Origin of the sequence: Tepidibacillus sp. LV47 (assembly GCF_048381575.1) — a bacterium.
GTDB lineage: Bacteria > Bacillota > Bacilli > Tepidibacillales > Tepidibacillaceae > Tepidibacillus.
Map to the genome: position 1 here is coordinate 576,467 of NZ_JBLWIF010000001.1, position 57,671 is coordinate 634,137.

A 57,671-nucleotide genomic window follows, 5' to 3' on the forward strand; every position below is an offset into this window, starting at 1 on the left:
TTGCTAAGTTTCTATTCATACTGTGACTCATAATCGTTCCCATGATAGAAACACCAACGGTTCCCCCAATCTGGCGAAACAATTGAACTGCTGAAGTTGCGACGCCCAGCAGTCTTTTTGGAACTGCATTTTGAACAGTCAAAACAAAGAGTGGCATCACAACCCCTAATCCTGATCCTAATACAATCATATTTAAGGTGACTGTTGTATTTGTGGTATCAATTGTCATTCTCGATAGTAAAAACATACCTATCGTAACAATTGCAATCCCAATTATCGCTAAGAACTTATATTTTCCTGTTCTAGAAGTAATTTGACCACTAATGGTACTTGCAATCACTAAACTTAAGGTCATTGGCATTAAAATGACACCCGATTGAGTCGCCGAGGAACCAATAACCCCTTGCACAAATAAGGGAATAAACATGACTGATCCAAACATCCCCATGCCAATAAGAAATCCCATTAAATTGGAGATGGTAAAAATACTGTTTTTAAAAAGGTGTAATGGTAGAATTGGATTTTCAACCTTACTTTCTGCAATCAAAAATAAAATTAGACCAATCGTTGCAACAGAGAATAAAGAAATGATTTGCATCGAACTCCAATTATATTTTGTTCCAGCCCAGGTAAATCCTAATAATAATGGAATGAGGGTAATGACCAAAAATAAAGCCCCGTAATAATCGACTTTTTCCCTTTGACCGTGGAAATTATGTTTTGGATAGAGAGTATAAATAAAAAACAATGCGACAAATCCTAAAGGTAAGAAAATCCAGAAGATCCAATGCCACTCCCAGTGATCGACAATATAACCCCCAAGCGTTGGACCGATGACACTTGATAAACCAAAAACGGCTCCCATTACCCCCTGCCATCTCCCGCGTTCTGCAGGTGAGAATAGATCAGCAACAGTGGTCATTGATGCAGACATAATCGTCCCACCGCCAAGACCTTGAATCCCGCGATAAATAATCAATTGAAGCATGGACGTAGCCGTACCTGATAAGAATGCCCCTAACATAAAAACAGCAATACCCGATAATAAGAAAACTTTACGACCATAAATATCAGAAAGTTTACCGACTAAAATTACCATGATACTGGTAGAAAGCATATAAATGGTGTAAATCCAGGTATAATAATCCATTCCTCCTAAATCAGCAACAATGCGAGGAAGGGCAGTGTCTACAATCGTTTGACTTAAAGAAGAAAACAACATGGAAACAAGGATGGTTAACATAATGGTAATTTTTTTCTTTCGTTCTAAATGTTCCATAAAATCCTCTCCATTCTTATGCAGTTCTATTCAGTTTTCCTTTTTTTCTTAATATTATCCTTGATTTTGCGATAAATTTCGATTAAGCGTTGCAAATCCTCTTCTGGCAGTCCATCTAGATAAATTTTCATTAACTTCTGCCGTTCTCGACGAATTTCCTTAAGCAGCTCTCTTCCTTTTTGGCTTATGGATAGAAATACAATTCGTCGGTCTTGATCTGAGCGAATCCGCTCTGCTAATCCTTGAGCAATCAGCTTATCGGAAAGGCCAGTAATCGCAGGGACACTTACCCCCATACTTTCAGCCAAATCAGAGATTTTTTGTCTGTTTTGTTCTAATTGCTTTAGTACCCAAATCTGGCTTAAGGAAATTCCTTCTTTTAAGCATTTATGCTTTTCCGAAATTACCAACTGATTGATTTCATAAAATAATTGTTCTAATTCACTAATTAAAACCTCTTCCCGATCCAATCATTTAGCCTCCTAATATTTAAGATACTTAATTAGTATAAGCAATGGATCAAAAAAATGCAAGAACAAAAAAAGACCAAAGCATTTCAACTTTAGCTTTGGTTAGGTATTTTTTTATTCTCTAGCTTTTTATTGATCATGTAGCCAATCACAATTAAACCCACAAATATAAACACGAGAAATAATAACCTGATGGGATGTTGTTGGAAATAGACCAAATCGTGCCCCATCATTGTTTCTAAAAAGATCATAGGCAATTTTCCCCATAATGTTGACCAAAAGAAAGTTCGAAACGGCAGCAAAGAAATTCCACCAAAAAAATTAACGATGCTTGATGGTAAAATGGGAATAAGCCTTCCTAAGAAAAAAATGAGAAAACCATTGTCCTTTATTAGCTGCTCCAACTTTTTTATTAAGAGATATTTTTCAGTTTGTCTTTTTGCATAATCTCGCGCAATGTATCGGGAAAAGAAAAAAGAGATAACAGCTCCAATAACAGAAAATACCCAGTTTAATATAAATCCTAACCCGATCCCAAATACAAGGGCATTTGCCCCTGCCAGTATTACAAAAGGAATAAACGGAAAAAAGGTTTGAATGATAATCGCCAAAAAACTTATAAACCAAGCAAGCCACCCTAAAGACTTTAGATACTGAACCAATAAATGTAAATTTCCTTGCCTTAGAATTTCACCAAAATCCGTTTGGAAAATCACATAAATAAGTGAGAGTAGAACCAAGATGATAAGAGCAATCTTTTTCACCATATTTCCTCCAGTATTATTTCCCAATTCGAGTTCAATCGTTATTGTATTATAACAAAAAAATAACAAAAAATAATACTGGAGGTGGATTCATTGAGCAATAATAACCGCTTACTCAATCCTAAAGCCCGTAGTGCGATGGACCAACTCAAATATGAGGTGGCCCAAGATTTAGGTTTGGATGATGATATTCAAAACCGCGGATGGGAAAATATGACAACTAGGGAAGTGGGAAAAATAGGCGGTAATATGGTTAAACGGATGATTGCCATTGCGGAACAGCAAATGGCCAATCAACAAAATGCTCAGAAGTAACCTCTGTTATTTACGGCACCCTTAACTTAGGGTGCCTTTAAAGAGAGCATTTTAGCTGCACTTTTGCCTGCCACATGTCCTGTGACAAAGGCAACGGTAATATTATATCCTCCTGTATATCCGTGAATATCTAAGATTTCTCCACAAAAATAGAGTCCATTCATCAATTTAGATTCCATTGTCTTGGGATCGATCTCTTTAATTGAGACGCCTCCACCTGTTACAAAAGCTTGTTCTAGGGGTAACGTCCCATTTACAGTGAAAGTGAAGTGTTTGATCTTCTCTGCAAATTGGCGAATTTTTTCTTTTGCTAGATGGATAAATGTGATATCATGGGGAATCCCCGCTTGGTCAAGGAGAAAAAGAAGATAACGTTCTGGCATGTAGCCCTTTAAGACATTTTTGATTGCTTTTTTAGGTTCGGCTTGTAATTTTTTTGTCAGTTCTTGAAAGACAATTTCTCTATTTTTATCAGGAAATAAATCAATCGCCATTGTTATTCTTTTCTTCTTTGATTTTTTCAGTTCTTTCACCACAAATTGACTGCATCTTAAAGCGGCGGGTCCACTAATCCCAAAATGGGTAAAAATCATGTCCCAACGATGGCGGATGACCGTCTTCCCTTTTTCATTCAATACTGAAAGCTCAATATCTCGTAATGATAAACCTTGTAATCTTTTTTCTTGAATAAAGGGTTCATCAGAAGTAATAGGAACTTCTGTGGGGTAAAGTTCGGTAATCGTGTGGCCTGCTTTTTCTGCCCATGCATAGCCATCACCAGTTGAACCCGTTTTGGGAACAGATTTTCCACCAACAGCGACAATGACAGCTTTTGCTTCAATCTTTTCACCTGTTTGTAATTCAACACTTTTTACTTTTCCTTCTTGATAATGAATGGTTTTAACCGGGGTGTTGGTTCTGTATGTAACCTTTAAAGCTCTTAACTTATCAATTAAGGCATTCACCACGGATTGAGCGTTATCGTTAACAGGAAACATCCGTCCCCGATCTTCTTCTTTTAAAGGAATGCCCAAGTTTTCAAAAAAACGGATAATATCTTCATTATTAAAGATGGAAAAGGCACTGTACAAAAAACGACCGTTTCCGGGGATATGCCTTACTAAATCTTCAATCGGCATGCGATTGGTGACATTGCAACGGCCACCACCTGAAATGGCTAATTTTCGTCCTAATTTATTCCCTTTTTCAAGAAGTAATACCTTTGCCCCTTCTTCGGCTGCCGTAATCGCTGCCATTAATCCAGAAGGGCCACCACCGATGACAATCACATCGTACATCCTACTTCCTACTTTCTATCAGATTCGCTTTTTCAATATGTTTATTTCTTTCTTATTTCAAAGATTTTGTCTGTTTATTTTTGTTATAATTTAGTTATTGTTAGATCAGATCTTTAAAAACAGAGGTGAAATGCAAAATGATCTATCCATACAAAAATAAAAAGCCAGCAATTGCAAACAGCGCTTTTATCGCCGACTATGTCACGATTACGGGTGATGTCACCATTGGCGAACAATCAAGCATTTGGTTTCACACAGTCATCCGGGGAGATGTAGCCCCAACCATCATTGGTCATCGTGTGAATATTCAAGATCATTCTGTCCTACATCAAAGTCCTAATATCCCTCTTATTATTGAAGATGATGTTACGATTGGACATCGTGTACTTCTTCACAGTGCAACGGTTCACAGAGGTGCACTGATTGGTATGGGATCGATTATTTTGGACGGAGCTGAGATTGGGGAGGGAGCCATGATTGGTGCAGGAAGTCTTGTCCCACCTGGAAAGAAAATCCCTCCCTATACATTAGCTTATGGTCATCCTGTAAAAGTGATTCGACCATTAACAGAAGAAGAGAAAAAGGATATGGAACGGATTCGTAATGAGTATGTAGAGAAAGGACCATATTATAAGTCGATTGGGACCGCTCTTCCATTTAAACCTACTCATGAATAAAAGTAGGTTAATTTTTTTCCCACGTTGTTTCTAATAAACACAATGTTGTATCTTGATTGTTCGCAACTTTTTGTATTGCAATCCATTGATCGCCATTTCCTCTTATTTCCGTTAAAACTTGAACTTGATCCCCATATTTTGCTTCTTTCTTATACATCACTTTCATATGACGTAATTGGTGTTCCGTCACCATTTCGAGGGGTAACGTTTCCATCGCCCATTCTACATATTTCACATTATTGACATGTTTATTCGTATCGATGTCGCTATAACGAACGGAGAACTCTTTTTTGTATTGACTTTCATTTAATTCTTTTAATTTCCCCATCTCATACATATTGGGTTTATCTGGGTCTATGCCATAAGCTTCATAAATCCTAGGTGGGATCTTGGTTAACCTTCCTTTTTTCGTATCTAATAACACCCATCTTGTATAGGCATAGACCATTAATTCCCCTTCTTGATTGGTAATCTTAAATTCCCGATAAGCATTAAATTTTTCAAAAGCACAGGCATTGGTTGTAATCGTAACGGTTTGTCCAAATTGAGGATAGGCTTTAATCGATAGATCCCATTGATAGAGTGACCAGGTTAAATGGTTTTCTTCTAAGAAGTCTAAGCCAACTCTTAATTTTTCACTTTGGTGTATCGCAATATCTTGAAAATAATTCATCAATGTGGTTGGTAAAGCTCTCCGTTTAAAATCAACTTCATAATAGTGAACATTGTATTCTCTTTTTGTTACGACAGGATGCAAAACGATTCCCCCTTTACTATTTATTTGTTCCTAAATATCTTATATTTTAACAAAAATAAAAAAAAGATGAGACTTTCATCTAAAAAAGTTTGTCAATTGAACTCTGTTCTTCTAAAATGAGGAATAGATTGAAATAATGGATAATATCGTTAAATGTTAATTACCTAGGAGATGGACTTAATATGAGTAACGACTCACAATTGGTAAGAGGGACGTTGTTATTAACCTCAGCAACGATGATCTCGCGAATTCTTGGACTGATTTATTATTTTCCTTTTTTATGGTTAGTAGGAACAAAAGGAGCTGCTCTATATGCCTATGCCTATAATCCCTATACGATACTCTTAAGTATTTCAACGATGGGCCTTCCCCTTGCTGTCTCTAAGTTTGTTTCTAAATACAATGCTCTTGAAGATTATCGTACTGGGTATCGATTATTTCGTTCAGGTCTTGTTTTATTATCGATTACAGGTTTTCTTGCTGCACTTGCTCTATTCCTTGTTGCTCCTGTGATTGCACCCATGTTTATAGGAGGGAATGGTGGTGGAAACGGAAATACACTTGAAGATGTAATCCTCGTCATTCGCTGGGTAAGTCCTGCCTTATTACTTGTACCCATGATGAGCCTAGTGCGAGGATATTTTCAAGGTTTCCAATCGATGGGCCCGACGGCTGTTTCGCAAGTAATTGAGCAAGTCGTTCGCATCGTATTCATCTTAACAACAAGCTTTTTCATTCTTAAAGTGATGCATGGACCCTTAGCTACCGCTGTTTCCTTGGCCACCTTTGCTGCATTTGTTGGAGCAATCGGAGGGATGGCAGTACTTATATGGTATTGGCTAAAACGACAAAAAGATATTAAGAAGCGGGTTCTTGAAAGTAAAACGATTCATGAGATTTCTTTGTTCTCTATGTATAAAGAATTGATGTTATATGCTATTCCTTTTATTTTGGTGGGATTAGCAATCCCGATTTACCAGCAAATCGATACTTTTACGGTGAATAAAGCACTGATGTCACTTGGTTATACATTAGGTCAGGCCGAAGATATTTTCGCGATTTTAAATCAAACATCGCAAAAAGTGATTATGATTCCTGTATCCTTAGCAACTGCTCTGGGGCTAACGATCATTCCAGCCATTACGAGAACCTTTACTGCTGGAGATAAGGTAAAATTACACAACCAAATCACCCAAACGTTTAATATTTTACTCTATCTCACACTCCCAGCTGCTGTAGGATTAGGTGTTCTTTCCTACCAAGTCTATGGTTCATTATACGCGATGAGTGAAGTGGATTTAGGAAGTTACTTATTGGCTTGGTATGCTCCCACAACGATTTTTTACGCTTTATTTACCGTCACGGCAGCGATTTTACAAGGGATTAATCGCCAAAAGTACGCGGTTTATGGTCTAATTGGCGGAATTTTATTAAAGATTGCTTTTAATTATGAGTTTGTTCAACTTTTTGAAGGGAAAGGGGCTATTTTAAGTACAGATCTCGGTTATGGCTTCTCCATTCTTTTTAACCTCTGGATCATTAAAAAATTCGCCGGGTACTCGTATCGGCCGATCATAAAAAGTAGTATGACCATGGTTGTTCATTCCACGGTCATGGGGCTAGCTGTGTGGCTTGTAAAGTGGCTATTTATTCTCTGGTTACCTGGTGGAAAAGAACATTTTCTCAATACTGTGATCACTCTTGTTGTTTCTCTCATCGTCGGTATTGGTGTTTATCTCTGGTTAGGACTTCGTTCGAATTTAGCTGTTGAAATTCTTGGCAACCGAATTGCTTTTTTAAAGAAAAAAAACGTCCAAAAGTAGCATAAGAAATCGCATTTTTTATATATACATTAAAAAAGGAAACGGGTCGAATGAACGACTGACGTTTCCTTTTTTATTTCATCAACAGAACTCTTATTTACTTTTCGAAACCTTCTGCATACTTTAATACCTCTTCTAAGATTTCTTCTCTCTTGCTGTCAATCGCTGCAAAATCCATGGCAGCTATATAGTAAGTTTCTAATTCGTCATGGAGACGCTTTGCTTCTTTAAGATGATTCGTTCCAATGGTCATCTTGATTTTATAGCGTTGTTCTACATTTTCTAATTCTTTCGCTTTCTCAATCTCCACTTGGGGATCGATGCAAAGTTCAAACATATCCACAACCTCATCTGTTGGCCTTGATGGATCAATGACATGGGGCGCTGTTCCATCTAGGATGGCTACACTTAATTTAGGAATAATCACCATATCTAGGCTATTGGGATCAAAAGAACATGGAAAATATTCAACGGATAATCCAAGAGATTCGGCACGTTTTCCAATCTTTTTCATCATCGTCGATTTCCCGCTACCTGGTCTGCCTTTTACAATATACCGTCTTTCTATATCCTCAGTGATATTCTCAATGAAATGAACTGCACCTTTTGGCGTGGCTGCGCCAAAGAATCTTCTTCGAATAATAGGTCTATCTTCTCGTTCAATATCTCCGACGAAAATTTTGTTGATTAATTCTTCTGTGACCATATTCGCCTTGTTAAAGTCCATCGCTTCTAAATAGATTTCTTCCCACTCGTCGTGAATCAATTTCGCTTCAGCAAACTGTTCATAAGCATGTTTAAAATTCTCAGAGATATCGTTAGTAAGCTTAATGATCCGTTTGCCATTCGCTCTTAATTTTTCTTTATCCCAAAATTCACCAAGATTAATGATTTCATCAACGACACCAGGGTATTTTGGATCCACCACATGTGGAGCTGTCCCATCGACCAAACCTAAGTGAATTTCAGGAAAAATCACCCCATCCAGAGAATTATTGTCAGATGAACAATGTAAAAATTCTACATTGTATCCTTTCTCCGCCATGGTTAAACCAATTTTTTTCATGAAAGTAGATTTCCCTGTACCAGGTCCACCTTTAATAATATATAAACGGTCTAAACCTTTTAATACATCATCAAATAATGAATAGAAACCAACATTGGTATTTCCGCCAGCATAATAATTTTTGATTGTCCCCATGTTTCTTCCCCCTACTCTTTATTCTTCCATTAGGTCATTCGCCTAATTTTAGTCTATGCACGAAGCAGGCAAAATGTTCCCAACATGGGGATTTTATTACCAATTATTTTACAATTTTAAAACCCCTTAGGAAATCCCAAGGGGCATTTTAAGCCGTTTTCCCATAGTCTTTATAATATTGAAGGTAATTGGCGAGAATCTTTTTCCCTTCAGGAGTGAGGATGGATTCAGGGTGGAATTGTACCCCTACAATTGGGTATTCTTTGTGACGAATCGCCATAATTTCTCCTTCGGTTGTCTTTGCCATAATCTCAATCGTTTCGGGAATCTGTTTCTCATCGACGATCCAAGAATGATACCTTCCTGCCTGAAACGTTTCAGGAACTCCCTCAAATAGTGCACTTTGGTTATGTTGAACCAAAGAAGCTTTCCCATGCATCAATTGCTCTGCTAGTTTTATCTCGCCACCAAAGGCCTTTGCGATGGCTTGATGACCTAGGCATACACCTAGAGTTGGAATTTTCTTGCCTATTTTTTGGATCACTTCCATTGAAATTCCTGCCTCTTCGGGAATTCCTGGACCAGGAGAAATCAAAATGTAATCAGGATTCATCTTTTCGATTTCTTCGATGGTGATCTCATCATTCCGTTTCACAATGCATTTCTCACCTAATTCTTCGACGAACTGAACGAGATTATAAGTAAAAGAATCATAGTTATCAATAACTAGAATCATTGTTGCACCTCCCGAATTCTTTGACGGAATCGTTCAAGGAACTGAAGTTGAAATTCTTCTGATTCAATGGATTCAGGGACTAACGATTCTCGTAATTCCTGTTCGATCTCATCGATGATTCGGATTAAGGCACTGCCAATCACATATCCATCCAAATCTTCTGTTAATGAACCAAGTTGTGATTTTTGTTTTATGCCAAAACCCAAAACAACAGGTACTTGAGCAAATTGTTTCACGGTTTGCACCAGCTGCTTTACCTTTGCGTGAAATTGGGATCGTTCCCCTGTAACCCCTAAAGAAGATACGATATAGATAAATCCTTCTGCTTGTTTGGCAATGGCTTCGATTCGCTCAAAAGAAGTTGGGGCAATTAAGGAAATAAGTGGAATATGATATTGCTTCAATGCCTCTTTTAAAGGCTGACTTTCTTCGATAGGCAAGTCAGGAACCAATACCCCATTAAAACCACTTTGAACCACTTCTTTGGCAACTTGTTCTAATCCCATTTGTAATAAAGGATTATAATAGGTAAACAGAACCAGGGGAACCTTCAAACCTTCTTTCCGTACTTCTTTGATCAAGTCGAAAACGGTACGGATATTCATTCCCTGATCAATAGCTCGAATAGAAGACCGTTGAATTGTAGGGCCATCGGCTAAGGGATCGGAATAAGGAACACCAATCTCGATCATGCCTGCTCCTTCTTCTTCTAAAATGAAGAGCATTTTCTTAAAGAGTGAAGGGGTTGGGAAACCTGCCGTTAAAAAGGGAACAAACATCATTCCTTAGCCACTCCTTTTGCTTTTTCTGTAAAGAAACGGTGGATCGTATCCATATCCTTATCGCCCCTGCCAGAAAGATTGACGAGAATCACTTGATCTTTAGATAACGTTTTTGCTAATTGAATGGCGGCGGCTACTGCATGAGCCGATTCAATCGCAGGGATAATCCCTTCTGTTTGGCTTAGCACCTTCAGAGCATCCATCGCTTCCTCATCGGTAATCGTGGTATATTTTGCCCTGCCGATCGCTTGAAGATAAGCATGTTCAGGGCCAATTCCAGGATAATCGAGACCTGCAGAAATCGAGTAAGCAGGTTGAATCATGCCATACTGATCTTGTAAAAGATAGGTATAAGAACCATGGATTACCCCTGGTTTCCCTTTAGCGAGAGTTGCTGCATGTTGATCATCCAAGCCTTTCCCTGCAGCTTCTACGCCGATCAGCTGTACTTCATGATCCTCAATAAATGGATAAAAAATGCCCATTGCATTGCTACCGCCACCTACACTAGCGATGACATAATCAGGTAAGCGTTGCTCCCTTTCTATCATTTGTTGTTTCGCTTCTAGTCCAATAATCTTTTGAAAATCCCGCACCATTGTGGGATAAGGATGAGGACCGACAACAGAACCGATTAAATAATAAGTATCTTCTATGTTTGCTGCCCAGTAGCGAATGGCTTCATTGGTCGCATCTTTTAGAGTTCCCCTTCCGCTTTCAACAGGAACCACTTCTGCACCTAAAAGTTGCATGCGAAAAACATTTAACCGTTGCCGTTCAATATCTTCGATTCCCATGAACACTTTACACTCTAATCCTAATTTGGCAGCAATGGTTGCGGAAGCGACCCCATGTTGACCTGCACCTGTTTCAGCGATAATCTTTTTCTTCCCCATCCTTTTTGCAAGTAACCCTTGACCGATGGCATTATTGATTTTATGTGCACCTGTATGATTCAAATCTTCACGCTTGAGATAAATTTTGGCCCCTTGCAGAACATCGGTTAATTGGTCGGCAAAATAGAGAAGAGTGGGACGACCGGCATATTGTTGTACCCATTTTAGATATTCTTGTTGAAATTCTGGATCTTTTCCAATTCGTTCATAGGCTTCTTCTAATTCTTTAACTGCATGCATGAGGGTTTCGGGAATAAATGTTCCACCAAAAGGTCCAAATCGCCCATCCCCTAAGTCAATCTCCCATTGAAGCGACTGCATCATCTCTTTTTACCTCCTCTATGAGTTCCACGATTTTTGGGATTGATTTTTTGCCTTCTTCCTCTACTCCACTTGAGAGGTCAATCCCCTCTATCGGGAAACGCTTTAGCATGGGAATATCTTCTTTCGTGATTCCACCGGCTACAAGAATCGGTTTTTCAATCTCTTTCCATAAGTGATAAAAAGGTTCCCACTCAAATTTAATTCCACTCCCACCGCGACTCTTGCTTGCCGTATCAAAAACAAATCCATCTACTACTGGTAAATATCTTTCATATACATTGCGATAATGCTCAATCGAAAAGGGATGATTTTGATCCACAGAGATCACTTTCCAGATCTCTTTCCCTGTTCGTTCCTTAATCATTTGACAATCCTCCGGCTTTTCATCCCCGTGAAATTGGAGGATATGGACGGGAGCATTTATTACATCCTCAATTGCCTGATTTACAAACACGCCAACCGTTTTGACAGTTGATGGAATATGTTTTAACCATGGTTTCATTTGGCTTGACTTTACTTGCCTTCTGCTTTTTGCAAAAACAAAGCCAATATAATCGGGCCATATCTCTTTTTCCTTTAGATCGATCAGGGTTTGTTCTTCAAAGATGCCGCAAATTTTCACCTTCATTTTTTCCCCACCAATCCTTCGATCGTTTCTTGGGGATTTTTTGAACGTACAATAGATTCTCCCACCAAAATTCCCCGTACTCCAATTTCTGCTAATTGATCCACCTGTTCTTTACGATGAATCCCGCTTTCACTAATGATGATTGTATTCTTAGGAATTTTCTTAATCATCTTCATCGTTTGATCGATGGAGGTTTGAAATGTTTTTAGATTCCGGTTATTGATCCCAATCATTTCAGGGGTAAATGACCGTAACACTTTTTCCAGATCCTCTTCATCATGAACCTCTGTCAATACTTCCAGCCCTAATTCTTTAGCTTGTAAATATAATTCTTGATATTGTTGTTCTTCTAAAATGGCGGAAATTAACAGGATAACACTTGCGCCATACCCTTTTGCTTCATCAATTTGATAAGGATCAATGATAAAATCCTTTCTAAGTAATGGGATGGAATCGGTCAGACCTCGAACCTGCATAAGATGAATCAGATTTCCTTGAAAAAAAGGCTGGTCAGTCAAGATCGAGATCCCTTCCACTTCTGCTTTTTGATAAAGTTCAAATAATTGTTCCGGGTAATAATTTTCTAACAGCACTCCCTTTGATGGAGATGCTTTTTTCATTTCTGCAATGATTCCTACTTTTCTCGAAGTGATGATCAACTTTTGCTTTAAGGATACCGTCGGTTCATGGTAGAAAGGTAAATCTTTTAGATGGTTTTTCGGAAAGTGCTTTTTTCTTTCTGCAACTTCGCTTTTCTTTTTGGCTACGATTTGATCTAAGATAGTCATGAAGCAAACCCTTCTTTCTTTTTAAATCGGCGCAGCCTTCCGATTTTTTGTAATACTTGCCCTGAGTCGATTAATTCCCTTGCTTTTTCTATCCCTTGCTCTAAGCTTACTGCTTGACCTGTCACATAAAAACTTGCTCCAGCATTGATAAGGACGAAATCCCGCTTTGGACCTTTTTTCCCTTCAAAAATCATTAATAACTCTTTCGCATTCTCCTCAGGGGTACCCCCTTTTAAGTCTTCCATCGTTGCTCTTTTGATCCCAAATTGTTCAGGGGTAATTTCGTAAGTGTGGATTTCTCCATCTTTTAATTCCGTAATACGTGTCTTCGTTGTCGTTGTGATCTCATCCATGCCATCCAGCCCTGCAACCACTAATGCCCGTTTGACCCCTAAAGAATGTAACACTTCTGCTAAAGGCTCAGTTAGATCACTGCGATATACTCCCATGACTTGATGATCTGCTTTTAATGGATTACTAAGCGGCCCAAGGATATTAAAAACGGTACGAACGCCAAGTTCTTTTCTTGAGGTTGCCGCATGTTTCATTCCTTGATGAAAAATGGGGGCAAATAAGAAAGCGATATTCTCTTCTTGCAGTACCTTTTCCAATTCTTCTGCCGATTGTTGAATAGGAATACCCAATGCTTCTAACACATCAGCACTTCCACTTTTCCCAGAAACGGCACGGTTGCCGTGTTTTGCCACTTTTATACCGCCTGTAGCAGCGATTAAAGCTGCTGCAGTCGATACATTAATGGTTCCCGTTCCATCCCCACCTGTACCACAAGTATCAAGTAAAGGACCTTCTACCTGAAAGGGGACATAAGCATGTTCTCGCATTGCTTCAACCAAGCCCACAATTTCCTCCGTGGTTTCTCCTAGTATCTTTAAACCCACCATAAAGGCCGTAACTTGATGAGGAGGAACTTTACCCGTGATAATCTCCTCCATGAATTGTTTGCTCTCTTCTTTTGTTAAGTGATTTCCATCTAATAATTTTTTTAACACTCTGCTCATCTTTCTAATCTCCTCTCCACTTTACTTTTGCTTATTCGTTTTGATAACCTTCAGCGATTCGAATGGCCTTCATCATTGCTTTTGCTTTATTCGATACCTCTTCATACTCTTTTTCGGGAATCGAATCGTAAACAATCCCAGCACCTGATTGCAGATAGGCGATTCCATCATGAAAGAAAATGGATCGAATCGTAATACAAGTATCTAAATTCCCATTAAAACTGATCGCAGCAACGGCACCTGCATAGGGGCCTCTTTCTTCTCGCTCCAACTTTGCAATCAGTTCCATTGCCCGGACTTTTGGTGCTCCTGATACAGTCCCGGCTGGAAATGTTGCTTCAAGGACATCAAGACTAGTTGTTCCTTCTTTTAATTTCCCAACTACTTTTGAGACTAAGTGCATCACATGGGAATACTTCTCAATCTTCATCTTTTTTGCTACCTTAACACTTCCAGGTTGACTCACTTTGCCAAGATCATTTCTTGCTAAATCAATCAACATCACGTGTTCGGCGATTTCTTTGGGATCATTTTGTAATTCTTCTGCTAATTGCTCTTCTTCAAGAGGAGTTTTTCCCCTTGGTCTTGTTCCTGCAATTGGGTATGTTGCAATCTCATCACCCACGATTTTGACCAAGGTTTCTGGCGATGCGCCGATGATGGTTTCATCTGCCATTTGCAAATACACCATATAGGGTGAAGGATTGATCTTTCTTAGAATTTGATAAACCAAAACAGCATCTGCATCCGTTTTGATCGACTGTTTCAAAGAAAGAACGGCTTGGAAGATTTCCCCTTGCCGGATCGCCTCTTTTAATTGTTTCACACCCTCAACAAATTGTTCTTTTGTAAAGGAGGATTGAAAAGGTTTGATCTCTTCTTTTTCTTTGGAAATCTCGATTGGTGGAGAACTATTTTCTGCAATAAATTGCCGCCAATATTCCGCTTTTTCTTTCAAAGTTTTCATTGCTTGTCGGTATTTTTCTTCTTTCTTATCCTTTGTTTCATTGGGATCAATGATGAGATTGTCAATGAACAGCAAACGTTCTTGCTCATGGTCATAAACGAGAAGTTCTTTAATAAACGCTAAATGAAATTCAGAAAAGGGGGATGGTCGTTGATGATTGGTTTCAATCCGTTCTGAACGTTTCACCCATTCATAAGAGAAATAGCCAATCGCTCCACCAGTAAAATAGGGAAGGGTAGGAATCTTTGGCGAACGATAGGTCTTTAAGATCATTTCGATCATTTTCTTTGGTTGATCTTTCAATCTATCGATCCCAGCTTCTTTTAGTTGACGCATCACCTCTTCTTCCCCTGATAAACGAATCTGCTGATCTTTAGATTGGATGATGAGAAATGGCGATGGTGAGAGATAGGTAAATCGACCATGTTCCTCTCCATGTTCTCCACTTTCTAGTAAAAGCAGATAGGAATACGACTTTTTTAAGATGGATAGATTCAACTCAGATAATTTCTTTTTTGCAACTTCTTTTGCCAAAGGAATGGTCCGATAGGTTTTGCTAAGTTCAAGGAAATCGGTGAGGGAAATCATACTCTTTTCTCCTTTCCACATGGGAATCTCCCATCTTTCAGAAGAAAGAGCGAGGAATTCATATTAGGAGTTGTATGAAAGAATAAAAAAAGGAAATAGGAACAGGGCCTATTTCCTGATAAAATTCAGAAAATGAAGATAATAAGGCGTTCATCGCGTAACTTGCCTTATTGGTCAATTTCTCCCTTCGGTTCCTCTGCTCTTCTCTTCTCAGCTATCTTGCTTTTCTAATCTCTACTCAACTGGCAACCTTAAAAATTAAAGTCTTCATTTAAACATTCACTTTAAATTGCTATCATCTTACCCCATCTTTTGCTTGTCTGTCAAGGAGAAATTTTCATAAGTGTTGTACGAATATGACTGTCCATTAAAACTTCGATGCCTTTAAGGTAAGAACACCGTCTACCATCTCATGGTATGGTGTAGGAACATTTACTTTTTTCCCATATTTCACAACCGCACCACTTAAGGTATCTACTTCAATTTGTTTTTTCTTTTCAAAGTCCCGTAACATAGAAGATTTTGTGGTGGGTCCCATATTTTTGGCAATTTGGTAGGCTGCTTCTACATCTTTTTCTGTTAACTCAATCTGATTTCCTTTCGCTACATGGTAAACTTCTTCTAATAATTTACGGAAAAGGCGATCGGTTTTTTCACATGATAAAATCTCTCCTGCAGCAGATTCCGTAATTGTCGTGATCGCACTAAAGGAGCTAATAAACATAAACTTTTTCCACATTTCTTTTTGAATATTGTCTGAGAGGATCGTTGGGATTTCTGCCTCTTGCAGAATTTGTTGTAATTTTTTCGCTCGATCCGTCATCTCCCCATTCATTTCTCCAAAAATAATATCCCTTTTTACGCTTTTTTGGGAAATCACCCCAGGTCTTTCGATCGTCGTCTCAATATAGGTAAGTCCGCCTAATACTTTATCTTGACCAATGATTTTCGCTAGAATTTCTTCGTTTCCAATTCCATTTTGCAGATTTAATACGACAGTATCCTCTTTTAAGATGGGTAGGAGTTGTTCTGCAGATTTTTCGGTATCATACGCTTTTACGGTAAATAAAACGAGATCAACTGGACCGATTTCTTTTGGATCTCCTACTGCTTTTAATGGCAAATGAAAATCACCATGGACACTTTTGACCGTAAGCCCTTGCTCTTGTAATGCTTTTAAATGTTCGCCCCTTGCGATTAAAGATACCTCATGTCCTTTTCGAGCCAATAAGCCACCAAAATAGGCGCCAACTCCTCCCGCCCCCATAACCGCTATTTTCATTTTTTCAACCCCTTTTTCATTTTTCATTTACGCTAAGATTTCTTCAATTCGCTCAAGTACATCTTGTGTTAATTCCACATCGACGGCTTTTACGTTTTCTTCCACTTGTTCTGGACGGCTAGCTCCGATCAGAGCGCTAGATACATTCTTCAAGCGTAAAACCCAAGCAAGGGCCAATTGTGCAAGAGTAATCCCTAACTCTTTTGCCACTTTTTCCAGCTGTTCTACTTTATCAAGATTTTCATCAGTTAAATAGCGGTAAACAAATTGACTTGTTTCTTTATCTGCCGCTGCACGGCTACCTGCAGGTACTGGAGCACCTTTTTTATATTTCCCCGTCAATACCCCTTGAGCTAATGGAGAGAAAACGACTTGGCCGATACCATGAACTTCCGATAATGGGATAATTTCCTTTTCAATGTATCGGTTGAACATATTATAAACGGGCTGGTTGACAACAATCCGATCTAATAATTTTTTATCGGCAATATGTACCGCTTCGGCGATTTGCGCTGGTGTCCATTCACTGACACCTACATATAATACTTTTCCTTGATTGATTAAATCATCAAAGGCACGTAAGGTTTCTTCAAGTGGAGTTTCTGGATCATAACGGTGGGCATAATATAAGTCTACATAATCAAGACCTAGGCGTTTTAAACTGGCATTGCATTGTTCAATTACATGTTTACGGGAAAGCCCCCGGTCATTTACCCCGTCTCCCATTGGCCAGAATACTTTTGTCGCCAGCACATATGATTCACGAGGAAATCCTCTTAATGCTTCACCAACCACTTTTTCTGCTTCTCCGCGACGGTAAACGTTTGCAGTATCGAAAAAATTAATTCCTAATTCATAAGCTTTATGAATAGACTTGATCGCATTTTCTTTTTCCACATAGCCTCCATAGGTTAACCAACTTCCTAAGGAAATTTCACTTACTTTTACTCCTGTGGTTCCTAAACGGCGGTATTTCATAGTCAAGAATCCCTCCCCAAATTTGACTGTGATTAATTTCCAATACAAATTTTATTTTAACATAAATCTAAGTTTTTCACTATTTTTAAACTGTCAAAAAAAATTATTACCTGCTTAAACATAAAAAAGCAGAGCGTTTACCACTCTGCCCAATTTACTCCACTAGGTACACATGATACCCCGAATCCTCAAGCAATTTTTTTGCTCGTTCTAGATCGTTCTCATTACGGAAGGTGATTCGTAAAACCCCCATAATATCTTCGCGAATCTCAAGAATTTGAATATTGGTGATGCTGATTTCAGCCTCACCCAACAATGTCGTTACTTTTCCAATCACCCCAGGGTGGTCAGGAACATCAATAAATAAATCGTAAAGAGGATTTAATGCACCTTTTCCTTTCTCTGGAAGATTATTGCGAAAATCTCTCGCAGAACGGAAAAATTGTTCAATCTCCTTGGCATCTAAACGTGAAACCATCTGGATGATATGATCAAAAGCTCGTTTCCAATCTTCCGCAAGTTCCATCAGCACTTTTTGATTATGAATTAAGATATCCCTCCACATTTCAGGATTGCTTGAAGCAATTCTTGTAATATCCTTAAAACCTCCAGCTGCCAATCGAGAATACCATTTATTCTGTTCACTATACTCAGCTACTTGATTCGTAAGTAGTGCAGCAATAATATGGGGAAAATGACTAATCGCCCCGACCACTTGATCGTGTTCATATGGATCCATCTGAATGATTTTCGCCCTTGTAAGGGATAATAAAGAGATTAAATCATCAACAATAGCCTTTGGGATATTGGGTTCTGGTGTTAAGACGTAATAAGCATTTTCAAACAACCGATCATTTGCTGCTTGAACTCCTGACTTATGGGAACCCGCCATTGGGTGACCGCCAATGAAGTATGCACCTTTTTCTAGAAACATACTCGTATATTCAACAAGCTTCCCTTTGGTGCTCCCGGTATCGGTAATGATGACACCTTGTTTGAACTTCAATTCAAGAATCGTGTCTAATAATTTATAAAGCTGCCCTACAGGGGCCGAGAGAAAAATATAATCCGTATCCCTAATGGCTTCTTGTAAGTCCATGACACCCTGGTCAATGACACCAAGCTTTTCCGCCATTTGTAGTTGATATTCTTTTACATCATAGCCAATAACTTGATATTGCCCCGAGTTTTTAAAATTGATCGCCAAACTGCCGCCAATCAATCCAACACCAATAATCGTAATCTTCTTTTTCATATCAGGCTGATTCGTTTAACACCTTTGCTAATACTTGTAAAACCCGTTGATTTTGTTCGGAATTTCCCACAGTAATCCGTAAAGATGTAGGAAAACCAAGGGCAACTCCTGAACGAACGATAATTCCTCTTTCTAGTAGTTTTTGAAAAATTGGATCGGCAGGGCGCTTGAGATCAACTAACACAAAATTGCCTTGGGAAGGATAATAGGATAATCCAAGTTTTTCAAATCCTTGATAAAGTTGTTTTAAGCCATTGGCATTTTTAATTTTGCATTCTTCAATAAATTCTTGATCCGATAAAGCTGCAAGTGCAGCGATTTGGGATAAAGATGTATTATTAAAAGGCTCTCTGACTCGATTCAGCCAATCGATAATCTTTGCTTTTGCAATCCCATATCCAATCCGTAAAGCAGCTAAACCATAGATTTTTGAAAATGTCCGCAAAATGATGAGATTAGGAAAACGATCTAACAGTTTCACCGAATTCGGGTATGTAGGATCCGTTACATATTCATAATACGCTTCATCAAGAACAACTAAGATATCCTCTGGCACATCATTTAGAAACTGGACCAATTCTTCTTCACTAACAAATGTTCCTGAAGGATTATTGGGATTACATACCCAGATTACCTTTGTTTCCTTTGTAATTTCACTCTTCATCGCCTCTAAATCATGTTTTCCCTCTTTTAAAGGGACTTCGATGATCGTTGCTCCTTCTGTTACTGCATTACTCCGATATTGAGGAAAAGTCGGAGTGGCCATAATGGTTTGGGTTCCCTTTTCCAAAAAAGTCCTTGCGATCATCGAAATGATTTCATCAGAACCCATTCCAAAAATCAATTGATCTTCAGAAACCTCTAATTTTTCTGCTAAAGCTAAACGTAGTTTTCGATTTGCACCATCTGGATATATATGTAATTCATCAAGCCCTTCCATCAATGCTTGTTTCACTTTAGGTGAAAATCCAAAAGGATTTTCATTCGAAGCTAATTTGATTACTTGTTGTAGATTATATTGTCTCTTTACCTCGTCCATTGATTTTCCCGGTTGGTAGGCTGGTAGATTCACAATCTGTTCCTTTGGTTTCATCCGCTTCCCTCCAGTATTATATACTTTTTCCATCATACTCTAGTTTCGTATTCGACTCAATATCTATATTCGCTCTTTTCTTATACTCTTTCCTACTTTACTCCGTTAAAAGACAATAGAACTCAATATCCCACCGAATTTCTCAACTCTTCAATTTTCTCTCTAAATATCATTGGTAAATCGTAACGCAAAATGCAAACCATGCGCAAACCATGCGCCACTAGCAAATAGCCACCTAAAACATCACTGGGAAAATGGACACCTAAATAGATCCGGCTAATGCCAATAGCTAAGATCATGACCTAAGATCATGACGACAGCAAAGCAAATCATTAATACTCTCCCATTTCAGGTTACACAGTAAAAATGTTAGTCAGGATAGCTTGCTGTTTATGAAATATACAAAATAACGACCCATAATCAGGTCGTTGATAGTATAACATAATATGGTAAATATTAGTATGCATCTAATGACTGCTGCTTTTCTCTAAATGGTATTTTATAATGTGACCTTGCTTGTATGTGGACACTTTTCCTTCGATTTCTAACAGATCAAGATGCCCGATCACCTCAGCGAAGTAAAGAGCTAAGTGCTGATAGTATCGATTAGGATAGGTAAGCTTCATCAATTCATAGACAGTAAAATCCCCTTCAACCAAAAAGCCCTCTAATTGCTTTTTCTTCCGCTCAAACCGGTCTAGCTGATTATCGATCACTTCATAGGGATGATCAATGACTGCTCCATGACCTGAATAAATCCTAGATAAAGGAAGGCTTCTTAAATCTCTTAGTGACTCTTGGTAGGCCAAAACAGATTTAGGTCTAGGTTCGTTTGGTTCAATTGAAGGTTCTACAAAAGCTCCTGCCGATGTATGGCCAATGATATGATCCCCAGCGATAAGTATTTTTCTCTTTTCATGATATAAAACAATATGGCCTAATGAATGACCAGGGCTATGAATGACCTTCCATCCCCTAAGCCCTTCTGGATTCATCCCATCTTCTAAAATTCCATCGATCTTGATTGGATCCATAAATCGATCTAAATCTGAATAGAAATGCTCAATTTCCTGGATTTGCTCCCAAGATAAACCGTTTTCGGAAAATAACTCTCGGAAAAAATTTAGTTTTTGTTGAATAAACTCAGGATCCTTTTCTACCCAAGGAATGGTCCATGGATGAGCATAGATTCGTACCTTAGGGTGTTGTTCTTTTATGATACCTAATAATCCACTATGATCCACATGCTGATGGGTTAAAATAATCTGATCAATATCCTTAATGCGAAATCCCTGTTCATTTAGTTGGTAGATCAATGTTTTCCATGCTTTTTCCGTTTTTGGTCCAGTATCAACCAAGGTCACTTTATCACCGAGCAGTAAATAGGAGTTTTCTGCTCCTATAGGAAAAGGGGTAGGAATTTGAAAAGAAAATACATGGTAATCATCATGCTTTTTTCTAAGTGGGATCTTAAACATGTTTATCCCTCCCCTCTAATGTTAGGAAAATTCAATTAATTTTATTTTACGCTTTTTTATCATGAATCGAAAGATGAAAAAGCCAAAAAAAAAAAGAAATCAGGATTTTTCGTTGATTTCATATACAACCAATTGATTTTTGCCACTATTTTTCGCACTATATAGTGCTAGATCTGCATGACGCACTAAAGAGATGACATTGAGATCCTGATCTCCTTGCTTCCAAGTTGCAATTCCAGCTGAGACCGTAGTTCTTGGAAATGTTTCTTGACTCACTTTTTTTAAAATACGGTCCCCAATCTGCTTAGCAATATCCGTATCAACCTGAGGTAAATACAATGCGATCTCCTCACCGCCCCATCGACTAGCTATATCAGTAGAACGAATACTCCCTTTAATAATATTCGCCATTTGGATTAAAATTTGATCACCGACATGATGACCATACGTATCGTTTATTTTTTTGAAATCATCGATATCAAACAAAACAAGTGATCCTAAGTCATCGTTCTTTAAAGATTCTTGCATTTTCGCATCAAAATAGGCTCGATTGTATAAATCCGTAAGATAATCTGTAATTGCCGCTTTTTGCAGTTGTTCATGCAAATAGGCATTGGTAAGAGCCAATCCCAAGTGTTGAGCAAAAAGTTGCAACATTTTAAAATCATTATAGGAGAAATGTAGTGGTTTTGAATTGGATACAGATAATATGCCAATCATTTTGTCATTGGAAAAAATCGGAACAGACATTAAAGATCGACAACCTAAACTTCGAACATAAGAATCGACAATTTGTTGGTCTGATTGAATATCTGAGACAATAATCGGCTCTTTGTTACGATAAACATACCCCATATAACCACTATCTGGAGAAACGATGGTTCCAACATTAGATTCAATGTTGGACGCTAAGACCGTTAAGATATTTTTTTTCTCATTCACCTCTAAAACACAAACATGTTGTGCATCAAATAGTTTCAAAAGTTCAGTAATCACAATCTGTAAGATCGTATCCAGCGTTAAACTTTGATTTAAACGTTTGGTTAATTCATTGATTGCCCGTAATTCTTTCACTAAATTATTCGATTGTTGATATAATTTTGCTTTTTCTAAAGCTGACCCAATAATATCTGCTACATTAGAAATAAAGCCAATTTCCTCATCTGTAAAAACATTAGCCAGGTCGCAAAAAATATGTATCACTCCATAAATTCCCTGCTTGCCCCTAAGGGGCGCAGCGATTTCTCCTTCTTTTTCCTTTCCTTTTCTTCTTTTAACAATCAATTTCCCCTCTAAAAAGGCCTGGCCATTGATATCATCTTGATTAGGTATAAATGTCATTTGTTTAATCGGCAAGTTGGAAACCAAATCTTCCTGCGTTAACCATAATTCCATCTGTACTTCTGGATAAAAAAGTTGAAAGGTACGAATCGCTTCGGATAAAACTTCGTTCACATCCATGGTCGAAAATAATATTTGGGTCATGTCAAAAAGAGCATCTCTTTTTTTTGCTTCTCTTTCTAAAACAATCACTTTCTTATGTTCCACATAAGCCAATTCAAAAGCGACTAAAAGCCCTTGTAAACAACCTAATGCTTGTGTTTTATAATCGGTAGTGGATAAAAAGCCAAGAATCCCAACCAATTGTTTCGAAGAATCACAGATAGGTACAGAAGTTGATTGATACTTTTTTAAATATTGATGATAATGTTCTGAACCATTCACATACGTCGCTGTACACGTTTTTGCAGTTAAACCAATCGCATTTGGCCCAATCGCTTCAAGACTCCAATCAAAATATTCCGAATCTTTTTTATGGAGAAAATCGGGAATACCCGAGGGATAGACGAATTCTAATACTTTTCCTTCTCGATTTGCTAAAACGAGAATTCCATGCTCGAACAGAAGTTCTTTATCGCGAACAAAGTTCAAAAATTGACGAAAGACAACCAATAACTGTTCGTCTATAAAGTCATTCCTCTTCTTGATAACCAGAAACTGTGTAGGATCAATGCCATGATCTATTGCTTTTTGATAATACTCTTGAATGAGTTTCTTACGCATTTCCTTTCCCTTATCAAATTGGTTACAACAAGTCATGGATTCTTCCTTCTTCCTTATTGATTCTCTATCTATCGACATGTGAATCATCATTGATTTGTTCAATAATCCATTGGTCTTTCTCGTGATCATAAATGATTTTCGAAATCCCCGTATTGGTTAATTTTGTTATTCCTGGGCCAACTTCGCCTTTACTCACTTCATGAAGAAATGCATTAATTGCTGCTCCATGACTTACAAGGGCAATGTTTTCGCCAACATGGCGTTTAACGATTTCTTTTACTGCTAAGTACACTCGATTTTTCAATAAATGAAAAGGTTCAATATCAAAAGAGCCAAACGTTTCTATATTTCCCATATGAACACCGGGATACTGTTTGATAATCTCGTCAATCTTTCTCCCTTCAAGTAAACCGAAATTCCTTTCCCTTAATCCATAATGGATTTGTACCTTTAATTGAAAACGTTTGGCTATTTCCTCTGCTGTCTCTTTTGCTCGTTTTAAATCACTGGAATAGACTGCACTAATAACAAACTCTCTGATAAAACGATCTGCCAATATTGATGCTTGGGCTTTTCCCGTTTTATTTAGAGGGATATCTTTTTGACCTTGATATTTTCGTTCAATATTCCAATCGGTTTGTCCATGCCGAACTAAAAATATTTTTGTCTTCACTATCTTATTCACCATCTATGCAAAATTTGTTAGGATCTTTGAATTAAATTTTAATTTTATTATATAAAACTTTCGTTTCTCTTTCATTATTTTTTCACGTAAATTTGGGTCTTTTTTCTTATTGACAATTTTCTCTTTTTATTTTGAAATTTCGACAAAAACTTTTGAAGGAGCAATTCATGATGAGATTTTCATCATTCTTTTTTGTGGATCCCATTGAAAAAGAAAGGTTTTCAATAATTTCTCCGTTTTTTTGTCAAATACATCTACCATAAAATAGGTTAATTCTTTTGGAGTTCCTCGATAGATAGGAGAAATGGAGTAATAAAATGGATCTTCCTTTTGAAAAAAGGGTTTACCTGCAAAATCAAATATCCCTTCAGCATTTCCGTACCATTTCATTTTTCCGCTGGGATCCGCATAGACCCACTGATCTATCGGTTGTTGGTAAAGCTTTATTGGTACGTTCTTTTTCTTTGCAACGGCCAAATAGCCTTTAAAATCATTCGTTTGATTCTGATCATAAACAATCTCAAAGTCCCCATAAAGCCACTGATCTACTTCATCCTTCTTGCCATGATCACTATTTCTACTTGTTAATAATGAAAGGTGAAGAAAAATGGGTTTTTGCTGAACAATGGTGAGAAGATGGTAATCATTGGGGTGATTAAAAAGTTTCACACTTGCTATATCTGAGTCCGTCCATCCTTCTAAAGAAAAACTCCATGTATCTTTTGACTTACTTTTCGATAAAATGAGTTTTAGCTGTGCATTTTTCTCTTCAATGATCAGATTCCATGTCTCCTTATCGATTTTTAGTTTGGTTTTATTTTCCCAATCTAAAGACTTGGGTGGAATTTTAATATTAAAGCCTGTTTCCAATGCTTCTTGCGCTAAAATAATTTCATTGGATTTCGTTGGATCTTGTAGGGGAATCTGCAAAGAATATTCAGGACGATTCTTGAAACTGTCATAGATTTGAAGTTGGTAAGCTTTTTCATCTGAATCATATATCAAAAAGGCACCATATTGACCAGTATGGTCATAACCGATAAAGTACGGATTTTTTTTTAATTCTTCGATTAGGTTTGGTTTACTAAAGAGTTGATCTAATTTTGGAACCACTGTTCGTTTCATATTTTTTGCTGGGTGTTCGTCTTCTTGATTCCATTCTTTATCTAGTCGATAATCAGATATCCATTTAGCTAAATTCCCATCAAAAACAAAATAAAGGCTGATGACAAACAAAATCATAAAGCTAATAATCCATGTTTTCTTCAGAACAATCACCTTCATTATTCGAATAAAAAATACCTATATTAGCAAAGTTCGCTAATATAAGTATTCTAGCTTCATCATCCATTTTCCTTTTTAATTCATCATCACATATCATAAACATGCTGAACATCTTTGTCTCCACGGCCAGATAAATTGACAACGATGATTTTGTTAAACATATTCTATGATGTTACCCTAAAATTAGCAATATTTTTTACTCCCCCTTTAATAACTTTCGTTCTTCTTCCGTTAGTTCCCGATATTCTCCAGGTTCAAGGTCTTCGTCTAAAATTAAAGGCCCCATTGCGATCCGTTTTAAATAAGTGACTTTTTTCCCTACTGCTTCAAACATTCGTTTAACTTGATGGAACTTACCCTCATAAATCGTTAACTTAATTTCCGATTGGGGTCCTGATGTCAAAATTTTCAACTCGCTGGGCAGCGTTTGATAACCATCATCCAAAACAATCCCTTCACGAAATCGGTCTATATCTTCTTCTGTGACAACTCCTTGGATCGTAGCATAATAGGTCTTTGGAACATGTTTTTTGGGTGATAAGAGTTGATGGGCTAATTGACCATCATTCGTTAAAAGGAGCAAACCTTCTGTATCTTTGTCCAATCGACCCACAGGAAAAGGATGGAATATCAAGTGTTCTGGTTCTAATAAATCGGTGACCACTTCTTGAATATGATCTTCTGTTGCCGATAAAACACCTTGAGGCTTATTCATCATCAGATAAATAAACTCACGGTACTCTATTTTTTCACCATCGACTTCAATTCGATCTTGGCTTGGCCAAACTTGTAATCCTGGATCTTTGGCAATTTCCCCGTTTACCCGCACTCGTTTTTCTTTTATCAACTTCTTTATCTCTTTGCGAGTGCCTAATCCCATATGGGCCAATATTTTATCTAACCGTTGTTTTCCTTTATTCGCCACTTTCTTCACCTCAATCTTTGTTGTTCATTTTCATCATCTTAACATATTTTATCGTTAATGAGAGGAAATATTGACATCGATGATGGAAAAGTTTTATTATATAACTTGTGATGTTGGATAGCTTTATCATTGTAAACTTACAATGACGTGTACACCCTCGCTCATTTTGTACTTATAAGCCAGCGGCTGATTTTTGCTTATAAGAGCATAGTTTGAAGCTATCCCAATCTATGTGATCACAAAGTGAGCCACGTCTGATAGACATTTTCATAATTCTATTTGAGAGGGGTATTGTTTTACATGTCACGTTATACAGGACCAAGATATAAACTCAGTCGTCGGATTGGTATTTCTTTAAGTGGTACAGGAAAAGAATTGAAGCGTCCTTATCCACCAGGACAGCACGGTCCAGGTCAACGAAAAAAATTAAGCGAATATGGGTTACAGCTAAACGAAAAGCAAAAGCTTCGTTACATGTATGGTTTAAGCGAAAAACAATTTGCAAACCTATTTAAAAAAGCAAGCAAAATGCATGGTGTTGTTGGTGAAAACTTTATGATTTTACTTGAAACCCGCTTAGATAATTTAGTTTATCGTTTAGGGTTTGCACGTACTCGCCAACAAGCACGTCAATTGGTGAATCATGGTCATGTTACTGTAAATGGGAAAAAGGTAGATATTCCTTCCTATCGAGTACAAGTTGGTGACGTGATCGGTCTTCGTGAGAAAAGCCGTGATCTTCTAATCGTTAAAGAAGCCCTTGAAGATCGTAACTATCTCCCCGATTACTTAACTTATGATGAAAAAGCAATGGAAGGAAAGTTGATTCGTTTACCAGAACGTTCTGAATTACCACAAGAAGTCAACGAAAAACTGATCGTCGAGTTCTATTCAAGATAATCTTCTTAAAGGAAAAACATCCAACTTATCGTTGGATGTTTTTTTTGCATACATTACGTTTCATCAGTCATTTCGTATCACTGGCTTGTATGTTCCATAAGCAGATTCTTTGGAGCGAGCTTTCCTACCGACCTTATTTAAGAAAGCCGTAAGGTTAGGAACAACGTTAGAACATACAAGCCAGTTTATGTTTTGAATGGGAGCTTAAGCCAAGCGGATCTTCGCAAATTTGCGTTTCCCAACTTGAATAACCATGTCGTCTTCTACAGCGATATTCGCATTTACATCTTCCCACTTTTCCCCATTCACCTTGACTGCTCCTTGCTGAACCATCCGACGTCCTTCTCCATTTGTTGGGACTAAACCAAGTTCAACTAATAATTTTACAATCCAGATTTGACCATTTTCTAATTGCTCCTGACTTATGGTTACCTCAGGAATATCAGCGGGTAAATCCCGTTTTTGGAATACAGTCTTAAAATGATTCTCAGCCTCTTTTGCCGCTTCTTCCCCATGATACATTCTAACAAGGGTATAGGCTAATTTCATCTTCGCATCTCTTGGATGGATGGTTCCATCTTGAAGGCCGTTTACGATTCTCTCGATTTCCTCATGTGGGAGGTCGGTGACTAATTGATAATATTTGGCCATTAATTCATCAGGGATAGACATCGCTTTGCCATAGATCTCATTGGGGGCTTCATCAATTCCAATATAATTCCCTAAACTCTTGCTCATTTTTTGCACACCATCAAGACCTTCAATTAATGGTAGCATTAAAACGGCCTGGGGTTCTTGCCCAAATTCTTTTTGCAAATGCCTTCCCATTAATAAGTTAAACTTTTGATCGGTTCCGCCGATCTCAATATCGGAATGTAAGGCTACAGAATCATACCCTTGCATCAGAGGATAGAAAAATTCATGAATGCTGATGGATTGATTGGCACGGAAGCGTTTTTCAAAGTCATCTCTTTCTAACATTCTCGCTACTGTCATTTTTGCAGCTAAATTCACAACATCAGCAAAAGTTAAAGGTGCTAACCAAGTACTGTTGTAATTAACTTCTGTTTTTTGGGGATCAAGGATCTTAAATAATTGTTTTACATAAGTTTCTGCATTTTGTTTCACTTGTTCAGGAGACAGTTGTTTTCTCGTTTCCGATTTTCCCGTTGGATCGCCGATTTGCCCGGTGAAATCACCAATCACCAGTTGCACTATATGGCCTAATTCTTGGAATTGTCTTAGTTTTTGTAAAGGTACCGTATGCCCGATGTGGATATCTGGGGCTGAGGGGTCTAGACCTAATTTTACTTTTAGCGGTTTTTTTTCAACGATAGATTTTGCAATCTTTTGTTTAAATTCATCTTCAGGAATGATTTCCATAACTCCTCGGCTTAAAATCGCCCATTGTCGTTCTATTTCTTCTTGCTGTTCTTTTGTTAATTCCACATCTTTCATCATTTCTACCTCCACTTGATTCTCTTTTGATTACTTTCACAAAAAAACCACATCCCTTCCCTTAGGGACGTGGTTTAGATACGTGGTACCACCCTAATTTAAGAATAGATTCCTCTATTCTCCTCATTTTCATAACGGTGGGCGCCGGAATAGACTACTTATATTTCGTCTATTCAGTTCAAGTGGGTAATTCGGCTCTCCTGTTGTACTGGTTTGCACCGTCCACCAGCTCTCTGAAAGCAAATCCAGAAAGCCTACTTGCCACTTTCATTACTTTTTCTTCCTCATAAGTTTTGAAAAATTATAACATAAAAATATTTTTAGCGCAAATTGGATAAGATAAGTAAATTTTGTTACAATAGGAAACGATTCAAGCAACTAAATCCCATTACAGGAGGTCGAAAATGAAACAATTACCCAATTACATCAAAAAAGAAAATGGTGATTATTGGCTTACCGAAGATGAACGGGAAAATCTAAAACTAAGTTATCGGATTAAGGAGATTATCTATCAAGAGAAATCTCCGTTTCAAGAAGTAATGATTGTCGATTCTTACGATTTTGGACGCATGCTCGTTCTTGATGGTGTGGTTCAAACCACCTCAATGGACGGTTATATTTATAATGAAATGATTACCCATATTCCTCTTCATTTTCATCCTCATCCTAAGCGGGTATTAATTATCGGCGGCGGGGACTTAGGCGCAGCACGAGAAGTTACCAAATATGATCAAGTAGAAAAAATTGATTTAGTCGAAATCGATGAGCTGGTTGTACAAGCTTGTAAGAAATATCTACCTGAAGTCTCTGGAAATCTCTCTGATCCACGAGTCCAATTTATTTACCAAGACGGAGTGGAATTTGTCAAAAATCGCAAAAACGAATATGATGTAATTATTGTTGACTCCTCTGATCCAGTAGGTCCAGCGAAACAATTATTTGAGTATGATTTTTATCAAAATATTTACCAAGCCTTAAAAGATGACGGGGTTATGGTTTGCCAAAGTCAATCTCCCATCTTTCATTTTGATGTTCTAAAACAAACTTATAAACATATTCGAAGTCTTTTTCCGTTTACCTCTCTCTATATGGCGACTGTTCCTACTTATCCTGGAGGATTATGGAGCTTTACTTTAGGATCAAAGAAATACAATCAATTAGTCCAAAAGCCGTTTGATAAACAAACCAATTATGTGAATGAAGAGATATTACATAAAAGTTTTTATCTCCCTGAGTTTGTTCGTCGTAAATTAAACGAGATATAAAGCATGAAAATGACTCTCCCTTTTTCGCAAAAGCGTTTGATAAAGGGGAGAGTCTTTTTTTAACGTTAAATCTACCAACAAAAGTAAGACAAGTTTGTGATATAATACTGCTCATGAAGGGGGAATTGCATATGACGCAAAGTCAATTGCCTAATCGAAAACGATATTCGAAGCTCTTTTTAAAATATGGGCTTATTGCTGTTTTTGTGATGATTTTCCTAGGAATTGGAACAGCTGCAGGCTATGTTGCTGCGGTTGTGAAAGATGAACCGGTACGCAATGATGAAGAAATCCGCAATCAAGTCTTTAAAAACAATCTCGTTTCATCCGTTTTTTGGGCAAATGGAGAAAAGATTGGCGATTTTCGAACAGATGAGGTTCGTGTATTCGTACCTTATGATCAAATTTCCGACAATGTAAAAAATGCATTTATCGCCATTGAGGACAGAGATTTTCGCAATCATAATGGGATTAATCTAAAAGCGATTGCTCGTGCTGCATTTCAACAATTAACAGGCAGTGAAGTACAAACAGGTGGTAGTACTATTACGCAACAATTAGCTAAAAATACGTTTTATTCCTTAGAAAGAACCTATTCACGTAAAATAAAAGAGATTTTACTCGCTTTACGAATGGAAAGGGTCTTATCAAAAGACGAGATTCTTACCGCTTACTTAAATAAAATCCCGTTTGGGAAAGCAGCAAATCTAAAAAACGTCTATGGAATTCAAGCTGCAGCCAAAGGCTATTTTAATAAAGATGCCAAAGACCTAAATATTGCCGAAGCTGCCTATTTAGCAGGAATTCCTCAAAGACCAACTGCTTATTCTGCATTTAATCAAAATGGATTTGATGAAGAAGGTTATCAACTTGCAAAAAAACGCCAAGAATTGGTTTTAAAAGCGATGTTAACAGAACGTTTTATCACGAAGCAACAATATGATGAAGCAATGGCTTATGATATTAAAGCCCATTTTCAAGGCGAATCCCCTAAAAAAGAGACCAATAAATATGGCTATCTAATGCAGGATATTGAAATAAGAGCGGCAAAAGCCATTCTAAAGAGCCGTGGAATCAATGAAGAATCACCTGAATATGACGATGCCCTTGAAAATGCAAGACAAGAACTTGTAACGGGTGGATATGAAATCTACACCACTTTGGATAAGAAGATTTACGAAGCCATGAATGAGGTTGTCAATAACAGCAAATATTTTCCACGTCCAATATCGTATACTTTTGACTATGGTAATGGAAAGAAAAAGAAAGTAACCAATGCTCTTTTACAAGTTGGTGCAACTTTAATTCATAATAAAACAGGGGCGATTTTAGGATTTGTCGGAGGACGTGATTTTGAAAATTATCAAGTCAATCATGCTACCGCTAGAAGGCAACCTGGATCTTCCATTAAACCTGTACTCGACTATGCACCTGCGCTGGAACTGGGAAAAATTCAACCAGCGACACCCATTGATGATATTCCTTTAAATCAAAAATGGGAACCAAACAATTATGATGGAAAATATCATGGTCGTATCACAGCAAGAGAAGCTCTGAATAAATCCTATAACATCCCTGCTGTGAAAGTTTATCAAATGGTAGGAACAGAAAAAGCTTACGAATTTTATAAAAAGCTAGGCTATGAAATGAGTGAAAAGCGATTTATGGGCCAAGGAGGAGCAGCTGCAATTGGTAGTCTTGAAGCTTCTCCGGAAGAAATGGCTAGCGCCTATTCCACCTTTGGCAATGGCGGTACCCATATGGATGCTTATGTGATTGAAAAGATTGCAGATCGTAATGGCAAAGTGATCTATACACATGAACCAAAGCCAGAAGTCGTATTTAGTTCTCAAACATCTTTTCTCATTACAGATATGCTAAGAACAGTGATGACTGATGGTACAGGGAAAACCGCTCATAAATATGTAAGTGGACGGGATGTTGCTGGAAAAACAGGTACGACTAATGATGACAAAGATTTATGGTTTGTAGGGTTTACGCCATCTATTACATTAAGTGTTTGGACTGGCTATGATTTGCCCCATCCAATTAAACCCCATAGCATTCCACAAATTACTTGGGGAAGATTGATGCAGGCCATATTTAAAGCTGACCCAACACTTTCGCCAAGCAATGCACGATTTGAAAAACCAAGTGGGATTATACGGATGACGGTCTCCAGTGCTTCAGGTAAACTGCCAAACGACCTGACAAAAAGGGGCGGATATCTCGTTACCGATTGGTTTAACCAAAAATATGTTCCATCCGAAATGGAAGATGGGCTTGCTGAAGCAAGAATCATCCAATTTAACAATACGACATATCTTGCGAAACCAGAAACCCCAAATGAATTCGTAGATACAGGTATCTTTATTATTCGTGAACCGTATAAGATACCTGCCGGAAAATCAAGACCGTTAGATTATGAAAAAGAATTGCCAAAAAATCAAGATCCAAGAACATCGAATGGTACCCCAGCACCTCCAAGTCATGTTTCTGTTAACGGAAATATAATTTCATGGAATAAAAATACAAATCAAAACATTGTAGGGTATCGCATCTATCGTGCATCAGCTGGTGGAGTTGGATTTGATCAAATTGGAGTTGTTCGCCAAACTACAAATAGCCCTGGTCAATATACCTTTATCGATCCATCTGCATCTGTTTCAGAAGAGTTTGCCTATTATGTTACGTCTGTAGATGTGGCTGGCTTAGAATCAAGTCCATCAGAGATTGCTGGCAATAAACTAGAACCCCAGCCTACAGAACCTCCATCAGAAAACAATCCTGGTGACCCAACAAATCCAAATCCTAATGGTGCACCTCAAAAACCAACTGGATTAAATGTAAGTTCCCAAGGGGGGCGTTTGGTCTTGTCATGGAATCCTAATCCTGATCAAGATCAAGTGATAAAGTATTATGTTTATTCCAGTACATCTCAAAATGGAAAATTTGATTTGATTTATCAGGGAATAAAGAATAGTACTACGATAAATCCAAAGAATAAATTAACTTACTATTATGTAGTAGCTGAAAATAAGAATGGAAAAACGCAAAGTGATATGATTGAACTTAATTTAAAAGAATAAGAAGCTTATCAATTTCATGAAAAAAGCCTATTATGGTCGAACCATAATAGGCTTTTCTTTATTTAATGACTATTCTTCCATCATTTTCAGCATTTGTTCCACTATTTTGAAACTTTGTTTGGAGGCAAGTTTTGTAAACTGCACAAAATTCACATGTGCTGATCCATCTGCTTTATCTGACATGGAACGAATAATCACAAACGGAATTTGATTCATATAACAAACTTGGGCTACTGCAGCCCCTTCCATTTCTGTACATAAACCACCAAATTGTTCGTAAAGTTCCCTTACTTGTTCATGATTAGCAATGAACTGGTCACCAGATAAAACTAGTCCAGTAACGACCTTCCCTTCGCCAATCTTTTCACTTGCTTTCTTTGCGAGTTCAATCAGTATTTCATCCGCTTCAAACACTGATTTTTCCTGATCAGGAATAATTGCTTTTTCATAGCCCAATGCTGTAACATCTACATCATGTTGCTGAGCTTTTGTTGAGATGACAATATCGCCAATTTCTAACTCAGGATGCAAGGCACCAGCTACTCCTGTAAAAATGATTCGATCTACCTTAAACTCATCGATTAAGATTTGAGTAGTGACCGCAGCATTCACTTTACCTATCCCTGATTTACAAAGGATGACAGGTTTTCCATTTAATTCCCCTTCATAGAAGCGAATTGTCGCCTTTTCTTTTTGTTGTAAGTGACTCATTCCTTCTTTAAATAACTCAATTTCTTCATCCATTGCGCCAATAATCCCGATTTTCATCTTTTTCCCCCTAGAAGATTTTTATTTCGTTGAATTTCTATCGATTAATTCATGGGCCAAAATCACATTCTGTTCCGTAATTGGTTCATCATTCATATGTTTTGTTAAAAATCTCATCGCCACTGCTCCAATATCATATTGGGGCTGAGCTACAGTAGATAATAGCGGTCTTACCATCGAGGCGATTGGGATATTATCAAAACCTCGAACCTCGATATCATCTGGGACGGTTAATCCTTTATCTTGGATGGCATGAATAGCTCCAACCGCCATTTCATCACTGATTGCAAATACTGCAGTCGGCTTGTCAGCAAGCTCTAAAAAGAATTTCATCGCTTCCATTCCCGACTCATAACGGTAATTTCCCACTCTTACATACTCCTCTTTAAACGGAATACCAGCTTCTTTTAGTGCATCTTTATACCCTTCAAAACGAGCTAAACCCGTTAACGGATCTGTAAGAGGGCCCGAAATTAAAGCAATCCTTTGATGCCCCGATTCAATAAATGCTTTCACCGCATCTTTTGCCGCCTGATAATGATCAATATCTACTGATGGAAACATCTGCATAGGATCTTTTGTAGCTGCCAAAACAATGGGGACAGTAGCTGTTTTAAAAATTTTCAAATGTTGTTCTGTTACTTCCCCTCCCATAAACAACAAACCATCCACTTGTTTTTCTAACAGAGTATTAATTAAGGATAGTTCCTTATCCACATTTTTATCAGAGTTTGACAAGATGATGTTGTAATGGTACATTCTCGCAATGTCCTCTATTCCTCGTACGACTTCTGCAAAGAATGGATTAGAAATATCAGGAATGACGACACCTACTGTTGTAGTTTTTTTACTTGCTAATCCTCTTGCAACTGCATTTGGACGATAGCCTAACCTTTCAATGGCTTCTAATACTTTTTTCCGAGTTGCAGGTTTCACATTGGGGTTACCATTTACAACCCTTGAAACCGTTGCCATCGATACTCCAGCTTCTCTTGCAACATCATAAATGGTTACTGGCATATCTACCACTCCGTTCAAAAGATTCATGATTAAGTTAATGTTATTCTACGATAAAACGCTAGTTCATTCAATTATGTCATTTTATTTTTCCCGAAAAAAACCTTGTTCATGAATATAGTAAAACATAGATTTGTATATTCCAACGCACTCCGTTGTTAGTATGATTCAAAATCTTATGGCTTACTTATACGTTAAAAAAGGGGGCTGACACATAAGGATCAGCTCCCATCAAGGCATTATGATATAGAGAATAATTATAATAGAATTATAACTGAAGTGCAGACATTAATTTGGTAAATTCATCCAAGTTTAGTTGCTGATTTGCATCGGATAATGCAACGGCAGGATCAGGATGAACCTCTACCATTATTCCATCTGCACCGGCTGCTAAGGCTGCTTTCGCAATTGGAATGGCAATATCTTTCCTTCCTGCTGAATGGCTAATATCTACTAATACAGGTAAGTGACTTTCCTGTTTTAGAATCGGAACAGCGAGTATGTCTAATGTATTTCTGGTCCATTTTTCATAAGTGCGAATTCCCCGTTCTACTAAGATGACCTGTGAATTTCCTCTAGAAACGATATATTCTGCTGCAAATAGGAATTCTTCAATTGTTGCTGCCAAACCTCGTTTTAACAATACGGGTGTTTTCACTTGCCCCGCAGCTTTTAACAATTCAAAGTTTTGCATGTTTCTTGCACCGATCTGAATCACATCGACATATTGGGTAGCCATCTCAATATCAGATGGATTGACAATCTCACTTACCACTTTTAAACCATATCGATCAGCGACACGTCGAAGAATCTTTAAACCTTCAATCCCCAATCCCTGAAAATCATAGGGTGAAGTTCTTGGTTTAAAAGCCCCACCACGAATTAATTTTACTCCTTGTTCCACTAAAGCCTTTGCAACAGTATTGACTTGTTCTTCACTTTCTACAGAACATGGTCCAGCGATCATTACAGGTGCTTTCCCAATCGGTACGTCTCCAACCATAACAATTGTATCTTCTGGGTGTCGTTTGCGACTTACCAATAGTTGATTATTTTTGTTTTCTTCTTGTAATTCAAGAGAAGCTTTAAAAATTTGTTTAAACAGGTGACGGATCGTATTATCATCAAATGGACCACGATTATGTTTCACTAATTCATTTAACATTTCCCGTTCACGAACAGGATCAAATTTTACCATCCCTTGTTTTGTTTTTAGATGGCCGATCTGTTGAACAATCTCAGCTCTTTCATTCAGTAATTCTAATAATTTCAGATTGATCGTATCAAGTCTTGATCTTAACTCTTCTAACTCTTGATTACTCATCTCACTCATCTCCTTCCTGATTAAAAAATTACAAGAATTATACTTCATTCCTTTTTTTCTGTCAATGAGCGACTATCGTGAATTTTCACAAGTTTTTTTCAAATAAACTTTTTATTTCTTTTATATTCTCCATTGTCAGAAATACAAGGATTTTTTACACTAAAGTAGAATAGATAGAAGATAACAAAAGAGGTGGAAATCATTGACACAACAGACACCCATTTTTGCTCTAGATATTGGTACTCGCAGTGTCATCGGGATGATTTTAGAGCCTTTAGAAGATGGTACATATCATATTCAGGATATAAAAATAAAAGAACATAAAGAGCGTTCCATGTTAGATGGACAGATTCATGATGTCGTTGCCGTTAGTGAAACCATTCGCTACGTCAAAGAGCAATTAGAGGCAAAAAACGGCCCGTTACATCAGGTCTGTGTTGCCGCTGCAGGGCGTTCACTAAAAACCTATCGAGTCAAAGTCGATCTGCCAATCGAAGGGCATCCCTTACTTCGGAAAGAAGATATTCGAGCGTTGGAATTATCTGCTGTCCAACAAGCGCAAAAAAAACTTTTAGAAAAGCAAAATGAACAAGATGTTACTCATTATCATTGTGTAGGTTATAGTGTCGTGAATTATTATTTAGATCATCAAATTATTGGCAATTTGATCGATCAACGAGGAAAAATCGCTTCTGTTGAAATTATCGCAACCTTTCTGCCAAGGGTTGTCATTGATTCTTTAATTTCATCTTTGACCAGGGCCGATCTTCAGATGGAAGCTTTAACCCTTGAACCCATCGCAGCAATCCATGTTTTAATCCCACCATCGATGAGAAAATTAAATATTGCATTGGTAGATATTGGTGCAGGAACATCAGATATTGCCATTACAGCCGAAGGAACTGTCATTGCCTATGGCATGGTTCCTTTTGCAGGGGATGAAATTACCGAAGCAATTAGTCAACAATTTTTACTAGACTTTCATATTGCCGAGGAAATAAAACGACAATTATCTACAGTCGAAGAAGTTGCCATTACTGATATCTTGGGAATCACCGAGTATTACAAATCGGAAACCATTCTTGATCAAATCGACCAAGAAATTGAAAATTTAGCTCAACATATTACGAAAAAAATTCTTGAGTTAAATGGGAAGCCTCCTCAAGCTGTTATGCTGATTGGTGGTGGTAGTCAAACACCTAGACTAAGAGAAAAAATAGCAAAACTTCTGCAACTTCCTGACAGACGAGTAGCCATTCGTAGTATTGATGCTATTCAATATCCTATCGAATGGCCAGATTCCATTGTAAAAGGGCCTGAGTTTGTCACTCCCATTGGCATTGGCATTTCTTCAAGGGAAAAACCTGTTCAATATATTACAGTCCATGTAAATGGTGAAGTGATCCACCTTTTTGAAATGAAATCGATGACCATTGGCGATGCTCTCATTGCTTCAGGAATTGAAGTGAAGAATTTATTCGGAAAACCTGGAATGGCTCTAAGTGTAAAAATCAACGATAAGTTATATATCTTTCCTGGTGAATATGGTACACTTCCAACTATACTGTTAAATGGAAAGTTGGCAACCCTAGATACTCCTATTCAAAATGGAGATATCATTGAAGTAGCTCCAGGGACAGATGGGAAAGACGCTACTTTAACTTTAGAAGAAGCATTATTGTCAGCAAACATTCAACCTTATCACATTACTATCGATGGAAAAGAATACGATTTAAAACCATTAGTAGAAATTAATGGAGTTGATGTCGATTATTCAAACCCCATACAAGACCGAGATTCCATTCGCTTCTACCATGTTTCGACCATTGAAGAAGCATTAATTCTTCTTGGTTATTCAACGATCCCCTATTCGAAAAAAGAAATAAAAGTCTATTTAAATGGTGAAATGAAGACCATTCTTTATCAACCAAGAAAAATCTATCGAAATCAAAAAGAGGTTTCTTTAGACGACTTTATTACAGATGGGGATCACATTACTTTTGGCAAAGAAGAATCCCATTTTCCAACAATTCGTGACTTAGCAATGCAGGAAAGACATCTACTTCCTTTTTTCCAAATCGAAGTAACATTTAATGGACAACCTGTTACACTTCAGCCAAAAGACATGCAAATCTATATGAACAAAAGAAAAGCTTCTTTTGATGATTTGCTCGAACCTGATAGTTTCATCGAAATTATTGGGAACAAGGATCAACCAACCTTTAGCGATGTTTTCAATTACATTGATTTTTCCATTTTGATGCCACAAGGGGCTAGCCGCTATGTCCTTCGCATAAATGGAAAACCCGCTGAGTTTCATACCCCAATTAAACATGGCGATCAACTAGAGTTATTTTGGGAGTGAGGAATTTTGGAGAATCCGTATCAAATTCAAATTCGACATGATTTCATGGGAGACGACCTCGTTATTCTTGTGACAGGAGGAGTTGCTCATATCGGTGCTGTAGCCACTGCTTACATCGACAACGATCAAGTCCATGTTGAAGTCACAGAGCTTCCCCATCATAAAGAAGGAGAACTTGCAAAAGAATTTGCTGAATTATTAGCGAGATCATTACATCGTAGTGTATCCGTCTTGATGGGAATTCATATTGATAACGCAACAAAAAAAGATATTCAACAGATTGTCGATTATGTACAAAAGGCAATAAAAGAAACCATAAAAGAATTAAAGAAAAGATGATAAAAAACTTTTATCGAAGTCTTTTCGAAGACATAGTCAAAACCTTCTTTAGTGGAAGTTTTTTATGCCGATCGTTCAAATTTAAATTCGTTCTATAACTTTGCAGTAGCAATTGGTGTCGCATTAATTGGACCTGGTGCTTATTCATTAAGTGCATTATTGGGTTAATGGATAAAGCAAGGTATCCAACAGTCATAAATTATAGAAAATTAGGTATAAACCAGAAAATATGCTAGAAAACCTATTCGTGAACCAGTAGTTGCAAGGGGACCCTGCAAGGGTCCCCTTTGTGATGATTACTATTTATTACTTAGTAACATTATTGAAGATGATTTATCCATTAAATTAATGATGAATTTGATCTACTTCTCGAGGAAAATCAAACTCCTTAAAATAAGCTCCTTTTTCGCCACGGTAAACGGCAATCGATACAGGAAAATGAGAAACATGAATGGGAACTTGAAGATTCTCTTTTTCTAATAAATGAATCAATTGAAGCAATGTCTTCTCATCAGGAATATTAATGAAAACGTATTCATCACTAAGTTGATCAAAATCCACTTCACGTAGATGGGAATAGACACTTGGATAGACCCAAGTAATATCGATATAATCTTTATCGTCAGCAAATGGATTGGAAACGATGGATTGAAGCTTCCGTTGATTACTCCTACGCTCGTTAAACATCAGTTCATAATGATCTGGAAGTAGCAACTGCTCATTCTCATCTGCTAAAATAATGTTCCTGTATTGTATACGAGGTCTCTCTAGATTAAAAATCGAACTTTCAAAAGGATAATAAAAGACGAGAACAACAGCACTACAAAGGGTCATACAGGTAGCTAACAAGGAGGACTTAAACTTTCTCATTCTCTTTTTAACCTGAAGATGATAGTTTTCGCCGATGTCCTCAACAAAACTAACGACTTTAATCATATCTTGTAGTTCTTTTCTACAATTTTCACAAACAAAAATATGTTCATTTAATTCTTTTTTCTCTTCTTCAGTAATACTTTGATCCACATATCCTTGAATCAAATGTTCATATTGACTGCAAGACATGATTTTCGCTCCTTAATCTGAGAGTCTCTTCTTTAACATCTTCCTTGCTCGAAATAGTTGTGTTTTCACAGTACCTTCTGGAATCTGAAGTGCCTTGCTTATTTCAGAATAGCTTAGCCCTTCGAAATGTCTTAAAATCAAGACATTTCGATAGATTTCTGGCAATTTTTCGATTTCTTCTTTCACCTTTTCTAATGTCATCTTGGTTTCTACTTCCTCTTCGACAGAAGGCACATAGGAATTGATCGTTTTAGGAGATAAAAGATTATCTTCAATCGCCACTATCTTCAGGCTTTTCTTACGAACCTTATCACGAAAACGATTGGTCATCATCATACTTAACCAAGCTTTTAAGGATTTTTCATAGACATACTTATCCGCTTTGCGATGAGCTTGCCACATCGTTTCCTGTGTTAAATCCTCTGCATCTTCAGGGTTACCAGTTAATCGCAAAGCAAGACGATATAAATAATGACTATGTTCGATAATTCGATTTAAAAATTCATCTTTTGTATTCACTTTATTCCTCAACGTGAATTGATTTTCCATTGTTTCCTCACCATTTCTATCGTATTTTTTATTTCTATTAAAATTTTCTATTCTTTTATTTTAACGCAAATCGCAAAAAAAGGTTTCTAGAATTTTTCCCCGTCATAATAAATTTAAAAAATAGGTTTGTATATTCCAACACTCTCCTTGTCCGTGTATAAATACACTCCCAAAAGTCGCTGCTTATGGAATATACAAACCATATAAAAAAAGATCAACGTTCAAGTTGATCTTAAGTTTCCTTTTTATCCTCTTGGCAATCTTTACATAAACCATAAATTTCGAATGTATGACCCGTTATTTTAAAGTCCCCTGCCAATCCTTGTAATAAATCCATTGGGCATTCGGGCATAACGAAAGTTTTTCCACACTTCGTACAAACGAGATGATGGTGGTGATCTTCAACACAGGTCGCTCGGTATTTTGCTTCGCCATTAAAATTGGTTTCTTCAATCAAGTCTAATTCGGAAAGGATAGTCAAATTACGATATATCGTATCAAAGCTGACTCCAGGAAATCGGTTTTGAACTTGATTTAAGATCTCTTTCGCTGAAACATAGCGATTTTGACGAAGAATCGATTGAATGATTTCTTTCCGTTGTTCTGTCATTTTATAGCCCTGTTTTTTTAAATTTTCCATGATTTCTTCTACATTCAATATGATCACCCCATCATGCATGTTCACCATTCAGTATAAATTTTTGCACTTTATTCGTCAAAGTTTTTCTTGATTTTTTTGTGCCAATTGTTCTTGCGCCATTTTCACAAGTTCTTTTACCATTCTTCCACCAATTTGGCCACCAATTTTACCTGCATTTTTGGTGGATAATTGCCCATTATAACCTTTTTTAAAAGGAATACCGATTTCTTTCGCTACTTCATGAGCGATATTAGATTCTTCTGTATCAGGTTCTATCAAACCGTCATTGATTAAGACTTGTCGTTTCAATTGCTCAAGAGCTGGTTTTGCATGGGGAATCAGTGTTTTTCTACGATTTCTTCTAGCCATTTACAACAACTCCTTTTTTTCATAGAATATGTAGTTAAAGAAGGACATAAACAGGAAATTTTTTAACATTTGTTGGTATAATAAGTTGGACAAGGTGAATAATAGTAAGATGGACACAATTATATTTAGGGAGGAAAACCGATCTATGAAACGAAAACAAACAAATCTGTTTGTTCGCATTGCAATTCTAATATTTATTATGATTTTCTTGCTTATTAGCGTTGCACCCGCATTTGCTGATTCTTATGCAGGGCAACAAATAGTTACTTTAGGAAAAGATCTTACTCCAAAACAAAGGGAACAATTATTAGCTGAATTTGGTGCGAAACCTGATGCAAAGATCATTGAAGTTACCAACGAAGAAGAACATAAATACTTAGGAGACAGCTTACCTAAGCAAAAAATTGGTTATAAGGCGATATCATCTTCTTTGATTACCTTTGGTGAAAAAGATTCTGGTTTAAAAATTGAAAGCAATAATATTACCTGGATTACAAACGAAATGTATGTGAGTGCATTAACAACTGCGGGAATTTCTGATGCTGAGATTAAGGTATCTGCACCTTACCCTGTTTCAGGAACTGCTGCCTTAACGGGTATTATGAAAGCTTTTGAACAAAAAACAGGAAAACCGATTAGTGATGATGTAAAAAAAGTCGCCAATGAAGAAATGATTAAAACAGCTCAATTGGCAGATAGCATTGGCGACAAAGATAAAGCCATTGAATTGATGAAACGAATTAAAGAAGAATTAGCCAACCAAACTGCAAAGTTAAACGATGATCAATTACGGGAAATGATTGAGCGTATTGCAAGGGACTTAGGAATTCAATTAAGTCCAGAAGAATTAAATTCATTAATCTCTTTAGTTCGCAAATTACAAAACGCCAATATTGACTGGAATTTGGTTAGTCAACGGTTAGATCAAATTAAAACCAAATTCCAAGACTTTGTTCAAGCAAACCCAGAAGCAAAATCCTTCTTTAGAGAATTATTAAATTTCATTAAAGGCCTCATCGATAAAATTTTGTCCTGGTTAAGCTAAAATCAATACGGGAAGATGGCAAAAAACTCCTTTGTTTAAAGGAGTTTTTTGCTTTACTCGTGGAAATGGTGGCCATATCCCCTGACCACATAAATTCCTGCATCATTATGATTAATAATCCCTTTGTCAGACAAAAATGCCGACTTACGCATGATATGGGGCTTCAACTTATCATCCCTCCCTAATGAATCGTCGTAATTTAATGTCTGCAATTTTAAAGGAATATATGCTGTCTCTTAAGGTATACAATGATTCACATGAAATTCATGAAGATTAGTCATAGCTAGTACTTTTTGGTGTTTTGTTGGTCTTTTTTTATTTATTCTATGATATTATTATTTCGTATGGCGAAATTTCCTCAGAGGTGGCTTCCATGAAACATTTCCTTACACTTAAAGGCTTTTTTATTAAACACAAATGGCGTTATATCATGGGAATCGTTTGGTTAATCGCGGTTGACACCTTGCAATTGATCATGCCAAAACTGCTTGGTGCTTTTACCGATGAATTGCGATATGGAACCCTATCTTCCCAACAAATTCTCCTTTACATTGTTTTCATTTTGCTTATTGCCTTGTTTATGTTTTGCTTTCGCTATCTATGGCGGATGTACGTCATGGGAAATGCCAGGTTATTAGAATATCAACTGCGGAATGACCTCTTCTCCCATCTCCAAACTTTATCGACAAATTACTTTAACCACCATAAAACAGGGGACTTAATGGCCCATGCCACCAATGACATTAATGCCGTGCGGATGGCAGCAGGTCCTGGTGTTGTGATGATTTTTGATACATTGATCTTACTTGGAACATCCATTTTTATGATGATCCAAACGATTTCGTTAAAATTGACCATTATTGCCCTTTTACCCCTTCCTTTTATAGCGATGATCTCTGAAAGATTCGGAAAGATCATTCATCAACGCTTTCGAAAAGCTCAAGAATCTTTTTCCCATCTGACGGAAAAAGTCCAAGAAAATTTCTCTGGAATCCGCGTGATTCAATCCTTTGTTCAAGAACAAGCAGAACTTGAAAACTTTACAAAAGCTAACTTAGATTATGTGGATAAAAATATGCAACTTGTACGAGTTCAAGCCCTATTTCATCCTATGGTTCAATTCATTTCTGGGATCAGTTTATTGGTCAACTTGTCCTATGGTGGAATTCTGGTGATCAATCATGAAATTACCCTTGGAGATTTTGTTGCCTTTAACAGTTATCTTGGTCTTTTAACTTGGCCGATTATGGCCATTGGTTGGGTGATCAATATTCTGCAACGAGGGGCTGCTTCAATGGCGCGCCTCAATAAAATCTTCCAAACAAAACCGGAAATTTATGATCACGAAAAAATCGTTCAATATAATTTAACAGACATCAAAGGAGATATTCGTATTCGCAATCTCTCTTTTTCTTACCCGAACCAAAAACAAGAAGTATTATCCAACATCAATATTCATATCCCTCAAGGAAAAACGTTGGCGATCATCGGTAATACAGGGAGTGGGAAAACCACATTGGTCAATTTGCTTGTTCGCCTTTATGATGTGGATAAAGGGATGATTCAAATTGATGGCCATGATATCAAAGCTTTCCCATTAGAAGTACTGCGGCAAAATATTGGTTATGTCCCGCAAGATAACTTTTTATTCTCCACGACGATAAAAGAAAATATCGGTTTTGGCCTAGATTCTTATACAGATGCCGAAATAGAGAAGGCAGCTTTGGATGCACAAATCCTTAACGATATCCTCGATTTTCCGAAAAAGTTTGATACGATCGTCGGGGAGCGAGGAGTATCATTATCTGGCGGGCAAAAACAACGGATTGCCCTAGCCCGTGCCCTTATTAAAAATCCGCGAATTCTCATCCTCGACGATAGTTTATCAGCTGTCGATACCAAAACAGAGGATGCCATATTAAAGCGCCTTAAAGAATTGATGAAAGAACGAACCAGTATTATCATTTCTCATCGCATCTCAACGATCAAAGATGCAGATGAAATCATCGTTCTCGATGAAGGGAAAATCGTGGAAAGAGGCACTCATCATGAATTGCTGCGATTACAAGGACAATATTATAACCTTTACCAAAAACAATTACTGGAAGAAATGATAGCAAATGCCTAAAGGATGTGATTGATGATGTCGATTCATTTTCATGAAGAAGAAGCATTAGGAAAAGCATTAGATCATAAACTTTTAAAACGCCTCCTTACCTATGCCAAGCCATACCGCTTTTTAATTCTTATTACGATCATCCTTTTATTATTGATTACCGCAATTGAACTGGCGCAACCTTATTTAATCAAAGTTGCCATTGATGATCATATTAACGGGATTTATCAACCCATGATCGCCTATCAACCAGGAGAAGCTCCGCAACAAGGGGTGATTTTTAATGGAAAAGAGTTCGTACGGGAAAAAGATCTTAAATCTATTCCAACAAAGCTTCCTCGTTACCAGATCATTGAAACTAAGGGCCATATTTATCTTATTCAAGGAGTCATACCAAAGGATCAAGCCTATCAAGTACAAAGCATAAATGGGAAACCAACCATTATCTCTGGTGGCAAATCCTATGTGACAGAGGAGCTATCAATAGAAGAGTTTCAATTGTTTCGTAAGCAAGATATTGAGTCTTTATATCGGATCGGAGGATTATTCTTTGCCCTTTTACTTCTTAGTTTTATCTTGAACTATGCCCAAATCTACCTCCTTCAATATACAGGGCAAAAAATCATTTTTCAGATTCGGCAAGAAGTCTTTGCCCATGTTCAGTCTTTGCCATTATCTTTTTTTGACAAAAATCCGGTAGGACGCTTAGTGACACGGGTGACGAATGATACAGAAGCGCTAAATGAAATGTATACCAATGTACTCGTGAATCTCTTTAAAGATTTTTTTATTCTCTTCGGGATTATGATCGTCATGTTAAAATTAAATGTAAAGCTGGCACTACTTAGTTTCATTTCGATTCCCATCATTATCTTGACTTCTTTTATCTATAAGAAACTTGCAAGGGAAGCTTTCCGCCTTGTTCGCACCCGTTTAGCAAGAATCAATGCCACTTTAAACGAGAATATCTCCGGGATGAGAATTGTGCAAATTTTCCATCGGGAGAAACAACAATATGAACAATTTAACAAGATAAACCGTGCTCATTATCAAGCAAATATGAAAGAGTTAAAAACCGCCGCAATTTTTCGCCCATCCATGGATTTGATCTATTCACTCACCTTAGCCCTTTTACTTTGGTTTGGCGGAAAAGATGTAATTTCTGGTACAGCGGAATTTGGGGTTTTGTACGCTTTTATCGATTATGTTCGCCGCTTCTTTCAACCGATCAATGATCTCACAGAAAAATATACCATCATGCAATCGGCAATGGCTTCTTCTGAACGAATTTTTCAAATGCTGGACCAAAAAGATACGATTCCAAATCCCCATCACCCCAAACCCATTGGTCAATTAAAAGGAAAGATTGAATTTGATCATGTTTGGTTTGCTTATGAGGGGGAAGACTGGGTGTTAAAAGATGTAAGTTTTACCATTCAACCTGGGGAAATGGTGGCTTTTGTTGGTGCTACAGGTGCTGGGAAAAGTTCCATCATTAACCTATTAGGGCGTTTTTATGATATTCAAAAAGGTTCGATTCGGATCGATGACATGGATATTCGTGAGATGGATAAATATGAATTGCGCAAACAAATTGGAATCGTGCTCCAAGATGTCTTTCTCTTTGCAGGCGATATTAAATCTAATATCCGTTTGAATCGAAAGGATATTACTGATGAAGAAATTAAACAAGTTTCCCGGTATGTCAATGCGGATCAATTCATTGAAAAACTTCCCAACAAATATGATGAAGAGGTGAAAGAGCGAGGTTCAACCCTTTCCCAGGGTCAAAGACAGCTCCTTGCCTTTGCTAGAACATTGGCCTTCGACCCTGCAATTTTGGTTTTAGACGAGGCAACGGCAAATATTGATACGGAAACGGAACATTTAATCCAAGATGCACTAAACAAAATCATTCATGGCAGGACAACGATTGTTATCGCTCACCGTCTATCCACGATCCAACATGCAGACAAAATCATTGTTCTGCATAAAGGGAAGATTAGGGAAATGGGCAATCATCAAGAATTACTCGCTCTTAAAGGGCTTTATTATAAGCTTTACCAATTACAATACAAGGATGATTTTCCATCGAACCATATTGCGATATAGAAAAAGGTTGGGATTCTAACTGGTCCAGTTAAGATGTATAAAATTGATTTTGGCAATCATTTTGACAATCGTATTGGCAAGCATAATGAACAATTAAAAATAAGAAAAAGGATGTCATTTTTGACATCCTTTTAAAGTGAGGAAACACCTCTTCTTTATAATTTCACAGGAATATAACCTTAACTAATGATTTATCCAAGTGGTAAAAGTCTTCATGAAGATTTTTTATCTTTTCAGTGAATCATAAAAGTCACTCTAATTTCCTGATGGTTTATCTACTAATAAAAAAACTCTTTCAATAAGCCCATAACCTGAACTGATCCCGTAAGGATTCTTACCTTTTTAAATCTAATGAACGTACTTTTCAATCTTCTTCCTAATTTCTTCCGTCAGGTAGGATTCTTCTGATTCTCCTTCGATCATTAGTTCATCTAGTAAGTCTTGAACATCTTCCTGAATGGTTTCTTCTATGTATGGATGTTCTTGTTGATGATAGGCCATGACAAGAAGTTGTCCCAATTCACACTTTTCTTCAAAAGGAATAACTTTATCTTTCTCTTTCCTTTCATCAAATTCTTCGATCATTTCCTTCATAAGCACTTTCGATTGTTCAAGTAATTGGTGGTTTTCACAAACTGGACAACTGTAAACGGGTACATTTTCTATTTTGATATTCCGTTTAAAATAGACCGTTCGAATCGTAATTTCCATCTCTGCTCCACAGGTACAAATTTTTTTCATATGTATCAGACACCTTCCTAACTATGTAACGTCAAACACCCATTCAACTATCATTGTAACGAAAATGACGAGATTTGTACTTAGTAACTTCTTGGTAGTTAAAGAAGCAAATGTTATTTATGCTTTAACTTTTTTACTAGCCACAAATAATAGATGAAACTCCCTAACGTGGCACCTATAAAATCATTCACGATATCATGAATATCTGGTGTTCGACCTGGTACATACATTTGATGCCATTCATCGGTAAATCCATAAATGACACTGAATATAACGGCAAGTACCATCGATTTTTTCAATGAAAATTTGCCAACAAAGGCATACATAAAGGTCATCGATAGGATAAAATACGCAACCAAATGTCCCCAGTTTAAATCTTCAAAAAAAGGAAACATATGATTCAACTCAGCACTTGTTCTTGATGACATATAGAAAATTCCAGCCATTACGATGATTGACGGAATCCATTTTTGCATCAATATCTCCTCCGCAAAATGAGATAAGCCCATTTTATCATTTTTTTTATAACCATTTGAAGAGCTGGGTCATAGACTATATAGAAAAATAGCCTAGGAGGGGAATGAGATGTATCCGTACAGTTATCCTGCGATTGATCCCAAGCTAATGTATTTTAAAGATTTTCCTCAATTCCTAGAAGATCTAAAAAAAGCAATCGCAGACGAAAGAAACGCCATTGACCTTTATACCCGCTTATTAAAAGTAGCACCTACTGAAATGGCTAGAAATAGTGTTCAGACTGCATTAGCTGATGAAAAAGTCCATGACATAAAACTAACAAGATTATATAAACAGTTAACAGGACATAAGCCAGAGATTATTACGAAAAAAGTTGAATTTCAACATTTTTTTGATGGATTACAAAAAGCCTTTATCGATGAAGTAAAAGCAGCAGAGTTTTATAAAGAAATGTACTTATCGGTTTTTTGTCCGAATATCCGTGATATCCTGTATTCCATTCAACATGATGAAATTGAACACGCAACCCTTTTTAACTGGATTCATACGGAAATCAAAGCGTAACAAAAAAGCCTTTCTCCCCCCTCCATTTATAATAAAGGGGGGGGGTTTTTTATATTAAAAATTCTTCTTTACGGGAACACGTTGTTTCGTTAAACTATATACTATAATTATTATCTCTTTTAATATGAGAGTAGCATAGTTTTGACGAGTATAGTGCAGGCGGAGGAGAGAAAATGAATCAAAATCGTGACATGTTTACTTCAAGAATTGGATTTTTGCTAGCTTCTGTAGGTGCTGCTGCTGGATTAGGTAATATATGGAAATTCCCTTATATGGCAGGGCAATATGGCGGAGCAGCCTTTTTACTCGTTTACTTGATTAGTGTCGTCGTATTAGGTATTCCTCTATTATTAGCTGAGATTTCATTAGGAAAGGAAACGAGAACCAATATTATTGGTGCTTATGAAGCCTTTACCAGCAAAAAATGTTGGAAATATGTTGGATATTTAGGCGTGTTTACTTCCGTTGTAGTGTTAGGTTTTTACAGTATGGTTGGCGGTTGGTCAATCTATTATATGTTTGCTTCCATGAAAGGAGACTTTACAGGGTTAACACCTGATCAATTTGGTCAATACTTTGGTTCTTTTATTTCCCAGCCTTTTCAGCCCATTTTCTTTCAAATTCTCTTTTTGTTACTTACACTTCTAATTACCGTCAAAGGTGTTGAAAAAGGAATTGAGAAGGCTAACAAGATCATGATGCCTTTGCTTACAGTATTCGTAGTCATCTTGATCATTCGTAGTTTGACTTTACCAGGTGCAAGCAAGGGGTTAGAATTCTTATTTCACTTTGACTTTTCGAAAATCACACCTTTGGTCATTTTAGCGGCTTTAGGGCAAGCCTTCTTCTCCTTGAGTTTAGGGATGGGGGGAATGTTAACCTATGGAAGTTATCTACCCAAAGAAATGCCGATAAAGAAAACAGTTGTACAAATTGCTCTTTATGATACAGTTTTTTCCTTTTTCATTAGTTTGGTGATCTTCCCAGCCATTTTCTCGTTTCACTTTGAACCGACAGCTGGACCATCGCTTGTTTTCATTACGTTACCTGCAATTTTTACAAAAATACCTTTTGGTTCTTTTTTTGCTTTAATCTTCTTTGCGCTGGTTACTGTTGCTGCCTTAACATCTGCCATCAATATTCTTGAAATCGCTTTGGCTGCCATCATCGATCGCCAAGGATATAGCCGGATAAAAGCAGTTGTCATTCTTAGTGTTCTTATTTTACTCTTTGGAATTCCAAGCTCTCTTTCCTTTGGAGTACTAAGCAATGTGAAGTTATTCGGATTATCCCTTTTTGAATTGATGGATTTCTTTGCTTCCAATATTTCGTTACCCCTTGGTGGGATTCTTCTCGCCTTATATGTTGGATTTGTTTGGGGGATTAAAAAGGCAATGGTTAGTGTTGGTTTTACCCCTCAAGATCGAATCGCGAAAGCATGGGCCATTTCCATTCAATATGTTGCACCCATTATCGTCTTTGCTGTCTTTTTACAAGTAACAGGAATTTTCAAGGTATTGGGGATATTTTAAAAATGAAACCTAGGTGTATAATATCACCTAGGTTTTGTTATGCTCTTATTTTACATCTCAATCGTTGACAAATCTCCTGTTGGTAATCCTAACTCCCATGCTTTTAATACTCTACGCATGATTTTTCCTGATTTGGTTTTAGGCAACGAATCACGGAATTCGATATATTTTGGTGCAGTATGAGCAGCTAAGTTTTGCTTGACAAACATGCGAATATCTTCCTTTAATAATTCTGATTGTTGAATCCCTTTTTTTAAGGTAACAAAGGCCTTAATCACTTCCCCACGTACTGGATCAGGAACACCAATCACTCCAGCTTCCGCCACAGCCCAATGTTCAATCAGCTTGCTTTCAATTTCAAAGGGCCCTACCCTTTTGCCTCCTGTATTAATCACATCATCCGTACGACCTGCAAACCAGATATAGCCATCTTCATCTTGATATGCTTTATCTCCAGAGAAAAACCAACCATTCACAAAATACTCCTGATATTTCTGAGGATTATTCCAGATTGCTCTTAACATCGCAGGCCACGGTGGTTTAATGGCTAAGTTCCCCATCTCATAAGGTGGCAATTCCTTTCCTTGATCATCGAGGATCGCCACTTGAACTCCTGGAATCGGTTTGCCCATTGAACCCGGTCGAATGGGAACAGAGCGGAAATTAGCACAAATGGTTGATCCCGTTTCTGTCATCCACCAATTATCATAGATCGGTTGTTTAAAGACCTCTTCTGCCCAACGAATCACTTCTGCATTTAATGGTTCACCAGCAGACAGAATATGGCGAAGGGAAGATAAATTATATTTTGCTGGCAATTCATTTCCTTCCCGCATTAACATGCGAAACGCTGTTGGTGCACTAAACCATACGGTCACACCATATCTCTCGATGTTTTGATACCATTCTTCTACATTAAACCGTCCTCCACGAACGACAATCGTCACACCATTTAACCAAGGAGCAAACATTCCTGCCGAAGTTCCTGTTACCCATCCTGGATCTGCTGTATTCCAATAGATATCGTCATCTTGTAAATCATAAACATATTTGCCTGAAATAAATTGATGCAGCATCGCATCATGAACTTGTAAGACTCCCTTTGGTTTGCCAGTGGATCCAGATGTATAATGAATTAACATAGGAGTCTCCCGATCGACCCATTCTATCGTATATTCATTGGAAATATTCATCAATTCTTGATATAAAATCTGGTTTTCTGACTCTTTTTCTTCTCCTCCAACAAGAATAGTATATTTTAAATCAGGAAGTTGAGCATACTGAATTCTCTTCACTAATGTGGGTGTTGTAACAATCGCGATTGCCCCACTATCTAGCAGGCGATCTTTTACTGCTTCACTCATAAACGCCTCAAATAGTGGACCTGCAATTGCGCCAATGCGGATAATACCAAGTAAGGCAATCAATAATTCAGGACTTCGCGGCATAAAGAGAAAAACACGATCTCCTTTTTGTATTCCATATGCTTTTAAGCCATTAGCAAAACGGGAAGATAACTCACGTAATTGGGAAAAAGTATACCTTTCCTCCCTGTCATGATCTACATATAATAATGCGACTTTATCTCCTTTTCCTTCATCAACATGGCGATCAATCGCCTCATACACGATATTCACAAGTCCCGTTTTGCTCCACGAAAAAAATTGTTCAACATTCTCCCAAGAAAAATTACGATAGGTTTTTTCATAATCTGACATGTTCATCTCTTTCTTGTTCATCTCACCAAACCTCACTTTCACATTGTACTGTTTTATAGTAATTATATTTGTTATATAACAGAAAATCAAGTTAAAATTTAAAATTTTCTCAATATTTGATATATTTTGCGAAATTTAAAGGATCATTTTTTGTTTATTTTTGTTAATGACAGTTACTTCCTCATTTAGTAATATTAGATTGAAGGAAGTGACATAGAATGAATATTTCACCAGAACGGCTCGCCAAATCAATCCTAAATGAAAAAAAGTACTTGCTAACCTACCATAAAAATAGAGATTTCTTACATTCTTTTGTTTTACCTGCCATTTTGGAAGTAGAGCAATCGCTAAAAATGTTGCCGCCTCTTAAAATGTCTAAAGAAGAATTTCTATATTACGAAAAATCTTTCTGTTCCTTAACAAGACGTATTGCTGGTTACAGCTACTATATCGCGAAGCAAACGATTAAAGAAGGTTTTCCAATGGGGGATTATTTTCAAATCTATTTGGAAAAAGAACGTCAAGAAATCGCCCTCTTTCTCTTTCAGGAACAAGAGTCTATTTTCCGTCAGACGATTAACGATACTTTATTAGAATTAATTGGCCTTTCTAATCAGAACTTTTATCAATACTTTCGCAATTATCTTCTTTATCCTTTTTTCTCCATTTATATCCAACTGTTCAAAGAGGTTTTCCTTTTTGTAATGACCAAAGAACCGGTCACGAAACGCCAAGAAGTAATTCCTACTCATTAAAAAGAAGTAAAAAGAACATAATAAAAAGGACTTATTGAGAAGTCCTTTTCTTTATTTTCACTACATTAGAAAAGAAGGAGAATGGTATGGCAAAGAAAAATAAAGAACAAAAACAATTTGGTCCAAGCAAACAATCAAAAGTGAATTCTGAACAAATAGAATGGCATGCTGTCTCTTCCGACGATGAAGAGGCTTATGTCAATGAAATGAAACAATTGACGAAAGATTAATCATTGTCTTTCTATGAAAAAGGAGCTGTCTAAAAAGTCCATTTAAGTTGAAAATCCGCCAAAATTAAACCCCAAAGAATGCTGTAAAATCAACATTCTTTGGGGTTGCTTTTTTTAGATTTCGGGGTTAATTACTACTTTTCGGACAGCCCCTTTTTGAATTATAGGAATTAGAACCAAATTTTAAAGAAAAAGATGAGAATCATCAGCAGATGGATAACCACCTTTACCAAGCTTGCCCCCAAAAGTCCAATTAATGAAGCAAAACCAATTTGTACAGCTTGATTCCAAGGTACACCGCGAAACATCTCTATACCCGTCACCAATAGAAACGGACCAATAATGACTCCAAGCGGACCAAAGATAATAGGGCCAACTAAGATACCAATGATGGCAGCCCATGCACCTAACTTGGAACCACCCTTTCGTTTCACAAAGGTACTACTCGCAAAGAAATCAACGAGAACGGTTAAGCCCGTAAGCAAAAACATCGTCAGCCAGAATTGCCAGCCAACTAATGGAGACAAAATAAAGTGATAAAGAAGTAAACCAATCCAGATTAATGATACCCCAGGAATCACAGGCATCATGATTCCAATAAAACTCAATAAAAACAAAGCAAAGATAATGAACCACCATAAAAACGCCACATTTAGCTCCCCCTTCTATCCAATCCATACCAAAACAAATTCTTAGTCCAAACGAAAATGTTTTTGCTCGATAAATGTTCGTAAAATCTTACGCAGTGGTTTAGAAAAGAGTCTTGCCATCATCGTTGACCATGTATCTTCTCGTTTTCCGTTTGTTCTCTTTCGATAATAGTTTCCAATCTCTTGGTCGTATTTATGAATCTCATTCAATTGCTCTTTCTTGTATGTATTCTGATGCAGAACGACAGATAAAGGGAGTCGTGGTTTTTGATCAGGTATCGGTTCTGCTGGATAACCCAAACACATTCCAAATAAAGGCATTACAAGTTGAGGTAAATCAAGAACTTCGCTTACCTGTTCGGGTTGGTTTCGAATCCCTCCAATATACACACCACCTAATCCTAATGACTCTGCAGCAAGCATGACATTTTGCGCAAATAATGCGGTATCAATCGTCGTTAAAAGAAAACTTTCAATCGTTGAAAAGTTTGCTTCTTCTCCCTTATATTCAATCACCTGCTGAATCCGATACAAATCGGCACAGAAAACAAGAAATACAGGTGCTTGTTCTACATAACTTTGATCCCCGCTAAAATGAGCTAATTGTTTTCTTTTTTCTTGATCGGTTACCTGTATCACACTATAAGCTTGGATAAAATTTGAAGTGGAAGCCATTTGAGCCGTTGCAATGATTTTTTCTAGTTTCTCTTGTGAAACCGGACGCTTGTCAAACGAACGAATACTTCGATGATTCGCCATTATCTCTAATACAGTTGTCATAAGTTTCCTCACTTCCTTTTTATAGTCCTATTATAATTGAGCTTTTTGTAAAAATACAATGCCTTAATCCGCAAGGCTTAAGAAAAATTAAAAAAGGACTTCATCCCAAACTATAAAATGCTACAAGTGACAAAATCCAATAAACCACAGAAGGGGGAAGTCACTATGTACATTTGGTTCTCTATTGATAAAAAACATGAAACAAAATCATAAAGACAAATGTAAGAACAGCCCCAAGTATATAAGGCGTATCCATAAAATATAAATATAAGCTACCAGCCAATGGTGGACCAATCATCCTCCCTAAGCTGTCCATCGAATCCATCACACCAATGGCAATTCCTTGACCTGATTTCGTTTTTTTAGAAATCAAAGAAGAAATACTGGGCCTCATCATTCCATTCCCCATGCCAAAGATTGCAAGAAATAAAGCCATGGTAAAAAAACTATGGGCAAAAATGATCAGTAAAAAACCAACAGAAGAAATCAACAACCCTAATTTAATCGTTTTTTCTTCCCCATATTTTTTAATCAATTTACCGATGACTCCACCTTGGACAAAAGCACTTGCGATCCCCATAATCGCAAAAATATAGCCAAGATCATGCGAAGTTACTCCTGTACGATCCTTTGCAAAGTAGGCAAACGTTCCTTCCAACCCTGCCAAAGTAAAACTGACGATAAACGCAGTAAGATAAACAATCGTTAAATGGCCATAGGTAATGGCAAAACGATATTTTTTTTGCGTTGGTTTTCTTTTTCCTTTATCTTTTGATAATGATTCAGGTAATAAAAACAAAGTCATGATAAATGGAATGATTGATAAAGCAGCGGTAAAGAGAAACGGGGTCGCTAATCGCTCCATGCCAAGAATGGAATATTTACTTAAAATACCACCAATTGCAGGACCAAAGATAAAACCAAGTCCCATCCCTGCTCCAAGAATCCCCATTCCTTTTCCCCGATCCTCTTCACTGGTTGTATCGGCAACGACTGCCATTGCTGTTGGTAAGGTTGCAGAAGATAAGATTCCCGCTAAAATTCGCGCAAAAAACAACTCCCATAACTGATTGGCAAAAGCAAACATGGAAAATGTGATGATATACCCACTAATTCCAATCAATAAGACGGGTTTTCGGCCAATTCGATCCGATATTTTTCCCCATATTGGAGAAAAGATAAATTGCATGATGGAATAGCTAGCCATCAACCATCCAAATATGGCTTCTGTCGCTCCCAAAGATTCCGCATAATAAGGCATAACTGGAATAATGATGCCAAAACCCAACATTACAAGAAAGAGGATTGAAAACAAAATCGGTAATCGTTTCATTATTTATTTCACACCTTCTAATATTTTATCCTAATTTCTTATTTACCGGTTTGCACTATGAAAATAGTATAATATAGCTTTTATTTTACACCTTTTTTAATTCTAATACAAAGAAAGAAAAACATTTTCGAACTAGACAATATCTTTCGTGAAGGTTTCGATAGGGGTTTTTTACACTTAAAAAAAGAAAATATATTTATTTTCATCATTGTAAACGTTATAATAGTGTTAAAGCTGTAATATTCAATATAAAAAAACTGTTTTAGTTTATTTATTTGCTAACAGTATAGTTTTCAATCATCTTTCTATTATTGTACACTCAAGAAATAATTAACTGTTATACAAAAGAAAGGAGATTAAAAAATGAGAAACGAGGTCGTATGGAAAGTTGGCGGCCAACAAGGAGAAGGAATTGACAGTACCGGTCAAATCTTCGCTCTGGCATTGGCACGTAAAGGTTATTTTATTTCCTCGAATAAGCATTTTGCCTCGCGAATTAAAGGGGGCTATACCCATTATCAAATCCGCGTAAGTACAGAACCAACTTATTACCACGGAGATTATACGGATGTACTATTAGCCCTAGATCAAGAAACGGTAGATAACAACCTTGAAGTGATGAATGAAGGTTCGATTATTCTTCGCGATGGAAAAGAAGAATCCTTAGAGACCGATGGAAAAATTACAACTCTCATCTTACCCCTGACCGAGATTGCTGAAAGCATTGGTGGGAAAATCGTTCGGAACATGGTTGCATTAGGTGTATCTGCTGCCCTTTTTGGCTTAAGCGAAGATTTATTTGATTCTCTGATCGAAGATAAATTCAAGAAAAAAGGTGAAGAAATCGTCAATATGAACAAAAATGCCGTTCATGCTGGCTTTGATAAAGCCAAAGAATATCTTAATGCTGGGAAACTAGCTGCAATCCAACTAGAAAAACCGGAACTAGAAGTTCCACGGAATCTGATGATTGGAAATGAGGCCGTTGGTTTTGGTGCATTAGCAGCAGGTTGTCGTTTCCTTTCTGCATATCCAATCACCCCAGCATCAGAAGTCATGGAATGGCTGAAAAAAGAATTACCGCGAGTTGGTGGAATTGTTGTTCAAGCCGAAGATGAGATTGCAGGAATTACGATGGCCATTGGTGCTGCTTATTCTGGTGTTCGTGCCATGACATCTACCTCTGGTCCTGGTTTCTCGTTAAAAACAGAAGCACTAGGATTAGCAGGGATTTCGGAAACACCCATTGTCATTATGAATACTCAACGTGGGGGTCCCGGAACAGGACTTCCAACCAAATATGAGCAAGCTGACGTAAATACCATGGTTAATGCAGGACACGGAGAAATGCCACGGATTGTGCTTGCACCATCAACCGTTGAAGAAGCCTTTTATATGACTGCTCAAGCTTTCAACTATGCAGAGCAATATCAATGCCCAGTAATTATTGCAATGGACTTATATTTATCCTTATTCTATCAAACGGTGAATAAACTGGATTTCTCCAAGATTACCATCAATCGCGGCAAGCTTCTTACTGATGAAGAAGCAGCTAAAAATGAAGAACGTTATTTCTTACGTTATGAAATCACTGAAGATGGAATCTCTGGCCGCACGATTCCCGGTCAAAAAGGTGGAGTCCATACGGCCAATTCCAACGAGCATAATCAAACGGGGCATATCGATGAAGATCCGATCAACCGTACCAATATGATGAAAAAACGTTTAGGTAAACTTGCTTTCTTAAATGACCCAGGTTTTGACGCCATAGGGAATAAAGAAACCGATGTATTGCTTGTAGGTTTTGGTTCTACCTACGGTGTGATTCAGGAAGCGAAGAAATCCTTAGAAAAACGGGGAATCAACGTCACCCATGTTCATGTCAAACGTTTAACACCTTTTGATCTATCGCTTAAAGATTATGTTCTTGGTGCAAAAACAGTGATTGTCATCGAAAATAACTATACCGGACAATTAAAACGTCTCATGCAAATGGAATTGAATACAGGAAAAGAATTAAAGAGCATTACCAAATACGACGGAAATCCATTTACATTAAGAGAAGTAATGGAACAAATCGATAATATGTTGGCAGAGGAGGTAAGATAATATGGCTA

General features: G+C 37.3%; 53 protein-coding genes, 1 pseudogene and 1 other annotated feature (2 of these 55 running past the window's edge). Of the genes and pseudogenes, 17 read left to right on the forward strand and 37 right to left on the reverse strand.

Annotation, left to right across the window (positions count from 1 at the left end; all coding sequences use genetic code 11):
• From ACMW72_RS02870 to ACMW72_RS02880, 3 genes are all read right to left on the reverse strand, one after another.
• A protein-coding gene (locus ACMW72_RS02870; protein WP_418367311.1) for an MDR family MFS transporter crosses the window boundary here: on the reverse strand, window positions 1–1,279 show its 5' portion. It extends 317 nt beyond the left edge of the window; 1,279 of the gene's 1,596 nt are visible here — the first part of the coding sequence; its start codon is at window positions 1,277–1,279; its stop codon lies off the left edge, out of view.
• Window positions 1,280–1,305: 26 nt separating this feature from the next.
• Complete coding sequence (locus tag ACMW72_RS02875) at window positions 1,306–1,749, reverse strand: MarR family winged helix-turn-helix transcriptional regulator (RefSeq protein WP_418367312.1); 444 nt, start codon at window positions 1,747–1,749, stop codon at window positions 1,306–1,308.
• Between the two features lie 92 nt (window positions 1,750–1,841).
• On the reverse strand, window positions 1,842–2,513 hold the full coding sequence (locus tag ACMW72_RS02880) for a TVP38/TMEM64 family protein (RefSeq protein WP_418367313.1): 672 nt from the start codon (window positions 2,511–2,513) through the stop codon (window positions 1,842–1,844).
• Between the two features lie 84 nt (window positions 2,514–2,597).
• Here ACMW72_RS02880 and ACMW72_RS02885 point away from each other — a divergent pair, with 84 nt between their 5' ends.
• Complete coding sequence (locus ACMW72_RS02885) at window positions 2,598–2,828, forward strand: small, acid-soluble spore protein, alpha/beta type (protein WP_418367314.1); 231 nt, start codon at window positions 2,598–2,600, stop codon at window positions 2,826–2,828.
• A 26-nt stretch (window positions 2,829–2,854) separates the two neighbouring features.
• On the opposite strand, the gene ACMW72_RS02890 is transcribed toward ACMW72_RS02885, so the two are convergent.
• Window positions 2,855–4,126: an NAD(P)/FAD-dependent oxidoreductase gene (locus tag ACMW72_RS02890; protein WP_418367315.1), complete on the reverse strand. Its 1,272-nt coding sequence runs from the start codon at window positions 4,124–4,126 to the stop codon at window positions 2,855–2,857.
• A gap of 137 nt (window positions 4,127–4,263) precedes the next feature.
• Between ACMW72_RS02890 and ACMW72_RS02895 the strand changes: the two genes are divergently transcribed.
• On the forward strand, window positions 4,264–4,803 hold the full coding sequence (locus ACMW72_RS02895; RefSeq protein ID WP_418367316.1) for a gamma carbonic anhydrase family protein: 540 nt from the start codon (window positions 4,264–4,266) through the stop codon (window positions 4,801–4,803).
• Window positions 4,804–4,810: 7 nt separating this feature from the next.
• Here ACMW72_RS02895 and ACMW72_RS02900 read toward each other — a convergent pair whose 3' ends face one another.
• The gene (locus tag ACMW72_RS02900; protein ID WP_418367317.1) at window positions 4,811–5,560 is read right to left on the reverse strand and encodes an acyl-[acyl-carrier-protein] thioesterase; all 750 of its coding nucleotides are present in this window, start codon (window positions 5,558–5,560) and stop codon (window positions 4,811–4,813) included.
• 182 nt (window positions 5,561–5,742) lie between these two features.
• On the opposite strand from ACMW72_RS02900, the gene ACMW72_RS02905 reads away from it, so the two are divergent.
• Window positions 5,743–7,383, forward strand: a complete 1,641-nt coding sequence (locus tag ACMW72_RS02905) for a putative polysaccharide biosynthesis protein (RefSeq protein WP_418367318.1) — start codon at window positions 5,743–5,745, stop codon at window positions 7,381–7,383.
• Window positions 7,384–7,480: 97 nt separating this feature from the next.
• Here ACMW72_RS02905 and ACMW72_RS02910 read toward each other — a convergent pair whose 3' ends face one another.
• From ACMW72_RS02910 to ACMW72_RS02995, 18 genes and pseudogenes are all read right to left on the reverse strand, one after another.
• Window positions 7,481–8,584: a PRK06851 family protein gene (locus ACMW72_RS02910; protein ID WP_418367319.1), complete on the reverse strand. Its 1,104-nt coding sequence runs from the start codon at window positions 8,582–8,584 to the stop codon at window positions 7,481–7,483.
• A 148-nt stretch (window positions 8,585–8,732) separates the two neighbouring features.
• On the reverse strand, window positions 8,733–9,320 hold the full coding sequence (locus tag ACMW72_RS02915; protein ID WP_418367320.1) for an anthranilate synthase component II: 588 nt from the start codon (window positions 9,318–9,320) through the stop codon (window positions 8,733–8,735).
• On the reverse strand, window positions 9,317–10,102 hold the full coding sequence (gene trpA / locus ACMW72_RS02920) for a tryptophan synthase subunit alpha (RefSeq protein WP_418367321.1): 786 nt from the start codon (window positions 10,100–10,102) through the stop codon (window positions 9,317–9,319). The genes ACMW72_RS02915 and trpA overlap by 4 nt, the downstream gene beginning before the upstream one ends.
• Entirely contained in the window at window positions 10,099–11,322 is a 1,224-nt protein-coding gene (gene trpB / locus ACMW72_RS02925; protein WP_418367322.1) for a tryptophan synthase subunit beta, read from the reverse strand. The genes trpA and trpB overlap by 4 nt, the downstream gene beginning before the upstream one ends.
• On the reverse strand, window positions 11,294–11,950 hold the full coding sequence (locus tag ACMW72_RS02930) for a phosphoribosylanthranilate isomerase (RefSeq protein WP_418367323.1): 657 nt from the start codon (window positions 11,948–11,950) through the stop codon (window positions 11,294–11,296). Before ACMW72_RS02930 ends, trpB begins: the two co-directional genes overlap by 29 nt.
• Window positions 11,947–12,738, reverse strand: coding sequence for an indole-3-glycerol phosphate synthase TrpC (trpC, locus tag ACMW72_RS02935; RefSeq protein WP_418367324.1), 792 nt, complete (start codon window positions 12,736–12,738; stop codon window positions 11,947–11,949). The genes ACMW72_RS02930 and trpC overlap by 4 nt, the downstream gene beginning before the upstream one ends.
• Window positions 12,735–13,757 carry an anthranilate phosphoribosyltransferase gene (gene trpD / locus ACMW72_RS02940; RefSeq protein ID WP_418367325.1) on the reverse strand — a complete coding sequence of 341 codons (1,023 nt, stop codon included), beginning with the start codon at window positions 13,755–13,757 and terminating at the stop codon, window positions 12,735–12,737. The genes trpC and trpD overlap by 4 nt, the downstream gene beginning before the upstream one ends.
• Before the next feature lie 31 nt (window positions 13,758–13,788).
• Window positions 13,789–15,333, reverse strand: coding sequence for an anthranilate synthase component I family protein (locus ACMW72_RS02945; protein ID WP_418367326.1), 1,545 nt, complete (start codon window positions 15,331–15,333; stop codon window positions 13,789–13,791).
• A 346-nt stretch (window positions 15,334–15,679) separates the two neighbouring features.
• On the reverse strand, window positions 15,680–16,594 hold the full coding sequence (locus tag ACMW72_RS02950; RefSeq protein ID WP_418367327.1) for a ketopantoate reductase family protein: 915 nt from the start codon (window positions 16,592–16,594) through the stop codon (window positions 15,680–15,682).
• Window positions 16,595–16,621: 27 nt separating this feature from the next.
• Window positions 16,622–17,572: an aldo/keto reductase family protein gene (locus ACMW72_RS02955; protein WP_418367328.1), complete on the reverse strand. Its 951-nt coding sequence runs from the start codon at window positions 17,570–17,572 to the stop codon at window positions 16,622–16,624.
• 154 nt (window positions 17,573–17,726) lie between these two features.
• The gene (locus ACMW72_RS02960; RefSeq protein WP_418367329.1) at window positions 17,727–18,827 is read right to left on the reverse strand and encodes a prephenate dehydrogenase; all 1,101 of its coding nucleotides are present in this window, start codon (window positions 18,825–18,827) and stop codon (window positions 17,727–17,729) included.
• Window position 18,828: 1 nt separating this feature from the next.
• The gene (hisC, locus tag ACMW72_RS02965; protein ID WP_418367330.1) at window positions 18,829–19,920 is read right to left on the reverse strand and encodes a histidinol-phosphate transaminase; all 1,092 of its coding nucleotides are present in this window, start codon (window positions 19,918–19,920) and stop codon (window positions 18,829–18,831) included.
• A 122-nt stretch (window positions 19,921–20,042) separates the two neighbouring features.
• Window positions 20,043–20,222: pseudogene (locus ACMW72_RS02970) on the reverse strand (phosphatase PAP2 family protein); the annotation flags it as partial.
• A 165-nt stretch (window positions 20,223–20,387) separates the two neighbouring features.
• Complete coding sequence (locus tag ACMW72_RS02975) at window positions 20,388–21,398, reverse strand: MBL fold metallo-hydrolase (RefSeq protein WP_418367331.1); 1,011 nt, start codon at window positions 21,396–21,398, stop codon at window positions 20,388–20,390.
• Window positions 21,399–21,497: 99 nt separating this feature from the next.
• Window positions 21,498–23,462 carry a diguanylate cyclase domain-containing protein gene (locus ACMW72_RS02980; protein ID WP_418367332.1) on the reverse strand — a complete coding sequence of 655 codons (1,965 nt, stop codon included), beginning with the start codon at window positions 23,460–23,462 and terminating at the stop codon, window positions 21,498–21,500.
• A 64-nt stretch (window positions 23,463–23,526) separates the two neighbouring features.
• Window positions 23,527–24,135 carry a histidine phosphatase family protein gene (locus tag ACMW72_RS02985; RefSeq protein WP_418367333.1) on the reverse strand — a complete coding sequence of 203 codons (609 nt, stop codon included), beginning with the start codon at window positions 24,133–24,135 and terminating at the stop codon, window positions 23,527–23,529.
• Window positions 24,136–24,312: 177 nt separating this feature from the next.
• The gene (locus ACMW72_RS02990; RefSeq protein WP_418367334.1) at window positions 24,313–25,389 is read right to left on the reverse strand and encodes a hypothetical protein; all 1,077 of its coding nucleotides are present in this window, start codon (window positions 25,387–25,389) and stop codon (window positions 24,313–24,315) included.
• 238 nt (window positions 25,390–25,627) lie between these two features.
• Window positions 25,628–26,356 (reverse strand): pseudouridine synthase, encoded by a 729-nt coding sequence (locus ACMW72_RS02995; RefSeq protein ID WP_418367335.1) that lies wholly within the window; start codon window positions 26,354–26,356, stop codon window positions 25,628–25,630.
• Window positions 26,357–26,656: 300 nt separating this feature from the next.
• Between ACMW72_RS02995 and rpsD the strand changes: the two genes are divergently transcribed.
• Window positions 26,657–27,256, forward strand: a complete 600-nt coding sequence (gene rpsD / locus ACMW72_RS03000) for a 30S ribosomal protein S4 (protein ID WP_418367336.1) — start codon at window positions 26,657–26,659, stop codon at window positions 27,254–27,256.
• 204 nt (window positions 27,257–27,460) lie between these two features.
• On the opposite strand, the gene tyrS is transcribed toward rpsD, so the two are convergent.
• Window positions 27,461–28,714: a tyrosine--tRNA ligase gene (tyrS, locus tag ACMW72_RS03005; protein WP_418367337.1), complete on the reverse strand. Its 1,254-nt coding sequence runs from the start codon at window positions 28,712–28,714 to the stop codon at window positions 27,461–27,463.
• Window positions 28,715–28,774: 60 nt separating this feature from the next.
• Window positions 28,775–28,994: a binding site (T-box leader), on the reverse strand.
• A 124-nt stretch (window positions 28,995–29,118) separates the two neighbouring features.
• Between tyrS and speE the strand changes: the two genes are divergently transcribed.
• Complete coding sequence (speE, locus tag ACMW72_RS03010; RefSeq protein WP_418367338.1) at window positions 29,119–29,979, forward strand: polyamine aminopropyltransferase; 861 nt, start codon at window positions 29,119–29,121, stop codon at window positions 29,977–29,979.
• A gap of 131 nt (window positions 29,980–30,110) precedes the next feature.
• Window positions 30,111–33,068 carry a PBP1A family penicillin-binding protein gene (locus ACMW72_RS03015; protein WP_418367339.1) on the forward strand — a complete coding sequence of 986 codons (2,958 nt, stop codon included), beginning with the start codon at window positions 30,111–30,113 and terminating at the stop codon, window positions 33,066–33,068.
• A 69-nt stretch (window positions 33,069–33,137) separates the two neighbouring features.
• Here ACMW72_RS03015 and ACMW72_RS03020 read toward each other — a convergent pair whose 3' ends face one another.
• The 3 genes from ACMW72_RS03020 to ACMW72_RS03030 all read right to left on the reverse strand — a co-directional run bounded on the left by ACMW72_RS03020 (window position 33,138) and on the right by ACMW72_RS03030 (window position 36,177).
• Entirely contained in the window at window positions 33,138–33,836 is a 699-nt protein-coding gene (locus ACMW72_RS03020; RefSeq protein ID WP_418367340.1) for a 5'-methylthioadenosine/adenosylhomocysteine nucleosidase, read from the reverse strand.
• 21 nt (window positions 33,837–33,857) lie between these two features.
• Window positions 33,858–34,856: a catabolite control protein A gene (ccpA, locus tag ACMW72_RS03025; RefSeq protein ID WP_418367341.1), complete on the reverse strand. Its 999-nt coding sequence runs from the start codon at window positions 34,854–34,856 to the stop codon at window positions 33,858–33,860.
• A gap of 265 nt (window positions 34,857–35,121) precedes the next feature.
• A complete protein-coding gene (locus ACMW72_RS03030; protein WP_418367342.1) occupies window positions 35,122–36,177 on the reverse strand; it encodes a bifunctional 3-deoxy-7-phosphoheptulonate synthase/chorismate mutase in 1,056 nt (351 codons plus the stop codon).
• Between the two features lie 202 nt (window positions 36,178–36,379).
• Between ACMW72_RS03030 and ACMW72_RS03035 the strand changes: the two genes are divergently transcribed.
• A complete protein-coding gene (locus ACMW72_RS03035) occupies window positions 36,380–38,542 on the forward strand; it encodes a cell division protein FtsA (RefSeq protein WP_418367343.1) in 2,163 nt (720 codons plus the stop codon).
• 6 nt (window positions 38,543–38,548) lie between these two features.
• Window positions 38,549–38,881: a hypothetical protein gene (locus ACMW72_RS03040; RefSeq protein WP_418367344.1), complete on the forward strand. Its 333-nt coding sequence runs from the start codon at window positions 38,549–38,551 to the stop codon at window positions 38,879–38,881.
• A 345-nt stretch (window positions 38,882–39,226) separates the two neighbouring features.
• Here ACMW72_RS03040 and ACMW72_RS03045 read toward each other — a convergent pair whose 3' ends face one another.
• The 4 genes from ACMW72_RS03045 to ACMW72_RS03060 form a co-directional block, all read right to left on the reverse strand.
• Complete coding sequence (locus tag ACMW72_RS03045; protein WP_418367345.1) at window positions 39,227–39,943, reverse strand: anti-sigma factor family protein; 717 nt, start codon at window positions 39,941–39,943, stop codon at window positions 39,227–39,229.
• 12 nt (window positions 39,944–39,955) lie between these two features.
• Window positions 39,956–40,492: an RNA polymerase sigma factor gene (locus tag ACMW72_RS03050; RefSeq protein ID WP_418367346.1), complete on the reverse strand. Its 537-nt coding sequence runs from the start codon at window positions 40,490–40,492 to the stop codon at window positions 39,956–39,958.
• Window positions 40,493–40,724: 232 nt separating this feature from the next.
• A complete protein-coding gene (locus ACMW72_RS03055; RefSeq protein ID WP_418367347.1) occupies window positions 40,725–41,150 on the reverse strand; it encodes a Fur family transcriptional regulator in 426 nt (141 codons plus the stop codon).
• A gap of 57 nt (window positions 41,151–41,207) precedes the next feature.
• Entirely contained in the window at window positions 41,208–41,501 is a 294-nt protein-coding gene (locus tag ACMW72_RS03060; protein WP_418367348.1) for a small, acid-soluble spore protein, alpha/beta type, read from the reverse strand.
• A gap of 145 nt (window positions 41,502–41,646) precedes the next feature.
• Between ACMW72_RS03060 and ACMW72_RS03065 the strand changes: the two genes are divergently transcribed.
• From ACMW72_RS03065 to ACMW72_RS03075, 3 genes are all read left to right on the forward strand, one after another.
• Entirely contained in the window at window positions 41,647–42,546 is a 900-nt protein-coding gene (locus tag ACMW72_RS03065; RefSeq protein ID WP_418367349.1) for a DUF1002 domain-containing protein, read from the forward strand.
• Window positions 42,547–42,919: 373 nt separating this feature from the next.
• Window positions 42,920–44,674: an ABC transporter ATP-binding protein gene (locus ACMW72_RS03070; protein ID WP_418367350.1), complete on the forward strand. Its 1,755-nt coding sequence runs from the start codon at window positions 42,920–42,922 to the stop codon at window positions 44,672–44,674.
• A gap of 12 nt (window positions 44,675–44,686) precedes the next feature.
• Window positions 44,687–46,774 (forward strand): ABC transporter ATP-binding protein, encoded by a 2,088-nt coding sequence (locus ACMW72_RS03075; RefSeq protein WP_418367351.1) that lies wholly within the window; start codon window positions 44,687–44,689, stop codon window positions 46,772–46,774.
• 348 nt (window positions 46,775–47,122) lie between these two features.
• Here the strand turns inward: ACMW72_RS03075 and ACMW72_RS03080 are convergent, their stop codons facing one another.
• Both ACMW72_RS03080 and ACMW72_RS03085 read right to left on the reverse strand, forming a co-directional pair.
• Window positions 47,123–47,515 (reverse strand): YgiT-type zinc finger protein, encoded by a 393-nt coding sequence (locus ACMW72_RS03080; protein ID WP_418367352.1) that lies wholly within the window; start codon window positions 47,513–47,515, stop codon window positions 47,123–47,125.
• 113 nt (window positions 47,516–47,628) lie between these two features.
• Window positions 47,629–47,991, reverse strand: coding sequence for a VanZ family protein (locus ACMW72_RS03085; protein WP_418367353.1), 363 nt, complete (start codon window positions 47,989–47,991; stop codon window positions 47,629–47,631).
• A gap of 109 nt (window positions 47,992–48,100) precedes the next feature.
• Here ACMW72_RS03085 and ACMW72_RS03090 point away from each other — a divergent pair, with 109 nt between their 5' ends.
• Entirely contained in the window at window positions 48,101–48,556 is a 456-nt protein-coding gene (locus tag ACMW72_RS03090; RefSeq protein ID WP_418367354.1) for a hypothetical protein, read from the forward strand.
• 173 nt (window positions 48,557–48,729) lie between these two features.
• On the forward strand, window positions 48,730–50,088 hold the full coding sequence (locus ACMW72_RS03095) for a sodium-dependent transporter (protein WP_418367355.1): 1,359 nt from the start codon (window positions 48,730–48,732) through the stop codon (window positions 50,086–50,088).
• 50 nt (window positions 50,089–50,138) lie between these two features.
• Here the strand turns inward: ACMW72_RS03095 and acsA are convergent, their stop codons facing one another.
• Window positions 50,139–51,827, reverse strand: coding sequence for an acetate--CoA ligase (gene acsA / locus ACMW72_RS03100; RefSeq protein ID WP_418367356.1), 1,689 nt, complete (start codon window positions 51,825–51,827; stop codon window positions 50,139–50,141).
• Between the two features lie 197 nt (window positions 51,828–52,024).
• Between acsA and ACMW72_RS03105 the strand changes: the two genes are divergently transcribed.
• Both ACMW72_RS03105 and ACMW72_RS03110 read left to right on the forward strand, forming a co-directional pair.
• Window positions 52,025–52,561 (forward strand): hypothetical protein, encoded by a 537-nt coding sequence (locus ACMW72_RS03105; RefSeq protein WP_418367357.1) that lies wholly within the window; start codon window positions 52,025–52,027, stop codon window positions 52,559–52,561.
• Between the two features lie 86 nt (window positions 52,562–52,647).
• Window positions 52,648–52,791 carry a hypothetical protein gene (locus ACMW72_RS03110; RefSeq protein ID WP_418367358.1) on the forward strand — a complete coding sequence of 48 codons (144 nt, stop codon included), beginning with the start codon at window positions 52,648–52,650 and terminating at the stop codon, window positions 52,789–52,791.
• Between the two features lie 170 nt (window positions 52,792–52,961).
• Here the strand turns inward: ACMW72_RS03110 and ACMW72_RS03115 are convergent, their stop codons facing one another.
• The 3 genes from ACMW72_RS03115 to ACMW72_RS03125 form a co-directional block, all read right to left on the reverse strand.
• Complete coding sequence (locus tag ACMW72_RS03115) at window positions 52,962–53,441, reverse strand: DUF456 domain-containing protein (RefSeq protein ID WP_418367359.1); 480 nt, start codon at window positions 53,439–53,441, stop codon at window positions 52,962–52,964.
• 42 nt (window positions 53,442–53,483) lie between these two features.
• A complete protein-coding gene (gene nfsA, locus ACMW72_RS03120) occupies window positions 53,484–54,221 on the reverse strand; it encodes an oxygen-insensitive NADPH nitroreductase (protein ID WP_418367360.1) in 738 nt (245 codons plus the stop codon).
• Between the two features lie 181 nt (window positions 54,222–54,402).
• Window positions 54,403–55,554: an MFS transporter gene (locus ACMW72_RS03125; protein WP_418367361.1), complete on the reverse strand. Its 1,152-nt coding sequence runs from the start codon at window positions 55,552–55,554 to the stop codon at window positions 54,403–54,405.
• A gap of 363 nt (window positions 55,555–55,917) precedes the next feature.
• On the opposite strand from ACMW72_RS03125, the gene ACMW72_RS03130 reads away from it, so the two are divergent.
• Entirely contained in the window at window positions 55,918–57,663 is a 1,746-nt protein-coding gene (locus ACMW72_RS03130) for a 2-oxoacid:acceptor oxidoreductase subunit alpha (RefSeq protein ID WP_418367362.1), read from the forward strand.
• Between the two features lies 1 nt (window position 57,664).
• Window positions 57,665–57,671: the beginning of a 2-oxoacid:ferredoxin oxidoreductase subunit beta gene (locus ACMW72_RS03135; RefSeq protein ID WP_418367363.1), read on the forward strand. Its footprint extends 854 nt past the window's final position; 7 of the gene's 861 nt are visible here — the first part of the coding sequence; its start codon is at window positions 57,665–57,667; its stop codon lies beyond the right edge, outside the window.

Bases quoted from the DNA above. Each gene is read 5' to 3' on its own strand.
- ACMW72_RS02890 (WP_418367315.1), bottom strand. From the start codon at position 4,126: ATGTACGATGTGATTGTCATCGGTGGTGGCCCTTCTGGATTAATGGCA.
- ACMW72_RS02895 (WP_418367316.1), top strand. From the start codon at position 4,264: ATGATCTATCCATACAAAAATAAAAAGCCAGCAATTGCAAACAGCGCT.
- ACMW72_RS02905 (WP_418367318.1), top strand. From the start codon at position 5,743: ATGAGTAACGACTCACAATTGGTAAGAGGGACGTTGTTATTAACCTCA.
- ACMW72_RS02910 (WP_418367319.1), bottom strand. From the start codon at position 8,584: ATGGGGACAATCAAAAATTATTATGCTGGCGGAAATACCAATGTTGGT.
- ACMW72_RS02915 (WP_418367320.1), bottom strand. From the start codon at position 9,320: ATGATTCTAGTTATTGATAACTATGATTCTTTTACTTATAATCTCGTT.
- trpA (WP_418367321.1), bottom strand. From the start codon at position 10,102: ATGATGTTTGTTCCCTTTTTAACGGCAGGTTTCCCAACCCCTTCACTC.
- trpB (WP_418367322.1), bottom strand. From the start codon at position 11,322: ATGATGCAGTCGCTTCAATGGGAGATTGACTTAGGGGATGGGCGATTT.
- ACMW72_RS02930 (WP_418367323.1), bottom strand. From the start codon at position 11,950: ATGAAGGTGAAAATTTGCGGCATCTTTGAAGAACAAACCCTGATCGAT.
- trpC (WP_418367324.1), bottom strand. From the start codon at position 12,738: ATGACTATCTTAGATCAAATCGTAGCCAAAAAGAAAAGCGAAGTTGCA.
- trpD (WP_418367325.1), bottom strand. From the start codon at position 13,757: ATGAGCAGAGTGTTAAAAAAATTATTAGATGGAAATCACTTAACAAAA.
- ACMW72_RS02945 (WP_418367326.1), bottom strand. From the start codon at position 15,333: ATGTGGAAAGGAGAAAAGAGTATGATTTCCCTCACCGATTTCCTTGAA.
- ACMW72_RS02950 (WP_418367327.1), bottom strand. From the start codon at position 16,594: ATGAAAATAGCGGTTATGGGGGCGGGAGGAGTTGGCGCCTATTTTGGT.
- ACMW72_RS02955 (WP_418367328.1), bottom strand. From the start codon at position 17,572: ATGAAATACCGCCGTTTAGGAACCACAGGAGTAAAAGTAAGTGAAATT.
- ACMW72_RS02960 (WP_418367329.1), bottom strand. From the start codon at position 18,827: ATGAAAAAGAAGATTACGATTATTGGTGTTGGATTGATTGGCGGCAGT.
- hisC (WP_418367330.1), bottom strand. From the start codon at position 19,920: ATGAAACCAAAGGAACAGATTGTGAATCTACCAGCCTACCAACCGGGA.
- ACMW72_RS02975 (WP_418367331.1), bottom strand. From the start codon at position 21,398: ATGTTTAAGATCCCACTTAGAAAAAAGCATGATGATTACCATGTATTT.
- ACMW72_RS02980 (WP_418367332.1), bottom strand. From the start codon at position 23,462: ATGCGTAAGAAACTCATTCAAGAGTATTATCAAAAAGCAATAGATCAT.
- ACMW72_RS02990 (WP_418367334.1), bottom strand. From the start codon at position 25,389: ATGATTTTGTTTGTCATCAGCCTTTATTTTGTTTTTGATGGGAATTTA.
- rpsD (WP_418367336.1), top strand. From the start codon at position 26,657: ATGTCACGTTATACAGGACCAAGATATAAACTCAGTCGTCGGATTGGT.
- tyrS (WP_418367337.1), bottom strand. From the start codon at position 28,714: ATGAAAGATGTGGAATTAACAAAAGAACAGCAAGAAGAAATAGAACGA.
- speE (WP_418367338.1), top strand. From the start codon at position 29,119: ATGAAACAATTACCCAATTACATCAAAAAAGAAAATGGTGATTATTGG.
- ACMW72_RS03015 (WP_418367339.1), top strand. From the start codon at position 30,111: ATGACGCAAAGTCAATTGCCTAATCGAAAACGATATTCGAAGCTCTTT.
- ACMW72_RS03020 (WP_418367340.1), bottom strand. From the start codon at position 33,836: ATGAAAATCGGGATTATTGGCGCAATGGATGAAGAAATTGAGTTATTT.
- ccpA (WP_418367341.1), bottom strand. From the start codon at position 34,856: ATGCCAGTAACCATTTATGATGTTGCAAGAGAAGCTGGAGTATCGATG.
- ACMW72_RS03030 (WP_418367342.1), bottom strand. From the start codon at position 36,177: ATGAGTAATCAAGAGTTAGAAGAGTTAAGATCAAGACTTGATACGATC.
- ACMW72_RS03045 (WP_418367345.1), bottom strand. From the start codon at position 39,943: ATGTCTTGCAGTCAATATGAACATTTGATTCAAGGATATGTGGATCAA.
- ACMW72_RS03050 (WP_418367346.1), bottom strand. From the start codon at position 40,492: ATGGAAAATCAATTCACGTTGAGGAATAAAGTGAATACAAAAGATGAA.
- ACMW72_RS03060 (WP_418367348.1), bottom strand. From the start codon at position 41,501: ATGGCTAGAAGAAATCGTAGAAAAACACTGATTCCCCATGCAAAACCA.
- ACMW72_RS03065 (WP_418367349.1), top strand. From the start codon at position 41,647: ATGAAACGAAAACAAACAAATCTGTTTGTTCGCATTGCAATTCTAATA.
- ACMW72_RS03070 (WP_418367350.1), top strand. From the start codon at position 42,920: ATGAAACATTTCCTTACACTTAAAGGCTTTTTTATTAAACACAAATGG.
- ACMW72_RS03075 (WP_418367351.1), top strand. From the start codon at position 44,687: ATGATGTCGATTCATTTTCATGAAGAAGAAGCATTAGGAAAAGCATTA.
- ACMW72_RS03080 (WP_418367352.1), bottom strand. From the start codon at position 47,515: ATGAAAAAAATTTGTACCTGTGGAGCAGAGATGGAAATTACGATTCGA.
- ACMW72_RS03085 (WP_418367353.1), bottom strand. From the start codon at position 47,991: ATGCAAAAATGGATTCCGTCAATCATCGTAATGGCTGGAATTTTCTAT.
- ACMW72_RS03090 (WP_418367354.1), top strand. From the start codon at position 48,101: ATGTATCCGTACAGTTATCCTGCGATTGATCCCAAGCTAATGTATTTT.
- ACMW72_RS03095 (WP_418367355.1), top strand. From the start codon at position 48,730: ATGAATCAAAATCGTGACATGTTTACTTCAAGAATTGGATTTTTGCTA.
- acsA (WP_418367356.1), bottom strand. From the start codon at position 51,827: ATGAACAAGAAAGAGATGAACATGTCAGATTATGAAAAAACCTATCGT.
- ACMW72_RS03105 (WP_418367357.1), top strand. From the start codon at position 52,025: ATGAATATTTCACCAGAACGGCTCGCCAAATCAATCCTAAATGAAAAA.
- ACMW72_RS03110 (WP_418367358.1), top strand. From the start codon at position 52,648: ATGGCAAAGAAAAATAAAGAACAAAAACAATTTGGTCCAAGCAAACAA.
- nfsA (WP_418367360.1), bottom strand. From the start codon at position 54,221: ATGACAACTGTATTAGAGATAATGGCGAATCATCGAAGTATTCGTTCG.
- ACMW72_RS03125 (WP_418367361.1), bottom strand. From the start codon at position 55,554: ATGAAACGATTACCGATTTTGTTTTCAATCCTCTTTCTTGTAATGTTG.
- ACMW72_RS03130 (WP_418367362.1), top strand. From the start codon at position 55,918: ATGAGAAACGAGGTCGTATGGAAAGTTGGCGGCCAACAAGGAGAAGGA.